This is a genomic window from Rhizobacter sp. P2_G4, from assembly GCF_056403575.1.
Genome location: NZ_JBFUFG010000018.1, coordinates 1 through 55,743, shown reverse-complemented (window position 1 = coordinate 55,743; position 55,743 = coordinate 1). Strand labels below are relative to the sequence as shown.

Below are 55,743 nucleotides of genomic sequence, written 5' to 3'. Positions count from 1 at the left end.
GGTGCCGGAGAAGTCGGTCTTGGTCGAGCCGTTGGCGTTGAAGCGCTCCTGGTTTTCGCGCACCAGCGACAGGTTGATCGACGTGCGCTTGCTCAGGAAGTAGGCGTAGCCCAGTGCGAAGCGAGTCGAATCCTGGTCGCCTGCCGCGTTGCCCTTGGCCGTGCGGTTGGTGTCGTCGATCTTGCGGTACGAGGTGCGGAACTCGCCCGAACCGATGGGCACGCGTGCGCCCACGGTGTAGACCACTTCACGGCCGGTGTTGGTGATGTTCAGGTCGGTCGAACGTGCGTACGTCGTCATGACACGGGCCACACCGAAGTCGTAGTAGGCGCCGAAGGTGACGGTCTTCAGTGCATCGCCGACGACGTTGGACACCGTGTCCTGTTCCTTCTGGTACGTGACCGCCATCGACAGCGGACCGCTGGCGTACATCAGGTGGCCGCCTTCGCCGCGCGTGCGGGTGCTTTCACCGGCCGCCATGATCAGGCCGGCATTGACGCCACCGAACGAGGGCGTGGTGTAGTAGACCGAGTTGTTCCACTGGTTGGCCGAGCGGGCGCCGCGCGTGCCCATGGAGGCGTAGCTGTCACCGAAGAAGGCTTCGTAGCGGCCGGCCACACCCAGGCCGTACTGCGGCGAGTGCACGCGGCCGATCTTCACTTCACCGAAGGCCTTGCTGTCCAGGCCCACCCACGACTTGTCTTTCCAGAACGCGGTGGTGTCGGTGATGGCGCCGGTGTCGGCGTTGAAGCGGTGCTCGATCATGAAGAAGGCGGTCAGGCCGCCACCCAGGTCTTCACGGCCTGAGAAGTTCAGGCGCGCATTCGAGCTCTCTGCGACCTGCCAGTTCTTGTCGGTGTTCTTGCTCAGGTCGATCGGTGCGTTCAGCACGCCCATGTCCAGGCGGCCCGAGATCACCATCTGGGCAGATGCTGCTGTGGACAGCACCGCCAGCGCCGCGGGCACCAGGGCCAATTTCAAATGCTTCATATAAGTCTCCAAGTTGTGTGTGCGCGGCGCGCCTGTCGCGCAGGCGGCAGGCCGCATCGGGGCGGCGCGATCAAGCGACCGACCCAGGGGTTGGCGAGAAGCGCGGCGGAGGGCGCTGAGGGGAAAAGGGACGGGGCGCTCGGCAGGTGCGCACCACCCATAAGTGATCTCTAGAGGTAGTCGTCTCGCTGGGGCGAGAACTGGTCGAGCAGCGTGCTGTTCGTTTCCAGTGCGACCACGCCATGCGTGTGGTGCTTGGGTGCGATGAACGCGTCGCCGGTGCGAAGCACCTTCTTGACGCCATTCACTTCGGCTTCGAACGAGCCGCTGATCACATAGGCGATCTGGTCGTGAAGGACATGCGAGTGCGGTGTGCCGATGGCGCCTTTGTCGAACTGGACCAGTACAGACATCAGCTCGGGCGTGTAGCCAACTATCTTGCGGCGGATGCCGTCTCCCAGCTCTGTCCAGGGCGTCGCTTCTTGGTCGAAATACGTGCTCATTTTTGCTCCTCCATCGCGGTGTTGTAGGGGATGACCCGAAGGCCTAAAGATCTTGTGAAACCGCGATTTGTGTGTACTATAGAGTCAACAATAAATTATTGAAACAGCGGTTCACTCAGAAAGAACTCAGATTCCGGGAAAGTCCTTACAAGGTCGTTACATCGACGCCACGGACTGGAACTGACGCAAGCTGAAGCCGCCGCAACCTGGAGCCACCTCATGGAAATTCGCCAGCCCGTTCACAGCGAGCACGCCAAGACTCTCGACACCACCGGCCTGCGCCAGCAGTTCCTGGTCGAGAACATCTTCGAGCCAGACCAGGTCACCCTGACCTACAGCCAGATCGACCGGATCATCGTGGGCGGCATCCAGCCGGTCACGAAGGCCGTGACCTTCTCGCCCGAGCTGGGCAAGCACACCGGCACCGACTTCTTCCTGCAGCGCCGCGAACTCGGCCTGATCAACATCGGCGGCGGCGCTCTGGTGGTGGTGGACGGCAAGACCTTCGAGGTCGCCCCGAAAGAGGCGCTCTATATCGGCCAGGGTGCCAAGGCGGTGGAATTCCGCAGCGTCGATTCGGCCAACCCCGCCAAGCTCTACTTCAATTGCGCGCCGGCTCACACCGCCTACCCGCACAAGAAGATCAACCTGTCGGAAGCCTCGCCCGAAACGCTGGGCGACGCCAAGACCAGCAACCGCCGCACCATCCACAAGTTCATCGTGCCCGACGTGCTGCCCACCTGCCAGCTGCTGATGGGCATGACGCAGCTCGAAGAAGGCAACCTGTGGAACACCATGCCGTGCCACCAGCACGACCGGCGCATGGAGGTGTACTTCTACTTCAACATGGACTCCAACGGCGTGGTCTTCCACATGATGGGCCAGCCGCAGGAGACGCGTCACATCGTCGTGCGCAACGAGCAGGCGGTGATCTCGCCGAGCTGGTCGATCCACTCCGGCGTGGGCACCCAGGCCTACACCTTCATCTGGGGCATGGTGGGTGAGAACCAGGTGTTCAAGGACATGGACCACGTGCCCATGACCGCCCTGCGCTGATCGCTGCCGCCACTCCTCGAACTTCCAAGACTGAATTCATGATCCTCGACAGCTTCAACCTCCAGAGCAAGGTCGCCATCGTCACCGGATGCGACACCGGCCTGGGCCAGGGCATGGCGCGCGCGCTTGCGCAAGCCGGTGCCGACATCGTCGGCGTCAATGTCACCGAGCCCAAGGAAACCATCGCGCAGGTCGAAGGCCTAGGCCGCCGCTTCCTCGACTTGCGGGCCAACCTCGGCGAGATCGGCTGCATTGACGGCCTGATCAAGCAGGCCGTCGGCGTGGCCGGGCATGTGGACATCCTGGTCAACAACGCCGGCATCATCCGCCGCGAAGACGCGCTCAAGTTCAGCGAGCGCGACTGGGACGACGTGATGAACATCAACGTCAAGACCGTCTTCTTCTTCTCGCAAGCCGTGGCGCGCCAGTTCATTGCCCAGGGCAACGGCGGCAAGATCATCAACGTGGCCTCGATGCTGTCCTTCCAGGGCGGCGTGCGCGTGCCCTCGTACACCGCCTCCAAGAGCGGCGTGATGGGCATCACCCGCCTGATGGCCAACGAATGGGCCACGCACCGCATCAACGTGAACGCGATCGCGCCGGGCTACATGGCCACCAACAACACCGCGGCCCTGCGTGCCGACGAAGGCCGCAGCTCCGCCATCCTCGATCGCATTCCGGCGGGCCGCTGGGGCACGCAGGACGACCTGGCCGGGCCGGTGGTGTTCCTCGCTTCGAAGGCGTCCGACTACGTCAACGGCTACACGGTGGCCGTGGACGGCGGCTGGCTCGCACGCTGAGCTGATCCATCACGGGTGAGGCGCCTTAGACGGGCGTCAATGGGGGCGCGGCAAGCACGCGTCTGGAGACAAGCTGGCCGCGCACTGCAGCGCCTGCCAGTCCACAAGGCACACGGGCCTGAGCCTGTGGCCGCAGGAGACCTTTCTATGTACGAGAACAAGCGAATCGGCTTTTTGTTCGTGCTGCCCTTCGTCCTGGGCGTGCTCGGCTTCAAGCTGTTTCCGTTCGTGATGAGCTTCGCGCTCAGCTTTTCCCAATACGACATCATCAGTCCGCCCCAGTTCGTGGGGATGGAGAACTACCAGGAGCTGGTCAAGGATCCGCTGTTCCACAAGTCCCTGGGTGTGACCCTGGCCTTCGTGGCGCTGACGGTGCCGATGCGCCTGGCCTTCGCGCTGTTCATCGCGCACGTGCTGAACTTCAAGCTGCGCGGCATCAACTTCTTCCGCTCGGCCTTCTACCTGCCGTCCATCCTGGGTGGCTCGATCGCGGTCAGCGTGCTGTGGCGCTTCATCTTCTCGCAGCACGGCCTGGTCAACATCGTGCTCGGCAAGTTCGGCATCGAGCCGGTGCTGTGGCTGGCCGACGAGAGCTGGTCGATGTGGACCATCGTGCTGCTCAACACCTGGCAGTTCGGCTCGGCGATGGTGATCTTCCTGGCCGCGCTGCAGAACGTGCCGCAGTCGCTGTACGAAGCAGCCGAGATCGACGGTGCCTCGAAGATGCAGCAGTTCTTCCGCATCACGGTGCCGCTGATCACGCCGGTGATCTTCTTCAACCTGATCATGCAGACGGTGCATGCCTTCCAGGAATTCAACGGTCCGTACATGGTGACCGAAGGAGGCCCGCTGCACGCCACCTACCTGCTGTCGCTCTACATCTACGACCAGAGCTTCAAGTTCTTCAACCTCGGCTACGGCAGTGCGTTGTCTTGGGTGATGTTCGCGCTGGTGGTGTCGCTCTCGGCCATTTCGTTCTGGAGCTCCAAGTACTGGGTCTTCTACTCGGGTGAGAAGGAGCAGAAGCGATGAGCGCAGTACTTTCACGCGAGACGGTCGCCAGCAACGACGAGGCGGCGCGCACACTGCGCCGCGAGCGCGCCAGCGCCGGCATGCGCTACGCCATCCTGATCGCGGTGGGCATCACCATGCTCTACCCGATGATCTGGCTGGTCGGTGCTTCGTTCAAGAGCAACTCCGAGATATTCAGCGAGGTGGGCTTCTGGCCTTCGCACTTCGACCTGACGGCTTACGCCAAGGGCTGGAAGACCAGCACCGAATACACCTTCGCAACGTACTTCCTGAACTCGTTCCTGATCATCATCCCGCGCATCATCGTGACGGTGATCTCGTGCGTGCTGGTGGCCTATGCCTTCGCGCGCTTCGAGTTCACCGGCAAGAAGCTGCTGTTCTCCATCATGGTCGGCACGATGATGCTGCCGCACATCATCCTGCGCATTCCGCAGTACCTGATGTTCAAGGAGTTCGGCTGGCTCGATACCTACGCGCCGCTGATCGTGCCCTCGGCCTTCGCAACCGACACCTTCTTCGTGTTCATGCTGGTGCAGTTCCTGCGCGGCATTCCACGCGACATGGAAGAGGCTGCGCAGATCGACGGCTGCAACGCGCTCCAGCTGCTGTGGCACATCATCGTGCCGCTGCTCAAGCCGGCCATCATCTCGGTCGTCGTCTTCCAGTTCATCTGGACCATGAATGACTTCATGGGTCCGCTGATCTATCTCTCCACCGTCGAGAAATACCCGGTGTCGCTGGCTCTGAAGATGAGCATCGGCGCGACCGAGGAAGTCGAGTGGGCCAGCGTCATCGCGATCTCGGTCGTCGCGCTGCTGCCCTCCATTGCCGTGTTCTTCGCGGCCCAACGTCACTTCATTGAAGGTGCTGCGTCCAGCGGCATCAAGGGTTGAATTGCCATGGCACAACTGAGCCTCAAGAAGATCGAAAAGGTCTACCCCAACGGATTCAAGGCGGTGCACGGCATCGACCTCCAGGTGCGCGACGGAGAGTTCATGGTCTTCGTCGGCCCCTCGGGCTGCGCCAAGAGCACGGTGCTGCGCATGATCGCCGGCCTCGAAGGCATCAGCGGTGGTGAGCTGCAGATCGGCAACACCGTGGTGAACAACCTCGCGCCCAAGCAGCGTGGCATTGCGATGGTGTTCCAGAACTACGCGCTGTACCCGCACATGAAGGTCTACGACAACCTGGCTTTCGGCCTGAAGCTGGCCGGCACCAAGAAGGCCGAGATCGACAGCCGCGTGCGCGAAGCCGCCAGGCTGCTCGAGATGGACCACCTGCTCGAGCGCTACCCGAAGCAGCTGTCGGGCGGTCAGGCGCAGCGCGTGGCCGTGGGCCGCGCGATCGTCAAGCGCCCGGAGGTGTTCCTGTTCGACGAGCCGCTGTCCAACCTGGACGCCAAGCTGCGCGCCTCGATGCGTGTGCGCCTGACCGAACTGCACCGCACGCTGCGCGAGCAGGGCAAGCCCTCCACCGTGGTCTACGTGACGCACGACCAAGTCGAGGCCATGACCATGGGTGAGCGCATCTGCGTGCTGAAAGACGGCACCATCCAGCAGGTCGACACGCCCACCGCGCTGTACGACCGGCCGGCCAATTCGTTCGTGGCCGGCTTCATCGGCTCGCCCGAAATGAACCTGCGCGACGGCATCGTCACCGAGGCGGGCGCCGGCGTCGCGCTCGCCATCGGCGGCACGCTGCTGCCGATACCCGAGGCCAAGGGCGCACGCCTGCGCCACATGATGGGCAAGCCGGTGAAGCTGGGCATCCGCCCCGAGCAGATCACCGCCGGCCAGGCCAAGGACGTGCAGGTCACGCTGGCGGAGGGCACGGTGCGCTTCGTCGAACACATGGGCAGCGAGGTGTTCGTGCACTTCGACCTGGGCGGCGTGCCTTTCACGTGCCGGGTTCCAGCCGACCAACTCTGTGGCATCGAGCTAAAGGGGCGCGGTGAACGCCACACCTTCGGATTCCAGATGGGCCTGTGCCACGCCTTCGATTCCGAGACCGGCGCCAACCTGCTGTTGTGACGCGCGGCTCGACCTCAAAACCAACATACCGATTTCGGAGACAACCAAGATGAACCGACGTACCAGCCTGCTCGCAGGCGCAGCACTGGCCGCCTCTCTGCTGGCCGCACCGATGGCCCGTGCAGAAGACGCCACCCTGCGCTTTTCATGGTGGGGCGCAGGCGCCCGCCACGAGGCCACGCTGAAAGCCATCGCCGCTTTCGAGGCCAAGAACCCCGGCATCAAGATCAAGGCCGAGTACATGGGCTTCCAGGGTTACCTGGAGCGCCTGTCGACCCAGATCGCCGGCGGCTCAGAGCCCGACCTGATGCAGATCAACTGGGCGTGGATCACCCAGTTCTCCAAGACGGGTGAGGGCTTCTACGACCTCAACAAGCAGAAGAGCCTGCTCACGCTGAACCAGTTCAGTGATGCCGACATCAAGACCGGCGTGATGAACGGCAAGCTCAACGCGCTGCCTGCGTCGTTCACCGCGCGGGTGATGCTGTGGAACAAGGCGGCCTGGGACCGCGTGGGCCTGCCCATGCCGACCACCTGGGAGCAGCTGCAGGCCTCGGGCCCGGTGTTCCAGCAGAAGGCCGGCGACAAGGCCTACGCGATCGACGGCGAGCTGTACGACATGCTGCTGCTGACGCAGGCTTACATCCAGCAGAAGTACGGCACGCCCTATGTGAGCCCGACCGCACCCAAGGTGGCGATGAGCGAAGCCGCAGTGCTCGAATGGGTGCAGCTGTACAAGAAGCTGGCCACCAACCACACCGCCGTGCCGCTGCCGCTGCGCGCCTCGCTCGGCGGTGCCGAGAAGCCCACCGAGCAGCAGCAGGACTGGGTGGTCGGCAACTGGGCCGGCAACTACACCTGGGACTCGACCATCGGCGTGCGCAACAGCACGCTCAACAAGGACCAGAAGCTGGACGTGGGCGAGTTCCTGATGCTGCCCAACGCCAAGAACTCCGGCATGTTCGGTCGCCCGACGCTGATGTTCGCGGTCAGCAAAAAAACCAAGCACCCCGAGGCCGCGGCCAAGTTCCTCAACTACATCCTGACCGATGTGGATGCGGGCGCGATTCTGGGTCTCACGCGTGGGGTGCCGTCGGCCGATGCGCAGTTCCGCGCGCTGATCCGCAGCGACACGCTGAAGGGCAACGACCTGAAGGCCTACCTGCAGATCAAGAAGCTCAAGGACGCCGGCCAGATCGACCTGCCGTCACCGCTGTTCGAGAACGCCCGCTTTCAGAAGTTCATGCGCGAAGTCTTCGAGACGGTGGCCTACAACAAGGTCAGCGAGCAAGAGGCTGCCAAGCGCCTGTTCAGCGAGGGCAACACCCTGCTCCAGCGCATCAAGTGATGCACATGATTTCCTAGGGCTGCAAGAGAGAGTCACATTGCGACGCAGACCTATTCGCCGGCTCGGGCAGCCGAGCCGGCATTTTTATTCGACGCTGTTTTCCACCACCGCACTGCCATGAAGTCCACCGTTCGACAGCTTGCCTTCCACACCACTGCAGACCGCGACACCGGTGCGCGCGTGACCCGGCTCACGCCCACCGACGTGACCTGCCACCGCAACTATTTCTATCAGAAGTGCTTCACCAATGACGGCCGCAAGCTGGTGTTCGGCGCCGAGTTCGGCCCCGGCACAAGCTGGAACTATCACCTGCTGGACCTCGACACCCAGAGCGCCACGCAGCTGACCGACCAGGCCGGGGAGAACACATTCGGCGGCTTTCTGAGCCCCGATGACAAGCACCTCTACTTCGTGCGCGCCGAGCGCAAGCTGATCCGCCTGAACGTCACCACGCTGGCCGAAGAAGTGGTCTACGTGGTGCCCGACGACTGGGTCGGCTACGGCACCTGGGTGGCCAACTCGGCCTGTACCAAGATGGTGGGCATCGAGATCCGCAAGACCGACTGGTTCCCGCTCTCGGACTGGCAGAAGTTCCGCGACATGTTCTTCGCCAAGCCGCGCTGCCGGATGATCCGCATCGACCTCGCCACCGGTGCGCGCGAAGTCATCCACGAAATCGACGGCTGGCTGGGCCACCCCCAGTACCGTCCCTTCGACGACAACACCGTGGCCTTCTGCCACGAAGGCCCGCACGACCTGATCGACGCGCGCATGTGGTTCTGCAACGAAGACGGAACGAACGTGCGCTGCGGCAAGGAGCACGCCGAAGGCGAGAGCTGCACGCACGAGTTCTGGGTGCCCGATGGCTCGGCCATGATCTACGTGTCGTACCTCAAGGGCCACAAGGAACGCTACATCTGGTCGCTCGACCCGGTGAACCTGAAGACCACGCAGATCACGGCCATGCCGCCGTGCTCGCACCTGATGAGCAACCACGACGGCACGCTGCTCGTGGGCGACGGCTGCGAGACGCCCGCCGATGTGGACGACACCGGCGGCTACCAGGTCAAGAACGACCCGTACCTGCACCTGTTCGATTTGAAGGCCGGCACCGAACGCAGCATCGCCAGGCACGACAGCTCATGGCGTGTCTACAAAGGCAACCGCCAGGTCACGCATCCGCATCCGTCATTCACGCCTGACCAGAAGCAGGTGCTCTACACCTCGGACCACGAGGGCGAGCCCGCGATGTATCTGGCTGATCTTTGAGATTCATCCGGCAGCGCGGCGCGATGAACGCCGCACTGCCGGACAGCCGCAGGCCTGACGCCTCGCGGTGGGGAAAACGCAGCGGCCCTTCGCCGTTATCGACTTTATCCACCTCACGAGGAGACAACATGACATCCAAGACCAAGGCGGGCGTCCGCCTGCATTCCATGTTCGCGGCCGTCGCCATGCTCGGCGGCGCTGTGTCACCGGCTTTCGCGGTCGACTGGCCGAGCGGCTTTTCGAAGTGCGCAGACGAGGGCGAAACCTGCAAGGCAGGAACGACCACGCGCCAGGTGTCGTTCGGCATCAAGGACAAATGGGTCATCAAGAATCTGTCGGGCAACCTCGCCTGCACGGTCGCGACCTTCGGGTCTGACCCGAACCCGGGTGTGACCAAGAAGTGCGCGGTGGGTCCATCTGCACCGGCACCAGCTCCCGCGCCTGCACCGGCTCCCGCCCCGGCCCCCAGTCCTGCACCAGCTCCGGCGCCTGCTCCCGCCCCGGCCCCAGCTCCCGCGCCGGCACCAGCCCCTAGCAGCCAGAGCGCCGGCTTCGCTGGCTCGGTCACCGGTGGCGGCAGCGTCACGGCCAAGACCGTCAGCACCGCGGCCGAGATGCAGGCCGCCATCGACGCCTACACAGGCACCGGCGGCCTGGTCCTTCGTTACAACGGCACCTTCAACTTCGCCTCCATCACCGATTCGTGCGCCCAGTGGCAAAAGCCCGCCGGCGCCGTCGTCGAGATCAAGAACAAGAGCAACGTCACGATCGAAGGGGTTGACGGCTCATCGGCCAACTTCGGGCTGGCCATCAAGGCCGATGCCAAGAACATCATCATCCGCAACATGACGATCGGCCTGCTGCCGGGCTCGATCGACGCCATCGGCATCGAGGGCCAGAGCGGCAAGTTCCCGGGCTACGTGTGGGTCGACCACAACACGCTGTTCAGCAGCACGAAAGAGTGCTCTGGCGCAGGCGACCTGGAGTTCGACGGCCTGATCGACAGCAAGGCCGGTGCTCACCACATCACCTACTCCTACAACCACATCCATGACCACCAGAAGGTCGGCCTGATCGGCTCCAGCGACAGCGACGCCAGCGATCGTTACATCACCTTCCACCACAACGTCTACCAGAACGTCAAATCGCGCCTGCCGCTGCAGCGCGGTGGCTACACCCACCTGTACAACAACCTGTACAGCGGTGTGCTCACCTCGGGCGCCAACATTCGCATGGGCGGCTACTCGCTGATCGAAGCCAACTACTTCGAGAACGCGCAGAACCCCGTCACCTCGCGCGACAGCGACGCCATCGGCTACTGGGAACTGCGCAACAACAACATCAAGGTTCCTGCCGACTTCAAGACCTACGGCATCACCTGGGTGGCCAGCGAGTCGTCGCCAACGCGTGACGCCACCGACTGGGTCAGCACCAGCACCTTCCCGGTGGGCATCCCCTACAGCTACACACCGCACACCCCGGCGTGCGTGAAGCAAGGTCTGGCGGCCGTGGCCGGTGCGGGCAAGGGCTTGGCCAAGCTGAGCTGCAACTGACGGCCTGGGCAGCCCTGGCGGTGTCACGCCGGGGCCCTTGTTCTTCATTGAGTCAGAGGTGCCCGCATCGGGTTCCTCTGAGCGCGGGCGGCATGCGATGCCGCCCGCCGATCACATCCATCAAAGATAGAAGGAAGAAGTGATGCAGACGAATCAAAAGACCTTGGTCGCCAGCGCCGTTGCGGCCTTGCTTTGCGGCGTCGCCGCCCCGGCATTCGCGGTCGACTGGCCGAGCGGTTACTCCAAGTGCGCCGACGAAGGCGGAACCTGCAAGGTCGGGACGAGCACACGCCAGGTGTCGTTCGGCATCAAGGACAAGTGGGTCATCAAGAGCCTGTCGGGCGACGTGGCCTGCACCGTCGCAACCTTCGGGTCTGACCCGAACCCCGGTGTGACCAAGAAGTGCGCCATTGGCCCTGCACCTGCACCAAGCCCAGCACCCGCACCAAGCCCTGCTCCTGCTCCCGCCCCGGCACCGGCACCGGCACCGGCACCGGCACCGGCACCGGCACCGGCACCGGCACCGGCGGCTGACGCCAGCACCGAAGTCGCCCCTGCCAACGGCTGGGCCAGCCAGGGCAGTGGCACAACCGGTGGCTCAGCTGCGGCGTCCAACTACGTCTACAAGGTGAGCTCGCCCACGCAGCTTAAGAACGCACTCAGCCAGGCCGGCACCAACGCCAAGATCATCAAGGTCTACGGCACCATCGACATGGCTTCGGCCGACAACGGCGGTGCCTTCACCAGCACGTCCGACCAAGCCGCGCGCAACCGCATCGAGCTGCCCAGCAACACCACGCTGATCGGCATGGGCTCCACGGCCACGATCGTCAACGCGGCCATCAAGATCAGCAGCGTCAGCAACGTGATCGTGCGCAACCTGACGATCGTGAACCCCTGCGACATCGCGCCTATCTGGGACCCGAACGACGGCTCCGCCGGCAACTGGAACTCCGAGTACGACGGCATCACCGTCGAGGGCTCGAAGAACGTGTGGATCGACCACAACAAGTTCACCGATGCCCCGAAGACCGACGACCTCTTCCCCGTCGAGAACGGCAAGCTCAAGCAGTGCCATGACGGCGCGCTCGACGTGAAGAACGGGTCCGACTACGTGAGCGTCAGCTACAACGTGTTCGACCAGCACGACAAGAACAACCTGATCGGATCGTCCGACAGCAAGACCACCGACGACGGCCACCTCACGGTCACCTTCCACCACAACTACTTCACCAACGTCACCGAGCGCGCCCCACGCGTTCGCTTCGGCCGGGTGCATGTGTTCAGCAACTACTACGAAGGCAGCAAGTCGCATGCGGTCTATGCGCACCAGTACAGCCTGGGCGTGGCCTACAAGGCACAGGTGAAGTCGGAGCAGAACGTGTTCGACATCGCTGGTGCCAGCAGCTGCCCCGACGTGGTGAAGAACCCCGGCTCGTCGAGCAAGACCGGCGCCATCAGCGACACCGGTTCGCTGCTCAACGGCAATCCACTGAACCTGGCGAGCGCGTGCAGCTTCGCCGCGGCGAACTGGACCGTGCCCTACAGCTACAGCCCGACCCCGGCTGCACAGGTCAAGGCGAACGTGGTGCCCGGCGCTGGCCCTGGTCACCTGACGGTGAACTGAGAAGGACCGCCCGCATCATGACGACTATCCAACGCGTTCACCTCCTGTCCAGCGCCGTGGCCGCCGTACTCGGCGGCATGGCCCTGCCGGCCTATGCTGTCGACTGGCCGAGTGGCTTCTCGAAGTGCGCCGACGAAGGCGGCACCTGCAAGGCCGGCACGGCCACGCGGCAGGTGTCGTTCGGGATCAGCAACCAATGGGTGATCAAAAACCTCTCGGGCGACATCGCCTGCACCACCGCCACCTTCGGCAGCGACCCGTACCCCGGCAAGACGAAGAAGTGCGCCGTGGGTCCCACGGTGTCAGCGCCTGCACCAGCCCCAGCCCCAGCCCCAGCCCCAGCGCCCGCGCCCGCGCCCGCGCCCGCGCCGGCACCAGCTCCAGCTCCAGCTCCAGCTCCAGCTCCAGCTCCAGCTCCAGCTCCAGCGCCCGCACCAGCTGGCCAGGCCTGCGCCTCGCCCAGCATGCCCCCCGGCGTGGTGGATGCGGCCACGTTGACGGCCGGTCTGCCGACCACGCAGATCAACGCGCTGGCGGGTGTGCGCACCTACAGCGCGGCGGTGGCGATCGACGGCAAGCACGACCCGTCGAACTACCGCGCGGCGCCGGCACTGCCCGCCTGGCAGTTCGCCAACGGCGACCCCACCGGCGGCGCGCTGGGCTTCGAGTGCGAGACCGCGCCCGCCAACGGCTGGCACGGCTTTGCACGCAATGGCTCCGCGCACAAGCCGGTGCTGGTGACCGGCGGTGTGAACGCGGCGAAGAGCCGCGTCTACACCGTGTTCAACAAGGAGCAGCTGCTGGCCGCCGTCAATGCGGCGCGCAACGAGCCGAAGATCATCCGCATCGTCGGCCACATCGACTTCCGCTGGGACAGCGGCAGCTTCCGCGAATACACCGGCTTCCTCGACCAGAAGCAGGGCGGCTCGCTGCAGATCCCGTCGAACACCACGCTGGTGGGCATCAACGTGAACGGCCAGCCAGCGCGGTTGACGGGCACGCAGGTGCTGGTCGGCGCAGAGCTGCCACTGGCCGCAGGCGGTGACCCGGAGGCTGACTTCAAGGCCTGGGTGGCGGCGGGCAAGGACCCCGAGGCCTACCCGACCTGGACACGCAACGTCATCATCCGCAACCTGCAGATCGACACGCCCTGGGACGTGAACCCCGAGGACTCAGGCAACGCCTACATGGATGGCGTCACCATCTCGCGCGCCCAGCAGGTGTGGATCGACCACGTGAGCGTGACCGACGGCGACACGCCCGACTCGCTGGCCAGCGACACCCGGCATGACGGCGGGCTCGACATCGTGCGCGGCTCCGACTACGTGACCGTGGCGAACAGCCGCTTCGCCAAGCACCACAAGCTCACGCTGGTGGGCAACGGCGACTCGGGCCGCGCGTGGAGCGATGCAGGGCGCCTGCATGTCACCTTCACCGGCAACTGGTGGGACAGCATCGGCTCGCGCCAGCCGCTGGCGCGCTTCGGGCAGGTGCATCTCTACAACAACCTCGTCACTGGCAGCACCTCGACCAACGACGCGGACGTGAAGTTCGGCTCCGCACTCAATGTGCGTTACCAGGCCGACGTGATCTCGGAGAGCAACTTCTACGACTTCGTCGGGCTCAAGCCCGCGGAGGTGTGCGGCAAGTTGGCCGACGGCAAGACGGCGACCAGCTTCCGCAGTTCGGGCCACCGCTTCATCAGTGACAAGGGCGACGACGGCAAGCCGATGACGGCGGTGATCAGCGTCGAGCTGCAAGGCTGCTCGAGCCTGCCGGTCAAGCAGCTGTGGACGCCACCGTACGGCTACTCGCTGCAGCCCGCCGACAACCTGCGCAGCGCGACCCGCACCACGGCCGGGCCCGGCAAGTTGTGAACCGAGGGGCCGCGAGGCCCCGCAAAGACCAACCCGTGAGGCCTGACGCCTCGCGGTGGACATCCAAGGCGCCGTGCCACCTCTGTGACACGAGCGCCTCCTCCACCCGATGAGGAGACAACCATGAACAGAACTTCCACGCTCACCCTCTTGATGGCCCTCGTGGCCGGTACCGTCGCCTGTGGCGGCGGCGATGACGAGGTGCCGGCCCCGGCACCCGCCACCGCACCTGTACCTCCTTCACCCCCGCCACCGCCGGCTCCAGCCCCCGCACCAGCCAGCACCGCGACCCGCCCGCAGCTCGACGACACGAAGGCGCTCGACTACACCGTGGACAAGTACCTGGCCCAGGCCGGCGTGCTGACAGGTGCGAATGGTGCCGGCCTCACCACCGACAACTGGACACCTCTGGCCATCGGCGACGTGGCCAGCCTCACCGCCACCTACACCGTCGCGGCCGATGGCAGCGGCACCCACACCACCGTGCAGGCCGCGATCGACGCAGTGCCCGCGCTGAGTGCCAGCACCACGCGCGTCTACATCAACGTGAAGCCCGGCACCTACCGCGAGCTGGTCTGCGCCAAGGACAAGGCCCCGATCACGCTGTACAGCAGCGCGGCCGATGCGAGCCAGGTGCTCATCGTCAACGGCAACTACAACGGCAAGGCCAAGACCGCCAACGTCGACTCGGCCAACCCTTGCAACCCCAGCCTGTCGAGTGCCACCTACGGCACCAGCGGCAGCGCCTCGGTGGCGGTCTACAGCGACAACTTCCACGCCAAGAACATCAGCTTCGCGAACGACGCGATGAAGGACGTCGTCAACGGCGTCGGCTACCCCACGGGCGCCACCGGCTCCGGTGGTGCACAGGCCGTGGCGCTGATGACCCAGGGTGACAAGCTGGTGTTCGAGAACGTGCGCGTTCTAGGCAACCAGGATTCGCTGTACGTGAAGTCGCCGAACGTCACCACCGTGTCGCGGGTGTACTTCAAGAACAGTCTCGTCCAGGGCGACACCGACTTCATCTTCGGCCGCGGCGTGCTCGTGCTCGACAGCTGCACGATCCGCTACCTCAGCAGCCGCTTGCCGGTAGGCGCGGCGACCACGATGCTGGCCCCCAGCACTTCGCCGAACAGCAACTACGGCATCCTGGTGATCAACAGCGCACTCACCGCCGACAGCGCCGCCACCGCCAACGTCACCTACCTCGGCCGCGCCTGGGACGAAGGCGTCACCAGCGGCAGCTACGTGGCCGGCACCTCGCCCAACGGGCAGGCCTTGATCCGCAACAGCACGCTCTCTGCGCACATCCGCAAGGTCGACCCGTGGGGAAGCTCGACCTCGGGCCGTGTCTACAACGACACCGGCAACCGCTTCAGCGAGCACCGCAATACCGAGGTGACACCATGAGCCGCGCACGCATCGCTCTGCTGGCCGCTTCGGTCGCACTGTTCGCCTGCGGCGGTGGCGGTGACGACGCTCCCGCGCCGACGCCGGCCGCCCCCACGCCGCCTGCGCCCGCACCGACGCCGGTGGCGCCCGGCTCGCTCGGAGCTACGGGGTGGGCCACGGTCAACCCCGACGGTTCCGCATTCGTGGTGACGGGTGGTGACACCGCTGACGCCGCGCATACCTACACCGTGACCAACCGCGCACAGCTGATTGCAGCGCTGTACGGCTCGGCCTCGGCTGACCCGAGCACGGCTGCGCCGGACAACACGCCGAAGCGCATCCTGATCCAGGGCACGGTGGACTTGAACGTGAGCGACGCCAACGTCGCGATGGCGCCCGAGGACTACATGAAGGCCTGCACCACGCCCTACACCACGGTCGCGGCGTTCTGGGTCGACTACAAGACCACGTACGAGCCGCAGGCCTGGCTGAAGCAATCGCTGGAGAGCGACAACAAACCGCCGGCGCTACCCACCAGCTTGAGCGGCGGCGGGTTGTCTCTCGAAGGCCAGCGTGCCTGCTTCTCGCAAACCCAGGGCAAGCGTGTGGTGCTGCGCGTGGGCTCCAACACCTCCATCCTCGGGCTGGGTGCCGACGCGAAGATCGTGCGCGGCAACCTGCGCGTGGGCGACATGGCGGTCGGCAGCACGAAAGACGCCAATGGCTACGCGGTGCTGAGCCGCAACATGCCGGCGCGCAACGTGGTGATCCGCAACATCGGGTTCGAGGATTCGTACGACTACTTCCCGGCCTGGGACCCGAAGGACTCGTTCAGCATCACCAGCAGCGAGTTCGGCACCGGCTTGTGCGCCAAGGTCTACAACGCCACCACCGATGCGGGCCCGCACCAGTGCCCGTCGCGCAAGGGCGGGCGCTGGAACTCGGAGTACGACCTGATCTCGGTGCTCAACGCCACGCAGGTCTGGATCGATCACAACAGCTTCAGTGACGGCGACCGGCCCGACAAGCTCGACCCACCGGTGCCCGAATGGGCCGCTCCTTTCAACGAGCGCGAGCAGAAGGTGCAGCACCATGACGGCGCGGTCGACGTGACGCTGCTGGGCACGCAGGTCACGCTGTCGTACAACCACTTCCGGAACCACGACAAGACCAACCTGCTGGGCGGCACCGACACGGCAGCGGCCTACAGCGACGGCACGCAGGTCGTGGCGCGCTCGGGGCCGGACAAGATGGCGGTCACCTTCCACCACAACCGTTTCGAGAACATCGTGCAGCGGCAGCCGCGCGTGCGCTTCGGCAAGGTCCACGTCTACAACAACCTGTACCAGGGCCAGCTGAAGCCGACGGACACCAGCGTGGCCGCACCCGACTATGCGTGGTCGGTGGCGTGGACGCTCGGCACCGCGTCCAAGCTCTACGTCGAAGCCAATGTGCTCGAAGTGGCGCCCGGCGCGGTGGGCGACACCCTGCCCACCGCGGCCAAGCTAACCTTTGGCGATAGCCTCTCGTCCAGCACCTCCAACCGCGACAAGTGCAGCGCCGTGGCGCCGGGTGCCGCATACGCGGCGGGCGACTGCGAGACTTACTTCTACGCCAGCGGCACGCTGCTCAACGGCGCGCTGGTGCCCGAAGGCAGCCTGCTGGCGGCAGCGCAAGCCAAGGCCAGCAGCAGCACGGTGGCGGTGAAGGCGCTGGATGCGAGCTACTGGGTGCCATCGGCCAGTTACGGCTACACCGCGCAGGCGGGGGACAACGTGAAGGCCGAGGTCGTCAGCCAGGCCGGGGCGGGGAAGCTGTGATGAACAAGGCCTGGATGGGGGCGCTCGCGCTGCTGCTGGCCGCCTGCTCTGCCACTCGACCGCCGGCCCCAGCAGTGTCAAGCGGCCGTGACATCAGCCGCGAGGTGCTGGCGGCGAACGATGGCTGGGCGGCGGCCGGCCCCGGCACGCGCGGCGGCGCCGACGCCGCGCCGGCTCAGGTGTTCGAGGTGCGCGACCGCAACGAGCTGGCCAAGGCTTTCGCGGCGGGCGACGTGCCCAAGGTCGTTCGCGTGCGTGGGCGCATCGACCTGAGCGTGGACGACGCGAACAAGCCGCTCGCCTTCAACGACTACCGCGATCCGGCCTTCGACTTCGAGGCCTACCTGAAGGCCTACGACCCCGCCATCTGGGGCAAGAAGCCGCTCACCGGGCCGCTGGAAGAAGCGCGACAGCGGTCGTCGAAGAAGCAGGCCGAACGGGTTGTGTTGCGTGTGCCGTCTAACACGACACTGGTGGGGCTGGGTGTCGACGCCCGCATCGAGAACGGCTCGCTGTTTCTCGACAAGGTCAGCAACATCATCATCCGCAACCTGCACTTCGCCGACGCCTACGACTTCTTCCCAGCGTGGGACCCGAAAGACAACGCCAACGGCGAGTGGAACTCGGAGTACGACAACGTCACGCTGCGTGGCGCGACGAACGTGTGGGTCGACCACTGCAGCTTCACCGATGGCAAGCGCCCCGACCACACCGCGCGCATTGCGCTCGGCCGGCCGATGCAGCACCACGATGGCTTTCTGGACATCACCCAGCAGAGCAACTTCGTGACGGTGTCGTTCAACCACTTCCAGAACCACGACAAGACCAACCTGGTCGGCTCCAGCGACAGCCAGAAGCTCGACGACGGCAAGCTCAAGGTCACCTTCCACCACAACTTTTGGGAAAACACCAAGGAGCGTGCGCCGCGGGTCCGCTATGGCGAGGTTCATGTCTACAACAACCTCTACGCGGGAGGCAACGGCGGGCCGCAGCAACCCTACGGCTATTCGATCGGCGTGGGGTTCAGCTCGCATGTGTTCAGCGAGCACAACGTGTGGGAAACGTCGGCCGATGTTCGCGGCGAGCAACTCGCCAAGTTGTGGAAGGGCACAGCATTCTTCGATCGCGGCAGCCTGCACAACGGCCGGCCGGTGGACTTGTTTGCTGCCCTGAAAGGCGCGAACCCGAGCGTCACCCTCAGCCCCGACGTGGGCTGGACACCGACCCTGCACGGCCCCGTGCAAGGTGCCGATCAAGTGGCGAGTGAAGTGCGCCGATCGGCTGGAGCCGGGCGTCTCTAGGACCTCAGCTGATCGATACGCGCTCCCTGCCGCCTCGACTTCGCCGGACGCACGCGTGGTGTCGCCGGCATGTCGCCCGACCGCGCGGTGTGTGGGCGCTGGCCGGCCCGGTGGCCGTGCAGGAGTTGGCGCTGGTGCTGACCGGCGCGGTGGTGATGCTGCTGGCCGCTCACCTCGGGCCGGCCTCCGTCGCTGCGATCGGAATGATCGACGCACTGGGCTACCTGCTCCATGCGTTGTTCGGCGGGCTGGCCGTGGGGGCCACGGTGACGGTGGCGCATTGCCTGGGGGCAGGGCGCGTCCACGATCTGCGCTCGGTGGCTGCGAGTGCCTTGCTGCTGGCGACGGCATTTGGCGTCGGGTTGGCGTTGCTTCTCTGGGTGACCCGTTCAGCGTGGATCGCGCTGTTCATGCCCGGCGCGGCGGCCGAGGTCACGGCCCAGGCCGACCTGTATTTCCGCTGGCTCATCGTGGCCGACCTGCCCACTGCATTGGTGGTGGTGGGCTGCGGTGTGTTGCGTGGCATGGCCCGCACCGATGCGGCAATGCGCGTGCAGGTCGCGATGAACGTTTTGCAGGTGCTGCTGGCGGCGCTGTTCATGCGCGGTGCGCAGGGCAGCGTGGGCGGCACCGGGGCAGCGCTGCTGTGCGCGCGCGGTGCCGGCGCTGGGCTGGCGCTGCTCGCCCTGTGGTCCACGCTGCGCGATCGGCCCGCCGGTGGGCGGCTCGTTCAGGGGCAGTTCATGCAAGCCATGCTCCGCGTGGGTTGGCCCACGGCGCTGGAGCAGTCCTTCTTTCACGTCGGCAAGCTGATCACGCAAACCATGGTGGTGAGCCTGGGCACGACGTCCATGGCGGCCAACTTCATCGCTTTCTCGGTGGGCGCGTTGCTCAACGTGCCGGGTTCGGCGCTCGGCGTGGCCGCCACCACGCTGGTAGGCATGCGCCTGGGGGGAGGTCATGCGCAGGCCGCGCGCCTCACGCTGCGGCGCCTGGTGCGCAGTGCCAGCGGGGCGCTCACGTTGCTGGGCTTGCTGATGCTGCCGTTGTCTTGGTGGCTGGCGGGTCTGTATGGCAACGACCCCGCTGTCACGAACCTTGCTGCCTGGCTGATTGCGCTGAACTGCCTCTGCATGCCGATGTGGGGCGGCTCCTTCGTGCTGCCGGCGGGCCTTCGCGGGGCGGGCGATACGCGCTACCCCTTGGCCGTGGCCACCGCCACGATGTGGGGCTGCCGGGTGGTGCTGGGCTACTTGCTCGGCATCGCGCTGGGCCTCGGGGTGGTTGGCGTGTGGCTGGGCATGTTCTGCGACTGGCTGGTCCGGGGCTGGCTGTTCCGGCGCCGGATGCGGACTTTGGTCTGGACACGGCACCGCTTATTGGGCTAAAAATAGTTTGTTGAGCTAAGTAAAGCTGACAGTAGGCTTATAAGAAACGTGCACAATTGCTTACTGAAACACCATACCGCTTTTATCAAAACGTCTCATGGATGATGATCTGAACGATGCCCGGCAGCCAGAATCGGTGGCTGCGGTCCTGAAGGTGTTTGCCATCTTGCAGTCGCTCGCCGACCGCAGCGAGACCGGCGTGTCCGAGCTCTCGATGCGCTTGGCCATGCCCAAGGCGACTGTCTACCGCTTTCTGCAAACCATGCGCAGCCTGGGCTATGTGCGCCAGGAAGCCGATAGCGAACGCTATGGGCTCACGATGAAGGTGTTCGAGCTCGGCACCAAGGCGCTGCAGTACCCGGACCTGATCGAACTCGCCAAGCCGCACATGCAGGAGTTGTCGGACAAGACCGGCGAAACCATCCACCTGGGCATGCTGATCGACAGCGAGATCATCTACGTGCACAAGGTCGACTCGCGCCACGTGCTGGGCATGTATTCCAAGGTCGGCCGCCGCGCGCCCATCCACTGCACCGCCATCGGCAAGGTGCTGCTGGCTTGGGAAAGCGACCAGTTCCGCGACTCCGTGCTGGCCGGTGCCACGTTTGAGAAGTTTCGCGAGAAGACCATCACCAACAAGGCCGACTTCATTGCCGAGCTGGAGCGCACCAAGGCCCAGGGCTTTGGCCAGGACCGCGAAGAATTCGACGACCACATCCGCTGTGTCGGCCTGCCGATCTTCGACCGCCACAACCAGGCGGTGGCGGGGCTCAGCATCTCGTTCCCGACCTTCCGCTACGACCCCTCGCGCGAACCCGAGATCGTGACGATGTTGCTCGACGCCACGCGCGCCATCTCGAAGCAGATGGGTTGCACGCAGTTCCCGATCGACGGCCCCGCGGTGGCGAACGCCCGCCGCTGAGCGCCGCGGCGTCGGTGAGCGGCCGCTCACCGACGGGCCGATCGCCTTTCCTTTGTCTTGCGCGGGTCATTGCGGTTGCGCCGGTTCGGGCGAGGTTGTACGATGACATACAACTAAGTGCGCCGTCCCGGCCGACCAAGGAGACCCGATGAATGTGAAGACCCTGGCAGCCGCTGCGCTGCTTGCCGCCTCGTCCCTCGCTGCCCACGGCCAGTCGGACAAACCCATTCACCTCATCGTGCCGTACCCGCCGGGCGGGTCGTCGGACATCATTGCCCGCGCCATCAGCCAGCCGCTGGGCGAGGCGTTCAAGCAGACGGTCATCGTCGAGAACAAGCCCGGCGCCAACGGCAACACCGGCACCGACTACGTGGCCAAGGCCGCACCCGACGGCCTCACCATCCTGCTGTGCGACGTGGGCGCGCTGGCCATCTCGCCGTCGGTCTACGCCAAGCTGCCCTTCAATCCGTCGAAGGACCTGAAGGGCGTGGGCATGCTGGCCTACTCGCCGCACCTGCTGGTGGTGCACCCCTCGGTGCCGGCCAACAACCTGAAGGAACTGGTCGCGCTGTCGCAGAAGAACGAACTCAACTTCGCCGTCACCGCGATGGGCAGTGCGCCGCACCTGGCCGGCGTGGCGGTCGAGAAGGCAACGAAAGCGAAGTGGCAGTACATCCCCTACAAGGGCGGCTCGCTGGCGGTGGCTGACACCGTGGCCGGGCAGACGCAGGTGGTGATGAACGGCATGCTGGCCACGCTGCCCTTCGTGCAGTCGGGCAAGCTGAAGGTGCTGGGCGTCTCGAAGAGCACCCGCGTGCCGCTGCTGCCTAATGTGCCGACGATCGCCGAGCAAGGCATCCCGGGCTTCGAGTCGGGTACCTGGCAGGGCGTGCTCGTGCCGGCCGCGACGCCGCCCGCGGTGATTGCCAAGCTGTCCCAGGAACTGACGCGCATCATCCACTCACCCGAGGTGCGGTCGCGCTTGTCGGCGCAAGGTGCCGAGGTGTCGACGCTGACGCCGGCCGAGTTCGGGCCCTTCTTCGAGCGCGAGCGCGCGAAGTGGGCCAAAGTGGTGGCCGACGGCAACATCAAGCTCGACTGAAGCCCACCTTTCCAAATCTGACGGAGGAGACTGCGATGAGAGAGAACCGCTTGCGCACGATGTGGAAGGCCGGTGAGGCCGCCCTCAATGGATGGCTTGCCATCCCCAACAGCTTTTCGGCCGAGACCATGGCCCACCAGGGCTGGGACACGCTGACCATCGACCTGCAACACGGCGTGGTCGATTACCAGGCCATGGTCACGATGCTGCAGGCCATCTCCACCACGCCCACGGTGCCGGTGGTGCGCGTGCCCTGGCTCGAGCCGGGCATCCTGATGAAGACGCTCGACGCGGGCGCCTACGGCGTCATCTGCCCGATGGTCAACACCCGTGAAGACGCGCAGAAGCTGGTGGCGTACACGCACTACGCGCCGATGGGCACGCGCAGCTTCGGCCCGGTGCGCGCGCTGCTCTACGGCGGCGCCGACTACCCGACGCATGCCAACGAGACCATCGTCACCTTCGCGATGATCGAGACGGCCAAGGCGCTCGACAACCTCGACGACATCCTCTCCGTCGAAGGGCTGGACGCGATCTACATCGGCCCGTCGGACCTGTCGCTCGCGCTCGGCTGCACGCCGACCTTCGACGACGTGGACCCGAAAGCCGCCGAGGCGATCGACCACATCCTCGAGCGCGCCAAGGCGCACGGCGTGGTGGCAGGCATCCACAACGGCACGCCCGAGGCGGCGCTGAAGCGCATCGCCAAGGGCTTCCAGTTCGTGACGGTCGGCTCCGACGCACGGCTGATGGCTGCCGGCGCGCAGCAGGTCGTCAGCAAGATGCGCACGGGCAGGGCGGCAGCGCCGTCGAACTCGGGCTCCTACTGATTCAAGGCAAGGAACGAACATGAAAATCGGATTCATCGGTCTGGGCATCATGGGCACGCCGATGTGCGGCCACCTGATCGCGGCAGGGCACGAACTCTTCATCCACACCCGCAAGCAAGCGCCGGCCGAGATCGCAGGCAAGGCCACGGCCTGCCCGAACGCTGCCGCGGTGGCGCAGGCCGCCGAGATCGTCTTCCTGATGCTGCCCGACACGCCCGACGTGGAGTCGGTGCTGTTCGCCAAGGGCGGCGTGGCCGAGGGTTTAGGCAAAGGCAAGACGGTCGTCGACATGAGCTCCATCTCGCCGATGGAGACCAAGGCTTTCGCCAAGAAGATCAACGACCTGGGTTGCGACTACCTCGACGCGCCGGTATCGGGTGGCGAGGTTGGCGCCAAAGCCGCGTCGCTCACCATCATGGTCGGCGGCCCCGAGGCCGTGTTCGAACGCGTGAAGCCGCTGTTCGAGAAGATGGGCAAGAACATCACGCTCGTCGGTGGCAACGGCGACGGCCAGACCTGCAAGGTGGCCAACCAGATCATCGTGGCGCTCAATATCGCAGCCGTCGGCGAAGCCTTGCTGTTCGCATCGAAGGCAGGCGCTGACCCGGCCAAGGTGCGCCAAGCCCTGATGGGCGGCTTTGCCGCGAGCCGCATTCTCGAAGTGCATGGCGAACGCATGATCAAGCGCACCTTTGCGCCGGGCTTCCGCATCGCCTTGCACCAGAAGGACCTGAACCTGGCGTTGCAAGGCGCGCGCACGCTGGGTGTGGCGCTTCCGCAGACCGCGAGCGCTGCGCAGCTGATGCAAACCTGCGCGGCAAACGGCGGTGGGCAGTTGGACCACTCGTCGCTGGTCAAGGCACTCGAACTGATGGCGCATCACACGGTGATGCCTGACGCCGCCAGCTGATTCAACCGCCGATCTTTTGCGGTTCAACGGCGAGTAAGCGACGAGCAGGCGGCGGTGCGTTGGCGCCGCCCTCTGCTTCGCCCCAGCGCTTTCGGCCCGCTGCACGGCTCGGCCACAATGGACGCATGAGCCTCGACCCCCACACCTTTCTTCGGTCATTGTTCGATGCGGCGATCGCCGCGGCCCAGCCTTCGGTGACGATGGCTGCGCACCTGCCCCCGCCGCCCAAAGGGCGCACGCTCGTGCTGGGTGCCGGCAAGGCAGGCGGTGCGATGGCGGCTGCCGTCGATGCGCTGTGGCCGCAAGCTGCGCCGCTGTCAGGGCTGGTGGTCACGCGCTACGGCCACGTGCCGCCAGCGTACCTGTCGAAACCTGGGCGCATCGAAGTCGTCGAAGCGTCGCACCCGGTGCCCGATGAAGCGGGCGCACAGGCGGCACACCGCATCGCCGCGCTGACCCATGGCCTGACGGCTGACGACCTGGTGCTGTGCCTGATCTCGGGCGGCGGCTCGGCGCTGCTCTCGATGCCGGCTGAGGGCATCACGCTCGAAGACAAGCAGCGCATCAACCGCGCGCTCCTGCACAGCGGCGCCACCATCACTGAGATGAACTGCGTGCGCAAGCACCTGTCGGCCATCAAGGGCGGCCGCCTGGCGGCGATGTGCGCACCGGCGCGCGTGGTCACGCTGCTCATCTCCGACGTTCCCGGTGACGACCCGAGCGTGATCGCGAGCGGCCCGACCGTGGCCGATGCGAGCACCTGTGCCGATGCATTGGCCATCCTCGACCGCTACGGCATTGAAGTTCCTGCAGCGGCCTTGCAAGGCTTGCGCAGCGGCGCCTTCGAAACGCCGAAGCCGGGTGACCCGCGCCTGGCCGGCCACACGCTGCACATGATCGCCACGCCGCAGGCCAGCCTCGAAGCGGCCGCAGCAGCGGCGCGCGCGGCCGGCGTGCCGGCCTATATCCTCAGCGATGAGATCGAAGGCGAGTCGCGCGAAGTCGGCAAGGTGCATGCGGCCATGGCGCGTGCGGTCGCGCGCCGCGGTGAGCCCTTCGCGAAACCCTGCGTCATCTTGAGCGGCGGCGAGACCACCGTCACGGTCAAGCGCAGCGCTGACCCAAAGGCGCCGAAGGGGCAGGGCGGGCGTGCCACCGAGTTCCTGCTCGGCTGCGCGATCGCGCTGCAGGCCGAGCCGAACGTGTGGGCGCTGGCGGGTGACACCGATGGCATCGACGGCGTCGAGACCAACGCCGGCGCCATCGTCACACCGACCACGCTGGCCCGCGCAGCCGCGCTCGGCGTGAAGGCCCAGGAGCGGCTCGACGCCAACGACGCGTGGCATTTCTTCGAGCCCCTCGGCGACTTGGTCATCACTGGGCCGACCTTCACCAACGTGAACGACTTTCGCGCGCTGCTGGTCTTGTGACCACGGAGCCGCGCGCTCGCGCATTCATCCGCCGGTGATTCCCTGCAACTCGCATGGGGTCTGAACGGCCGCTGAATTGCGAGCTTGATGTGCGCCGTGTGCGCCGTGTGCATGTTTCCGGCGCTTAACATCGCCGTCATCTAACCCTTTTCAACCGCGGTATTCTTGCTCCCGCCTACGATGGGCAGATCGCTCGAAAACTCAAACAATACATTCCCAAGGGAGGTTCACTCACATGATTCGAGTACCTCATGAAAACCAGAGACGTCGTTATCTTCAGTGGCAAGCGCTTCAAGGTGCCCCAAGGCATCCAGCGGATTGACCACCGCGCCACCCACGGCTGGCAACTGCGCTACGGCGGCACCAAGCTCTTTTCCGACGGAACACAGGACGGCAGCGGCGCAGCCGCCTCGCTGAAGCTGGCCACCGACGAACTGTTCAAGCGCATCGCCAAGCTGCCGGCACCTTCCAAACTGCAGCGCGCTCCCAACGAAAACAAGACGACCGACTTGCCCGTTGGCATCTCGGGTCCCATCGTTCGCCTGCGTCCGGGGGCCAAGGTGCGCGAGTGCAACCTGTCGGTGTCGCTGCCGCGTTTCGGCTCCATGCCGCGCCGCAGCACGATCTACATCGGCAACGAGAACACCTACACCGTGAAGCGCTACAAAGAGGCGCTGGCCCGCGCCATCAAGCTGCGCGAGGAAGCCGAAGAGGCCTACCAGCGCGATGCCACGCGCGCCAAGCGGGCCGGCGCGAAGCTGCTGCTGGAGAAGCAAACCCGCCGCTCGGCGTCGAGGTAAGGCCTGCTGCCATCGGGCTGCGCCGGCGCGCGGCCCGCTCGTCTTGCCATGGACCGTGCAAATGGCACGTAAAGCCAGGTAAAGACGATGTCACCGCGAGGGTGCCTCTTGGCACAACGGGTCGATCGCGCGCACTATTCTTCAACCGCCGGTTGCCCGGCGATTCAAGGGGTCTGATCATGCGATCCGTACTTTTCTCCACAGCGCTGGCCGCCTCTTTCCTGTTCGGCGCCGGCGTGGCACAGGCCGAAGTGGACAAACCGTCTGTCGAAGTCTCGTCGCCGAATGCTGCCCGCTTCGCCGATGCCGGCGAGTCGCCGCGCGAGATCGAGACGAACGTGAACGTGCTCACACATCACCTGCAGAATTTGGGCAAGCGCTGGCTGGCGCCCGGCCAGCACCTGAGCATCGAGATCGTCGAGCTCGACTTGGCCGGCCGTGTGTTTCCTTCGGCCCGCCACCAGCCGCTGCGCGTGCTCAACGGCGGCGCCGACTGGCCGCGCATCGAGATTCGCTACGTGCTGTCGTCACCGGCCGGTGAGATCGCCCACGGGCAAGACAGGCTCAGCGACGTGACCTACATGGTCAGCTCCTACGCTCCCACGACCGGGGAGCCGCTGGGCTACGAGCGCCGCATGCTGACGGAGTGGTTCCGCAACCGTTTCGGGGCAATGGCCGGCCGTTGAGCCGAGCGCGAACCAGACGCGCAGCGGTTGGCGAGGGTTGATCCCTCCGGCTAGCGCTCCGACATGACCACCACCACCTGCGCGTCTGCCTTGCTGGTGGACAGGTACACGTGGCCGATGCCGCTGTCGAAGTACGCCGACTCCTGGCGCGCGAGCTCGATCGCCTCGCCGGTCTCGAAGTGGATGCGCACGCGGCCCGACAGCACCATCACGAACTCCTGCCCCGGGTGGCGGATGTAGTCGGGAAACTGCGCCAGCTGCCGCGCGACGACGATGCCGTGCAAGGGCGTCATGCGTTTGCCCGGGAACTCGGTGGCGAGCATGCGGTAATCGTAGTTCTCCGCGTCGTAGCGGGGCGCCGCCGCCAACGTCGAGCGCACGACGACCGGGCGACGGCCAGCTACCGGTGCGGCGCCGGCGCGCGGGTCGAACAACGCTGCGATGTCGACATCGAGCGCGCGCGCCACCGCGGCGAACTTCTCGTAGCTCACCGAGATCTGCCCGAGCTCGATCTTCGACAAGGTGGACAGCGCCACGCCGGAGCGGTCGGACAGGTCTTTCAACGTCAGGCCATGTTCCTTGCGGATCACGCGCAGTCGGCCGCCGACGCGCTCGCGGTCGGGCAGGGCGGCCACGGTCGTGCGCTTGTGGGTGCGGGGGCGGGCACGGCTTGGGGGCGGCTGGGCAGGCATTTTTCTCCCGGGGGTTGTCGGCACGATTCTCGCATGTGAGAATTCTCGTATGCGAGAATTTGACATCGCCATCATCGGCGCCGGCATCGCGGGCGCCTCGCTCGCCTACAGGCTGGCAAGCGAGCGCAGCGTCTTGCTGCTGGAGCGCGAAAGCCAGCCGGGTTATCACACCACTGGCCGCTCGGCGGCCATGTTCATGGAAAGCTATGGCCCACCCGCCATTCGTGCGCTGACGCGGGCCAGCCGTGCGTTCTACGAACAACCGCCCAGCGGCTTTGGCGATCAGCCTCTGCTCTCGCCACGTGGCGTGCTGTACCTCGCCACGCACGGCCAGGAGGCGCTGTTGCAAGAAACACAGCGCACGCTCGCTGCCAGCGGATGCGAACTCGAAGAGGTCGATGCAGACGCTGCACTGGCGCGTGTGAGCTGCCTGCGGCCCGAGGTGGTGCGCGGCGCTTTGTTCGAGCACGGTGCGCAAGACATCGATGTGCATGCGCTGCACCAGGGCTTCCTGCGCGGCATGCGCGGCGGTGGTGGCGAGTTGCGCACCGGAGCGCATGTCGTAGCTGCGCAGCACGACGGAGCGCGATGGGTGCTGCAATTGGCCGATGGCGAAGCGGTCCGCGCGCACACCGTGGTCGATGCCGCGGGCGCCTGGGTCGACGAGGTGGCGGCGCTCTTTGGTGCCGCACCGATCGGCCTGGTGCCGCACCGGCGCAGCGCGTTCACCTTCAAGGCACCCGAGGGCATGAACGTATCGGGCTGGCCTGCCGTGGTGGGTGTCGACGAGAGCTACTACTTCAAGCCCGATGCTGGCCAGCTGCTCGGCTCGCCGGCGAATGCCGACCCGACCGTGCCGCACGATGTGGTGCCCGAAGAGTTGGACATCGCGCTCGGCATCCACCAGATCGAGACCGTCACCACACTCACCATCCGCCGTCCCGCGAGCACCTGGGCCGGCCTGCGCTCCTTCGTACGCGACGGCGAGATGGTGATCGGCTGGGACGAGCATTGCCCTGGCTTCTTCTGGCTGGCCGGACAAGGCGGCTACGGCATCCAGAGCGCGGCCGGTGCTTCCGAGCTGGCCGCGTCGCTGCTTTGCGGCAAGCCCCTGCCACCAGAGCTCGCACGGCACGGCATCGACCCTCGCGTGCTGGCCCCACAACGCTTGCGCTGACCCTCACTGAAAGGACCTCCCATGTCGAGAACCGCCACCCGCTTCGGCCTGCCGCTCGCGGCCGCCCTGGCCGCCACATTCGCCTGCGCCTCGGCCATGGCCGCCGGCTTTCCCGACAAGCCGATCACGCTCGTCGTGCCCTTCCCGCCGGGCGGCGCCACCGACGTGATCGCCCGTGTGGTCGGCAAGGGCATGGGGCAGCGGCTCGGGCAGACCGTGATCATCGACAACAAGGCCGGTGCCGGCACGGTGATCGGCGCGGGCGCGGTGGCGCAGGCGGCGCCCGACGGCTACACGCTGCTGATCAGTTCCAACACCACCTTCACCGTCAACCCAGCGCTGAAGCTCAAGCTGCCGTACGACGCCCAGAAGAGCTTCGAATCCATCGGGCTGATCGGCAACTCGCCGTTGGTGCTGCTCGCCACCCCATCGCTGCCGGCCAACACCGTGAAAGAGCTGGTCGCGTTGGCGAAGGCCAAGCCCGGCACGCTGGCCTACGGTTCTTTCGGCAACGGCACCAGCGCCCATCTGGCGGGCGAGATGTTCAAGCTGGTGACGGGCACCGACCTCCTGCACGTGCCGTACAAGGGCAGTGCCCCCGCGATGACCGACCTCATCGGGGGCCAGGTGCCGCTGACCTTCGACACCAGCGTTGCCGCATTGCCGATGTTGCGCGCCGGCAAGGTGAAGGCGATCGCCGTCACGTCGGCCAAACGCTCGCCGTCGATGCCCAAGGTGCCGACGGTGGCCGAGGCCGGCTATCCCGACTACGAGATGGTGCCTTGGATCACTATCGTCGCGCCCCGTGGCCTGCAGCCGGCGGTGCAGCAAGCGCTCGGCAAGGCGTTCGCCGACACGCTGACCGACGCCGCCGTGCGCGCCGACCTCGAGAAGGCCGGCGTCGACGTGTCGTACGAGCCGGGTTCGTTCTACGATGCCCGCGTGGCGAAGGAGTTGCCGCTGTTGCGGGCCTACGTGCACAAGGCCAAGATTCCCCTGGAGTGACCCAACACCATGGCGCATGACGACACCTTGCCGCAGCATTCAGCGGTCGAACTGCGGCGGCTGATCGGCAGCCGGCAACTCTCGCCGGTCGAGCTGATGGACGCCTGCATCGCACGCATCGAGGCGATCAACCCCGCCATCAACGCGATCGCCGCCACCGATTTCGAGCGTGCTCGCGACAGCGCCCGCAAGGCCGAGGCCGACGTGATGCGCGGCGCAGCGCTCGGCCTCTTGCACGGCCTGCCGCTCGGCGTGAAAGACCTGCAAGACACCGCGGGCCTGCTCACCACCTACGGCAACGCCGGCCTGCGCGGCAACGTGCCGGCGCATGACAACGCGCTCGTTGCGCGGCTGCGCGCAGCCGGTGCGATCGTCACCGCCAAGACCAACGTGCCCGACATGGGCGCCGGTGCCAACACGCGCAACCCGGTGTGGGGCGCGACCGGCAACCCGTTCAACCCGTCGCTGAACGCGGGCGGCTCATCGGGCGGTTCGGCCGCCGCGTTGGCGGTCGACATGCTGCCGATCGCAACCGGCTCGGACACCGGCGGTTCGCTGCGCATCCCGGCTGCGCTGTGCGGCGTCGTTGGCATGCGGCCATCGCCCGGTCTCGTGGCCAACGACGCACGGCCGCTCGGCTGGTCGGTCATCTCTGTGCTTGGGCCGATGGGCCGCACGGTGGCCGACACCGCGCTGCAGCTTTCGGCCAGCGTCGGCTTCAACGCACTCGACCCGCTGTCGTATGACCAGCAGGGCGCGTCGTTCTGGCCGCTCGCCCCGACCGATTTGTCGACGCTGCGCGTCGGCACGACCGAAGACTTCGGCCTGTGCATCGTCGACCCCGAGATCCGGCGCGTGTTCCGCGAACGCGTCGAGGCGATCCGCCCGTGGGTCGCGAGCTGCGAACCGATCGACCTTCAGCTGGGCGACGCCGACCGCGCATTCGACACGCTGCGCGCCGAGAGCTTCGTCGCCGCATTCGCCGACACCTACCGCACGGCGCCCGAGACGCTCGGGCCCAATGTGCGCGCCAATGTGGAGATGGCAGCGGCCATCACGCTGGCCGACCGTGCGTGGGCGCACCTCGAGCAGACGCGCATCGCACGCCGCTTCGCGCGGGCCTTCGAGCGCTTCGACGTGATCATCGCGCCGACCACGCCCGTGACGCCGTTCCCCTGGACCGAGCTGTACGCCGGGCGCATCGACGGGCAGGCCATGCGCAACTATTACCACTGGCTCGGCCTGACCTACGTGGTGACGCTTGCGACCAACCCGGCCCTGTCGCTGCCGTGTGGGCGCGACGAACACGGCATACCCTTCGGCCTGCAGATGGTGGGCCGCTTGCGCGGCGACGCCGCGTTGCTATCGGCCGCGCAGGCGCTGGAGCATGCCCTCGAGGCAGCGCCCGCGCTGCGCCGGCCTCGGCCCGATCTTGAGCCGCTGCGCGAGCCGCGGCCCGAACTGAGAAGCATCGTGACGCATCCGCCCATCGCATCGGGCTGTGCTGTGAGTGGTGGTTTGACGGCGGTCTGATCAACGCCGCGCGATTGACGCGGCTTTCGGCGCGGCTTTCAACAGGGCAGCATCAACGGTCAGTTGGACGAAGACGACGCCCCGGAAGCTGGCAAGCCGAGCCGGCGTGCCGTTCTCTCGATGGCTGCACCCGCCACTGAGGCTCCGCGCTCGGCGGCGCTGGCAGCAGTCTTGAGGCCACCCTTGGCCGCATTGACGCCGCGTTCCACACCACTCGCTGCGGCATGTGCTCCGCGCTCCACACCGCTGGCCGCGGCATGCGCACCGCGCTTGGTCGCGCCTTCGACCTTGGTGGCCACCGTCGACGCCCCGCTCGCAGCCGATTCGGCGACGGTGGACTCGGCCGCCGTGGCCATGCCAGTGGTGGCTCCCAGCGCCATACCCACGACGATGGCAATCCTCGGAAGAAACTTGGGCATCTAGAACTCCAACGTGTACTGCGGCGGACGATGATAGCCGGGCCTCTTGCTGGCGAAACGCCGCATCACCCGGCGTGAACATGCATGCTTTATTCTCGAGCGGTACCGAGCTCCATCTCGGGTCGGGCCAGTGGCCAACAGCACCATGAATCTTCCTCACCCGTCGACGCTCACGCTGCTTGTCTTGTTTCCGCTGATCGCGTGGCGTGTCTATGCCCGCTTTCGCCGCATGGTTGGGCGACAGCGTTTGTCGAAGGTGCGGCCGTGGATCACGCTGGCCATCTTTCCGACCTTGCTCGTCTTGCTTGCCTTTGCCGCGCTGGCGCACCCCGAGCGGCTGCTGTTGCTGGTGGGTGGCATCGGGCTTGGCGCCGCGCTGGGTGTCTTCGGCCTGAGCAAGACGCGCTTCGAGCCGACACCACAAGGCCTGTTCTACACGCCGAACGCCCACCTCGGCATCGCGCTGTCGTTGCTGTTCGTCGGGCGCATCGCCTACCGCTTGGTCGAGATCTATTTCATCGACCCGACGCTGCCGCAGGGGCCGGCGGACTTTGCCCGCAGCCCGCTCACGCTGGCCGTGTTCGGGTTGCTTGCGGGCTACTACATCAGCTATGCGATTGGTCTGGTGCGCTGGCGCTTGAAGGTGATGGAGGCCAAGCGGCGGCGAGAGGCCGCCGCTCAAGCCGATGTCTCGGGCGATGTCTGAGGCTGTGGAGATCGACACGCCGCGCCTGCGCTTGCGGCCGTGGCGGGCGTCCGACCTCGATCCGTTTGCGGCGATGAACGCCGACCCCGCGGTGATGGAGTTCTTCCCGTCGCTGCAGAGCCGCGAGGCCAGCGCGGCGAGCATCGCGGCGTGGCAGGCGCAGTGGGCCGAGGCCGGTTTCAGCAACTGGGCCGTCGAGCTGCGCAGCAGCGGTGAATTCATCGGCTTCGTGGGGCTCTCGGTGCCACGCCGACAGTTGCCGTTCTCGCCATGTGTCGAGATCGGCTGGCGCCTCGCGCGGCCGCATTGGGGGCGGGGCTTCGCGACCGAAGCGGCGCGCGAGGCGCTGCGTTTCGGCTTCGAGCGCTTGGCTCTGTCGGAGATCGTGTCGTTCACAGCGCTGGCCAACCTGCGGTCGCGTGCCGTCATGGAACGCATCGGCCTGCGCAATGCTTACCAGGACTTCGAGCACCCCGGCGTGCCCGAGGGGCATGCCCTGCGTCTTCACTGCCTGTATCGATTGACGCAGGCACGGTGGCGCGAGAATGCCGCCTGACCGCCGCAGCGGTCTCGCAACTCCAGGAGACCCACCATGTTGACTCTGTATTTCACGCCCGCCACCTGCGCGCTGGCTTCGCACATTGCGCTCGAGCAAGCCGGCGCCGACTACCAGGCGGTGTGCATCGATTTCTCGCGCAACGAACAGCAGTCGCCCGACTACTTGCGCGTCAACCCGAAGGGCCGCGTGCCGGCACTGGTGACGAGCCACGGCACGCTGACCGAGACGCCCGCGATCCTGGGGTTCATCTGCCAGACCCACCCGCAGGCCGGCTTGGCTCCGCTCGACGACGCGTTCGAGATGGCGCGCATGAACTCCTTCAACAGCTACCTGTGTTCGACGGTTCACATCGCGCACGCACACAAGCGGCGCGGCTACCGCTGGGCCGATGATCCGGTGGCCATCGCAGCCATGCAGAAGAAGGTGCCCGAGAACATGAGCGCGTGCTTCGAGCTCATCGAGACCGAGTTCTTCAAGGGCCCGTGGGTGCTGGGCGAGCAGTACACCGTGAGCGACATGTACCTGTTCACAATCGCCCAGTGGCTGGAGGGTGATGGTGTCGATGTCGAGCAGTTCCCGCAGGTGGCCGAGCATCGGCGTCGCATGGCTGCGGACCCGGTCGTCGGCAAGGTGCTGGCGGCACAGCAGCTTGCGACGCGAACATGAACACGCGCTTGTCGCCGCGCCCTTCGCTCTTCGGAGGCGCGGCCTTCGAGTTGACCGAACTCGATGCCGGCCAGCTTCAGGCGTTTCTCGACGCCAACCCGGAGTACTTCATGGCCGTGGGCGATCTGCCGCCGAGCCGCGACGAAGCGCAGAAGGCATTTCGCGATCTGCCGCCGCCGCACCTGAAGTTCAACGGGCGTTGGCTGATCGGGTTCACGGACGACGCGGGGCGCCTGATCGGCATGGCCTCGGTGCTGTCGGATTTTCTGGTGCCGCACGTGTGGCACGTGGGCTTGTTCATCGTCGCGACCGCGTTGCATGGCAGCGGCACGGCTGCGGGCCTGTACCAGTCGCTCGAAGATTGGATGAAGGCCCATGGCGCCGCTTGGGTGCGGCTCGGCGTGGTGCTGGGCAACGAGAAGGGCGAGCGCTTCTGGCAGAAGGTCGGCTACACCGAGGTGCGAAAGCGCTTCAACGTGCCGGCCGGTGAGCGCATGAACACGGTACTCGTGCTGGTCAAGCCTCTGGCCGGGGGCGAGATCGGCGACTACCTGCAACTCGTGGAACGCGACCGGCCCGAATCCACGTCGCCTTGAGGTGAACCGGCTCCCGTTTTTTCTTCAGGAGGCTCCATGACACGATCACGTTTCACTTTCGCCGGCCCGCTCTCAAGCGCACCGATGCTGATCGCCGCCCTGCTGGCTGGCTGTGCATCTGCACCGTCAACAGCACCGACGCCACCCGCACCACCTGAGGTGCCGGCAGCGCTTCGCCCGGCGGCTGGCGAGACGCTGTTCCTGGAAGCGCTGGCGACCGGCGTTCAGATCTACGAGTGCACGACCAAGCCCGACGACGCCGCCACCTACGTGTGGATATTCAGGTCGCCCGAGGCCAGCCTGGCCGATGCGGCCGGCAAGCGGCTCGGCAAGCACTATGCGGGGCCGACCTGGGAGTCGCTCGACGGCAGCACCGTCGTCGGCGAGGTCAAGGCGCGCGACCCCGGGCCGGACCCGCAAGCCATTCCGTGGTTGCTGCTGACGGCCAAGTCGACCACCCGCACGGGCCTGTTCGCCCAAACCAAGACCATCCAACGTGTGCAGACGGCGGGCGGCGCGGCGCCTTCCCAGCCGTGCAGCGTGGCCAACGCAACACAGCTGGCGCGGGTGCCCTACACGGCGAGGTACTACTTCTATCGCTAAGCCAGCGTCTGCTTGAAGAAGGCGACGGTGCGCTGCCAGGCCTGCTTGGCGGCGGCTTCGTCGTAGCGGGGCGTGGTGTCGTTGTTGAAGCCGTGCTGCACGCCTGGGTAGACGAAGGCTTCGTACTTCACGCCGGCGGCCTTCAATGCGCCTTCGTAGGCGGGCCAGCCGGCGTTGATGCGCTCGTCGGCACCGGCGTATTGCAGCAACAGCGACGCCTCGATGCGTGCCGCATCGGCCGCGGGAGGTTGCGGGCCGTAGAAGGGCACGCCCGCCGCGAGATCGGGCAGCCGCGTGGCGAGATAGTTCACCACGCCGCCGCCGTAGCAGAAACCCACGGTGCCGACCTTGCCGTTGCCGGCAGGCAAGGCCTTCAGGTAGCCGTAGGCGGCGACGAAGTCTTCACGCGTCTTCGCCTGGTCGAGCTTGGGAAAGAGTTCGCGCGCCTTGTCTTCGTCGCCCGGGTAGCCGCCCAGCGGTGCAAGCGCATCGGGTGCGAAGGCGATGAAGCTGTCGAGCGCCAAGCGGCGTGCGATGTCTTCGATGTGCGGGTTGAGGCCGCGGTTCTCGTGGACCACGAGCACCGTGGGCAGCTTCCCTGATGCTTGTGCCGGCTGTGCGAGGTAGCCGCGCACGGTGCCGTAGCCTTGCGGCGAGGGGATCTCGACGCGGCTTGTTTTCAGGCGAGCATCTTGGGGCGCGACCTGCTGGGCCTGCGCGAAGTCCGGGCTGAGCGCGGCCAGCCAGCCCGCAGCGCTGACGCCGGCGGCTGCGTACCTGGCGGCCCCATCGAGAAAGCCGCGGCGGCTGAGCCCGCCATGGACGTACTGGTCGAACAGCTTCAGCACTTCGGGTGGAAAGTCTTTGGCGGTCAGTCGGCTCATGAGGTCGTTCCTGCGGTGGTGACGAGCGATGAAGAGATGCGCAATGTAGCGAAGGACGCAAGCGCAGCCCAAGAAAGAAAGGCGAATATGCATCCACCGGCCGGCTTGCGCATATGCATGCGCGAAAACATGTGTTGGTGCATGGGAACTCCGAACCTATCGTCAGCACCCGCTTTGCACCACCTCGCCCTGCATGTCTGTCAATCAGCTTCTGACCTTTCCCGAGTCCGCGTCGATGGCCTTGTCGATCCGCGCGAAGGCCTTGCTGTTCCACGACCCGAAATCAGTGGCCCTGCTGGAGCAGGTGGAGCGCATCGCGCTGAGCGACGCCACCGCCCTGGTCATCGGCGAGACCGGTACCGGCAAGGAACTGATCGCTCGCCACATTCACAAGCGCAGCGGGCGCACCGGCCCCTTCGTGGCGGTGAACTGCGGCGCCTTCAGCGAGACGCTGGTCGACGCCGAGCTGTTTGGCCACGAGGCCGGTGCCTTCACGGGCGCTGCGCAGGCGCGCGCCGGCTGGTTCGAGTCGGCCAACGGCGGCACCTTGTTTCTCGACGAGATAGGCGACCTGCCGATGCCATTGCAGGTGAAGCTGCTGCGCGCGCTGCAGGAGCGGCAGGTGGTGCGGCTGGGCTCGCGCCGGGCAATACCGATCGACGTGCGGCTCGTGGCCGCGACCAACATCGAGTTGCATCAAGCCGTGGTGGCGCAGCACTTTCGCGCCGACCTGTACTACCGGCTCAGCGTGGCTTCCATCAGCCTGCCGCCGCTTCGCGACCGGCCGGGCGACATCCTGCCGCTGGCCTGCCATTTCATCAAGGTGTATGCCGCCAAACTGAAGATGATCGAGCCGCAGCTCTCGGATGAAGCGCGAGACGCGCTGCTGGCCTGCGCGTGGCCGGGCAACATCCGCGAACTGGAAAACGTCATTCACTATGCACTGATCGTGTGCCGTGACGGCGTGCTGCGTGCCACCGACTTCCGCTTCTCGCCGCTGGCCAACCTGAGTGCGGCGCGCAGTGCGGAGTCACCGGTGCGCGAAGAGCCGCCCGTCCCTGTGGCACCTGTAGACCTGCTCGCTGGGTTGGAGCACGCGCTCGATAACGCAATGAGCGGGGGGCACACGGATCTCTTCCATGCTGTCGAAGCCTTGCTGGTGCGGCGCGCCTTCTCGCGATGCCGTGACAACCAGGTTCAGACCGCGCGGCTGCTGGGCGTCACACGCAACGCGTTGCGCACGCTGCTCAAGCGCCACGGCATGCTGGGCGATGCGGGCGGTGATACGGGCAACGATGCGGTTGCGGAGATCGAAGCCGAGCCAGCCGAGTCGCTGGCCGGCTAGAGCGTGCTCAGCTGAGCGAGAGACGCAGGCGCTTCAGCGCGCTCAGCACACCGTGTGAAGGAGCGGCCGTCTCGGCGACTGCCGTTGTACCGACTGCAGGCGTTGCAGCACGCTCGCCGTGCTGCAACAGCCAGGCCGAGCTGTAAGTCAGCACCCACGAGGTGATCACGAACAAGGCCATGCCGCCCACCGCAAACAACATCAGCAAGGCGCCGTGCACCCAGTCGTCGCTCAGCGCTGCGAACGACACACTCGAGATCACCGCCGCACCAATGGCGCGCAATCGGCCCTTGGTGCTCAGCATGCCGCCGAGCGCGAGTGCGTAACAGGCGACGAACAGCCACGCCAACACCATCTGCGCGAAGCTGAGGTTCTTGAGGGTGACCAGGATGCCGTCCATGCCAACAGCATAGACAAACGGAATCGCGCGTGGGTGTAAGACAACGCCGCGATGTGCACTGTTCCACCGACTTGAGGGGAGTGAACGGCCGACGGTTGTAACGGCTGCGTCGTGCGCGCAACACCGCTGTGCGAAACCTCTCGTTCGCAGCGATACCGGCCTTTTCCGCGTACCGCATCGTGTCTAACGAGCGACGAGTTGACAGCGCTCGCGCGTTCGGCCACTGTGATCTCAGGCGAAGGCCAGGAGGGACAGACTGGCCGGCCGAACAGATCCGTGCGCCGAGCTCGACCGGCACGCCGCGAGCCCAGGCCACCGAAGCAGACAAGGAGACGAGACATGCGTGCTGCCCCCCGGGTACTGATCATTGATGACAACGCGATGAACCAGGAGCTCAGCTCTGTCCTTTTGCGGCGAGACGGCATCGAGGTGGCCAACGCGCTCGACGCCGAGTCGGCGCTGACGCAGGTGGCGAGCTTTCAGCCCGACCTGGTGCTGATGGACATCCAGCTGCCCAACACCGATGGTCTGGAACTCACCCGCCAGCTGCGCGCCGACCCGGCGCAGCGTGATCTCGTGATCGTTGCGTTCACCGCCTATGCGATGAAGGGCGACGAAGCACGCATGCTCGCCGGCGGCTGCGATGGCTACCTCTCCAAGCCCGTGGACGTGCCGCGCTTCGCGGCCCAGGTGAGAGGCTTTCTCAAGGCCTGAGATCCGCCGCCGGAGGGCTGGCCTCGGCTCTTTGATCAATCGCCAGGCCGATTGCCATGTCGCGCGGCTTGTGCGGTTGCATGCCGGCAAGTGTGAACGGAGCCGCCAGATCAGGCCAGATGCGCAACCCATCACGCTCGCGCCTGTTTTCATCGCGGTGCGGCGCCATGGAATGCCCAAAAGCTCAAGCTGCGTGCCGCGCACCCGATATCTGCCTGTACCACTCGTCCTCGCAGCCATGCGCCCACCCGCCCTCCGGTCTTCCAACACGCGCCTTTACGTCACTGCCTGTGGCGTGGCGGGCGCGCTGTTGCTGGGAATGGCGGGCGCCACTTGGCTGATGCTGGAGCGGGCTTATGCCAGCAGCGTCCAGCTTGCCTACAGCGAGGCCGATGCGGCGTCGCAGCGGCTGAGCGACCGCGTTCAGCGGCTGCTTGACCAGCTGAACCAGACCGCGTCGCTGGTCAAGCACATGCAGCAGCAGAACGGCAGCGTGGACCTGGTGGCGCTGGAAAAGAGCGGCTTGTTTGTCCCGGCCGGTCGGGTGTCGGTGGCCGTGGCCGATCACACGGGCCAGGTGCTCGCCAGTACTGTCGCGCCGGGTGCCGTGCCGGAGAAGGCCGCAAACGTGGCCGATCGCCAGAACTTCCAGGCGTCTTGGACGCGGGCCGGCCTCGTGACCACCCAGCCCATCCATGCCGAACATCTGAAGCACTGGCTCGTTCCCGCCAGCAAGCAGATTCAGCGCGCAGACGGATCGTTCGGGGGCGCGGTGCTGCTGGCCTTCGACGCGGCGCTGATGACCGAAGGCTTCACCGTCAACGAACTCGAAGGCAACATCGCCAGCGTGGTGGGGGCCGACGGGTTGTCCCGCTCGCGCCTGTCCGGCCAAGGCCAGACCTCCGGGGAGCCGATCGATGGCGAACGCCTGGTGCGCGACACCAAGCGCGTCGATCGCAGCAAGCTTCCCTTCCTGAGCGGCGACGGCGTGGCACGCTTCACCTCGGTGTCGGCGATCCCCGGCCATGACCTGTACGCGATGGTCGAAGTGCCTGCGTCCACCCCGATGGCAGGCTACGAGGCCTTGCGACGGAACTCCCTCATTGCACTTGGGGCTGCCAGTCTTCTGGTGACGGTGATCACGCTGGTGCTGACCGGCCAATCGCGCCGACTGCGCAGCACCGTGATCCAGAAGGAGCAGGCCGAGCTGCGCGTGTTCCACGAGAAAGAGCTGCTCGAAGTCACGCTGTGCTCCATCGTCGACGGCGTGGCCGCGACGAACCACCAGGGGCGCGTCACCTATCTCAACCCTGCGGCCGAAGAGATGACCGGCTGGCCCGTGGCAGAAGCCATCGGCAAGCCGATCGCCGAAGTGGCCTGTCTCGTCAACGGGCACACCCGGGAACGGCTGAACTACGGCCTGGCCGAACTGGCGCGACCCGGCTCACCGGCTCGCTCGGCGCGCGATTCGGTGCTGGTGCACCGCAGCGGCGTGCACCGCTCGATCGAGGATTCGGCCGCGCCCATCCTCAACCGCAACGGCGTGGCCGTGGGCGCCGTGTTGGTGTTCCATGACGTGAGCCCTGCCAAGAAGCTTGCCGCGGAGATGTCGTACCAGGCCAGCCACGACCTGCTCACCGGCCTGATGAACCGCGCCGCCTTCGAGATGCGGCTGGACACAGCGCTCGCCACTGCCGACCCGAAATCACGGGGCGTGGTGATGTTCCTCGACCTGGATCAATTCAAGGTCGTCAACGACACCTGCGGCCATGCGGCCGGCGACCAGCTTCTCAAGCAGGTGACGGACCTGCTCTCGCAAGAGATCCGCAAGCAGGACACGCTGGCCCGCCTGGGCGGCGACGAGTTCGCGGTGCTGCTCGAATCGTGCCCGCTGGAGCCGGCGTTGCGTGTGGCCGAGACCATGCGCCGGCGCGTGAGCGAAATGCTTTTCCTGTGGGAAGGCCGGTCCTTCCAGCTCACCGTGAGCATCGGCCTCGTGCCGTTCACGGCGCACCAGTACACCCGCTCCGACGTGCTGCGCGTGGCCGATTCGTCGTGCTACGTCGCCAAGGAAGCTGGCCGCAACCGCGTGCACGTGTACGACGATGCAGACACCGCCGTGGCCACCCGCAAAGACGAACTCGACTGGTTCTCGCGCTTGCAGAAGGCGCTCATCGAAGACCGCTTCGTGCTCTACGCGCAGCGCATCGCGTCGATCCAGGAAAACGGCGGCGGCTACGAAAGCGTCGAGGTGCTGATCCGCCTGCTCGACGACGAAGGCAAGATCGTGTCGCCGATGGCCTTCATCCCCGCGGCCGAGCGCTACGGGCTGATGCCGTCGATCGACCGATGGGTTATCTCGAAGGCGCTGGCGATGCACGCCGCCTTTGCGAAGAACTACAAGCTGCCGGCGCGCTTCAGCATCAACCTGTCGGGCGCATCGATGGCCGATGCCTCGCTGGTCGACTTCGTGCGGCAGGCGCTCAGGACGCACCGCGTACGGCCCGAGCTGGTGTGCTTCGAAATCACCGAGACGGCGGCCGTCGGCAACTTCGACGTCGCGGTGCAGCTGATGCACGGCCTGCGCGAGCTGGGTTGCCGTTTTGCGCTCGACGACTTTGGTGCCGGCATGTCTTCGTTCACCTACCTCAAGCGCCTGCCGGTCGACTACGTGAAGATCGATGGCGCGTTCGTGAAAGACATGTCAAAAGACGCAGTCGACTTCGCGATGGTCGAGGCCATCCACAACATCGCCCACCGCATGGGGCTACGTACCGTGGCCGAGTTCGTGCAGAACGACGTCACCATCGAGATGCTGCGCGGCCTGGGCGTCGACTATGTGCAGGGCTACGGCGTCGAGAAGCCGCGCCCGCTGGACGACGCCACGCGCGGTATGCCGGCCGCCGAAGCGGCCCCAGCGCTGCTCATCGCCGCCTGAGCGACGGACCCGTAGGCGCATTCCCACAGCGAAATACGGCGGGCCGCACTGGTCGCAGCGGCACTGCCGCTTCTAAGCTCTTTCACGGTTTTTACCTTGAACGAGGCTTTCCATGGCTACTGCTTCACGTGCCCTGTGGAAGGGGGCGATCAGCTTCGGGCTGGTCCACATTCCCGTTAGCCTGCACCCCGCCACCACCGAGAGCGGTGTCGACTTCGACTGGCTCGACAAGCGCAGCATGGACCCGGTGGGCTACAAGCGCGTCAACAAGCGCACGGGCAAGGAGATCGACAAGGACAACATCGTCAAGGGCGTGGAGTACGACAGCGGCAAGTACGTGGTGCTGAGCCCTGAAGAGATCGAAGCGGTGTACCCCAAGTCCACGCAGTCGATCGAGATCGAGGCCTTTGTCTCGGCCACCGAGATTCCCTTCGTCTACCTGGATCGGCCGTATTACCTGGCCCCCATCGGCCGCGGCGAGAAGGTCTACGCGTTGCTGCGCGAGGCTTTGCTCAAGAAGCAGCGCATTGGCCTGGCGCGTGTCGTCATCCAGACCAAGGAGCACCTGGCCGCGCTGGTGCCGGCGGGCCCGGCGCTGGTGCTCAACCTGCTGCGCTGGGGCGCCGACATCCGCACCTGGGAAGACCTGAAGCTGCCGAAGGAAGGCGTGAAGGGCGCAGGCTTGTCCGAGCGTGAGCTCGACATGGCCGGCCAGCTGATCGACGAATTGACGACCGATTGGCACCCTGAAGAGTTCACCGACAAGTTCAAGGCGCAGGTGATGGCACTGGTCGAGAAGAAGGCGGAAGCCGGCGACACCGAGACGGTGCTGGAGCCCGAGGAAGAGGCGCCACCGAAGACGGCCGACGTGATCGACCTGGCCGAGCTGCTGCAGCGCAGCCTGCGCGGCAAGGGCAAGTCAGCCCCCGCCAAGAAAAAGCGCGCAGCTTGAGGCATTGCCATGGGCACCAGCAGCCTCGCCGCATACAACCGCAAACGCGATTTCAAGCAGTCGCCCGAGCCGGCTGGGCAGGTCGCGAAGTCGGGTGAAGAGCTCAGCTTCGTCGTGCAGAAGCATGCGGCGCGGCGGCTGCACTACGACTTTCGCCTGGAGCTCGATGGCACGCTGAAGAGCTGGGCGGTGCCCAAGGGGCCGAGCCTCGACCCTCACGACAAGCGCATGGCGGTCGAGGTCGAAGACCACCCCTTGTCGTACGGTGGCTTCGAAGGCGTGATCCCCGAAGGCCACTACGGCGCGGGCTCGGTGATCGTGTGGGACCGCGGCACCTGGGCGCCCATCGGAGATGCCCACAAGGGCTACCGCGAGGGCAAGCTGAAGTTCGAGCTGCACGGCGAGAAGCTGCATGGCGGCTTCACGCTGGTACGCATGAAGAGGCGCGACGACGAGCGGCAGACGCCGTGGCTGCTGATCAAGGAGCACGACGACGAGGCCAGGCCGTCCACCGAGTTCGACGTGGTGGAAGCCTTGCCCGACAGCGTGCTCAACAACAAGCCACCGGCCAAGGCTCCCACCAAGAAGGCGGCAGGCAAGAAACAGGCGGGAAAAACACAAGCCCAAGCCACCTTGCCGCTCACGCTGGCGCCACAGCTCGCCACGCTGGTGAACGAGGTACCGCCCGGCGGCGACTGGCTGTACGAGATCAAGTTCGATGGCTATCGACTGCTGACCCGCATTGACGGCGACGACGTGCGCTGCTTCACCCGCAACGGCCACGACTGGTCGCACCGCTTGCCGTCGTTGGTGAAGGCCATCAAGGCGCTGAAGATGGGTTGGGGCTGGCTTGATGGCGAGATCGTCGTCGCGGGTGCGAACGGCACACCCGATTTCCAGGCGCTGCAGAACGCCTTCGACGCGCAGAAGACCCAGAGCATCCAGTACTTCGTGTTCGACTTGCCGTTCCACGGCGGACAGGACTTGCGCGAGGTGCCATTGCGGGAACGCCGCGAGCGGCTGTCGGGCCTGATCGGCCACACGGCCGGCAGCGCGGTGCAGTTCAGCGCCGCGTTTGAAGACGATCCCGAAACGCTGCTCGCGTCGGCGCAAGACGCGGGGCTGGAGGGCCTCATCGGCAAGCGCGGCGAGTCGCGTTATCACGCGCAGCGGTCGATGGACTGGATCAAGCTGAAGGTCAAGGCGCGCCAGGAGTTCGTGATCGGCGGCTTCACCGACCCGAAGGGTTCGCGCACTGGCATCGGCTCGCTGCTGCTTGGCATTCACGACGAGCAGGGCGCGCTGCGTTATGCCGGCAACGTGGGCAGCGGTTTCGACGAGAAGACGCTCACCAAGCTGCGCGCGCAGCTCGACGAGATCGAGGTCAGCGCCAGTGCGTTTGCCGACGCGCCCGCGCGGGTGGGCACGGTCAAGCTGGTCAAGCCGCATTGGGTCAAGCCGAAGCTGATCGCCGAGGTCTCCTTCGCGCAGTGGACGCGTGGCGGCCATGTGCGCCAGGCGGTGTTTCATGGCCTGCGCAGCGACAAGTCGCCGCAGCACATCACCAAGGAAGTGGCGAAGAAAGTGGACAGCACCTCCAGCGGGAAAGCGGTCGGGAAATCGACGGAAAAGTCGGCTGGTAAATCGGCCGCCAGGTCACCCACGAAACTGCCAGACAAGTTCCGCGTGACGCACGCCGAGCGCCTGGTTGATGCCCAGAGCGGCGTGACCAAGGGGCAGCTGGTCGAGTTCTATGCCTCGGTCGCCGATCTGATGCTGCCGCACCTGAAGGAGCGCCCGGTGTCGCTGCTGCGCGCACCCGACGGCGTGGGCGGCGAGCAGTTCTTCCAGAAGCACGCCGAGGGCAGGGCGCTTGCGAACGTCGAGATCCTCGACCGAGGCTTGTACCCGTCGCACGCCTCCCTGCTGGCCATCTCGAATGCGCTCGGCTTGCTGTCGTCCGCACAGATGAACGTGATCGAGTTGCACACCTGGAATGCGACCACGCGCGCCATGGACCGACCCGACCGCATGGTGTTCGACCTGGACCCGGGCGAAGGCGTCGCCTGGCCGCAGGTGCGCGAGGCCACGCAGCTGCTGAAGGGCTTCCTCGACGAACTGGGCCTGAAGAGCTTTCTGAAGACCAGCGGCGGCAAAGGCTTGCACGTGGTGGCGCCGCTCACGCCCAAGTTCGACTGGGACACGGTGAAGGACTTCTCGCGCGCCATCGTCGCGCACATGGCCGAGGTGATCCCGCAGCGCTTCGTCGCCAAGAGCGGGCCGAAGAACCGTGTCGGCCGCATCTTCATCGACTACCTGCGCAACGGCTTGGGCGCCACCACGGTGTGCGCTTGGTCAGCGCGCGCCCGTGCCGGCATGGGGGTGTCGGTGCCGCTGGACTGGGATGAGCTGGCCGATCTGAAAAGCGCCGCGCAATGGACGGTGCTCGACATGGGTGAACGGCTGGACATCGGCAACAAGCCATGGGATGGCTACACCGCCGCGCGGCAGAGTCTCGTCAAGCCGATGAAGGTGCTCGGCTTCGATCCCAAAGGTGAAAGATGAGCCCGCGGGTTTCGAGCGACGCCCGCCGCTCCTCGGCCGGCACGCGCCCCCTTCTGGGGTCTAGCGGCGCACCCACAGAGCGAGGGGTGAGCATCAAAGGCTTGCGGTACGTGAGCGATGCGATGCCGGGCATCCGCCGGCTGCGCCATGGCAATGGCTTTCGCTACCGCCAACCCGACGGCCGCGCGCTGCGCGACGCGCATGAGCTGCAGCGCATCCGCCGCCTCGCCATTCCGCCGGCCTACGAAGAGGTGTGGATCTGCCCGCTGCCTGAGGGGCATCTGCAGGCCACCGGCCGCGACGCGCGAGGCCGCAAGCAGTACCGCTATCACCCAGGCTGGCGCGAGGCGCGCGATGCCGACAAGTTCGTGCGCATGGCGGAGTTCGGTGCGGCGTTGCCGCGCATCCGCGCCCGGGTCAAGCGCGATCTCGAGGCGCCTGTCGGCAGCCGCGCGTCAGTGCTCGCCGCGCTGGTGCGCTTGCTGGACACGACCCTCGTCCGCGTCGGCAACGACGAATACGCTCGCACCAATGGCTCCTACGGCCTTACCACCTTGCGCAACCGCCATGCGGCGGTGAAGGGCAGCGTGCTGCGCCTGCGCTTTCGCGGCAAGAGTGGCGTCTGGCATGAGGTGGCGCTCGACGATCCGCGTGTGGCGCGCATCGTGCGGGCCTGCCAAGCCATGCCGGGGCAGGAGCTGTTCCAGTACGAAGACGAATCCGGTCAGTTGCACTGCGTGGATTCGGGCGACGTGAACGACTACCTGAGAGAGATCCTGGAGACACCAAAACGCACCCGGGCTTCCAAGGCAAAGAGCAGCGCTGATTTCACCGCCAAGGACTTTCGCACCTGGCACGCCAGCGTGCATGCCCTGCAGCTGCTGTGCACGTTGCCCAAGTCAGGCCCTGTGAGCCGGCGTGCGGCCAATGAGGTGCTGCGAGAAGTGGCACGCCGACTGGGCAACACGCTGGCGGTGTGCCGCAAGTCGTATGTGCACCCCGGCTTGATGACGGCGGCAGCCGAAAGGGGACTGACCCATTTGGCGTCTGCCGAGGCTCGGCGTTGCCGGGGGCTTACCGCGGCCGAGTGCCGGCTGCGGGCATTCCTTGCAGAACTTGCCGTTCCGCAACTCAAACGGGCTGCGTAGCCCTTGGGTAGAAAGGTCGGCGAGGACGGTTCAGGTGGGGCTTGCCTACCTGGTGCTCGCCGACCGGGGCACGCTGATGCGCGCCCAGGAAGTTCAGGCGGCGACTGTCGACGTGGGCTTGGAGCCCCCCGCCGCTTCGGCTTCCTTGCACGACGGGGCACACACATGCTGGGCCTTGCCCAGCAAGCGCCGGGTCTTCAAGGTGTTGCGAGGGCGGTGCTTGCCGCACAGGAAACAGGACATGGTGCCAGCCTGGAAATCACCAGCGCTTGCGAAAGGCGAGCCGCCTTCCTTGACCTTGTAGCGCAGGCCATCGGCCTGGATCTTGGTTTTGATAATGTCTTTTGCCAAGGTTTCTTCCCCAAAAACGGTAGAACCCAAGCCGCAGCAGGGGTTCAAGGTGCTGCAAAACAGAGATAGTGACACGAACCTGGCCCGGAGTGTTGCAAACCGTGCATTGACCAAGCTCGCATGAACGGTATGCAAGCGGCGTTCCGTGACAGCCGATTGCTCATAAATGGGGCACTTACCTCGTGTTTCAACGACATTTGGGGCTGCCGGTTCGCCTGGGGTGAGGCTTTGGTCGCATTCTGGTCAGGGAAGCTGGCCGCGGTCTGCTCCAGGTTGGCGGCTTCTCTCTAGTGCGCCGTGTCGATTCCGACCGGCTTCGTTCGTCGTGTCAGCAGACAGCCATGGCCTTTCCCATGACCGTTCTACTACCAAGCCAGGAGATTCCGATGCGCTTCATGATCATTCGCAAGGCAGATGCCGAAACCGAGGCTGAGGCCGGCACCGTGCCGCCCGAGGAGCTGATTGCCGCCATGGGCCGCTACAACGAAGAGCTGGTCAAGGCTGGCGCCATGCTCGACGGCGCGGGCCTGCACCCGAGCGTCCACGGTGCGCGGGTCAGCTTTCGCAACGGCAAGCCGACGGTGATCGACGGCCCCTTCGCCGAGGCCAAGGAGCTGATTGCCGGGTTCACGATGATCCAGGTGAAGTCGCTGGAAGAAGCCATCGAATGGGCCCGGCGCTGGCCTGTGCTCGACGGGGGCGGCAACGTCCAGCTCGAGCTGCGCCAGGTCTATGAGCTCGAGGAGTTCGGCGACGGCGAGGCCATGAAACGCATGCGCGAAGAGGTCTTCGACAAGCTGCCGCCCAAGGGCTAAGCGTTGTCCTAGGTGCACCCCGCCGGCGCTGGGGCGATGTGAGCGGGCCTAGACTCTTTCGCACTGCAGAAAGTAAAAGAAAGAGCACGCCATGTCCGCCAGCCCCATTGTCCAGATCGGCCCACTCGGGTTCCTGTGGGAAACCATCGACCCGTTTCTCTTCTGCGTCTACCACGACGACGCCTATCCCAAGGCCAATGCCGCCTTCGGCCCTGCGGCCTCACTGGCCGGGCGCGACCTGGGGCAGGACTTCGCCGGCAAGGACGGCTGGCGCATGTACCACGGCCTCACCGTACCGGGCTTCCCGGCCCATCCGCACCGCGGCTTCGAGACCGTCACCATCGTCCGCAAGGGCTTGATCGACCATTCCGACTCGCTCGGCGCCACCGCGCGCTTCGGTGGGGGCGACGTGCAATGGCTCACTGCGGGCCGCGGCATCGTCCACTCCGAGATGTTCCCGCTGCTCGACACGGAGCGGCCCAACCCGCTGGAGCTGTTCCAGATCTGGCTCAACCTGCCGGCGCGCAACAAGATGGCGGCGCCGCACTTCACGATGTTCTGGTCGGAAGACATCCCGCACCGGATGATCGAAGACGCCGAAGGCCGTCGCACCGAGGTCGTCTGCATTGCCGGCCGGCTGGGTGAGGTGAGCCCGGAAGCACCATTGCCACCACCGCCCGATTCCTGGGCTTCGCAGTCCGATGCCGATCTTGCGATCTGGACCCTGAAGATGGCGCCCGGCGCCCGCTGGACCTTGCCCGCCGCAAGCGGCCGCGGCACGCGCCGCAAGCTCTACTTCTTCAAGGGCGCGAGCGTCAGCGTCGGTGGTGAACGCATCGTGCAGCACTCGGCCATCGAGCTGCGTGCCGACCAGGCGGTCGAACTCGTCAATGGCGACGACACGGCCGAGTTCCTGATGCTGCAGGCGCGGCCGCTGGGCGAGCCGGTGTCGCAATACGGCCCGTTCGTGATGAACACGCGCGAAGAGATCGAGCAGGCCTTCGCCGACTACCGCCGCACCCAGTTCGGCGGCTGGCCCTGGCCCGACACCGCACCGGTTCACGGCCCTGCGCATCAGCGCTTTGCGGTGCACGCCGACGGCCGGCGCGAGACGCTGCCCGCCCAGATTGACTGAGGTGGGTCGCGGGCGCATGCTGAAGCGAGGAGGCACCCATGAAAAAACGCATCGGATGGTGGTGGTTGTCGTGCCTGGTCTTCGTCGTCGCTCAGACCCAAGCGGCTGACAAGAAGGCAGCGAAGAAGCGCCCCGCGCCCACCGTGATCGAGAGCTGCGTCAGCAAGGACAAGATCAGCTACCGCAACGGCGACAGCGGCACGTTGCTCGACGAGCTCGACCGTTTCCAGGTCGCCGCCGAGATCATGCGGCGTTACCCGATGATCGAGCGTGACGGGCTCTACCCCACGGCCATCGCGCTGTGGCGCCGTTCGGGCGGCGACTGGGTGTTCGCCCTGCTGATGAACCAGCCCGACCCCACCACGCCGCCTTGCTTCACCGCCAACGTGGCGATCACCGAAGTCGAACTCGCACCGGCGCTGTTGAAGAAGTATTTCGGCCTACCCGCCTAGGCGCTTGCACCCCTGTAAGGCAGAGCCCTCTTGGCAACGGCGTGCGTCTGGCCGGAATATTGCAATCGCAGCCTGCGATCTGCCGCCGGCCAGTCAAGTCCGAGCCACGGCTTCCCACTCTTCTTCAAGGACCTTTCATGCACACGAATGCCTTCCGGATTCTTTGCCTCGCTGTCGGCGCCTGGTCGACCGTCGGCGCACTGGCGCAGACCCCGTCGACCCTCGACAAGGTCAAGGCCAGCGGCGTCATCACAGTGGCCTACCGCGAGTCGTCGATCCCGTTCTCCTACCTCGACGACAAGGGCCAGCCCACCGGCTTCGGCTGGGAGATCTGCGGAAAGATCATCGACGACGTGAAGAAGGCCACCGGCCGTGCCGACCTGAAGGTCGAGACCCAGGCCGTGACCTCGGCCAACCGCATCCCCTTGCTGCAGAACGGTACCATCGACATCGAATGCGGCTCCACCACCAACAACTCCGACCGCCAGAAGCAGGTCGCCTTCGCGATCAACTATTTCTACACCGGCACCCGCTTCCTGGTGAAGGCCGACTCACCCATCAAGTCGCTGGACGACCTGAGGGGCAAGACCGTGGTCTCGACCACGGGCACCACCAACTACAAGGTCATCCGCAACCTCAGCGAAGAGAAGAAGCTCGACATCAACCTGCTCGGCGCCAAGGACCACGCCGAGTCGGCGCTGATGGTGCAGAGCGGCCGTGCGGTCGCCTTCGGCATGGACGACATCCTGCTGTACGGGCTGAAGGCCAGCGCATTGAATCCGGCCGAGCTCGCCATCGTCGGCGCGCCGATCCAGGTCGAACCCTACGCCATCATGTTGCGCCGTGACGACCCGGCGTTCAAGAAGCTGGTCGACGGCACGTTGACCAGCCTGATGAAGAGCGGTGAGTTCACCACGCTCTACAAGAAGTGGTTCCAGTCGCCCATCCCGCCCAAGGGCATCAACCTCAATGCGCCGATGAGTCAGGAGCTGCAGGACAACCTGAAGAACCTGTCCGACAAGCCGGCGATGTGAGCGGGAGCCTTAGCTTCAGCCGCACGCCGCTTCGATGCGCCTGCACAAGGCCAGCAGGCGCCGCCGCGCGATGACCAGGCCGATCAGGCTGCCGCCGCGGATACCGAGTACCACGGCCAGCAGCCCCTGCGCTACCCACGCACCGATGGCGGTGGCTGATTCGGGGCCTGCTGGCCGCAGCGGGAAGGCGATCGCGAGCGCGAGCAGCACCACGGCCGACGAGATGCCCAGCACATAGACGTTGGTCGAGAGCAGGCGGTTGATGCGGCGCTCGTCTTCGCTGACCGACGTGCCGCGCAATTGCGGGATGCGCAGCGCGATGCGTATGCGCGGCAGCTCGAAGCGCTTGGCCAGCGCGCCATGAAACGCCTGCAGCTCGGCGAGCGTCTCCAGCGTCACCGTGCGGATGGGAATGATGCGAGGTGGAGTCGGTCGGCTCAAGGCGGGCGCCTGCTCAGCTTGCGCGCAGGGCGGCGTTGGTCTTGGGGAGCGTCGCGGACATCGATGAAGCGGGCGTGCAGGCGGCGGGTGAGAAGCGACGAATTATGCCGGCCGGTACGAGACCGTCGTTTGCACCTGGAGCCCGCCTGTCGCAGGCGAGACTTGCCATGAGGCTCGGCTGAACTATAAAAACGACTTGCGCTGCCCGGCGTTGTCCAAGCAAGCAGCGTTCATAAACTCGATTCCGCCAAAGAACAGCAGCTCGCACCTCATGCAAGCTTGCAGCGGCCCCTGTCGCATCACACCCCTGGAGACGACCATGAATTTCACGATGTCTGAACGGCAAACGCACTGGCGCGATCGCGTTGTCGCGTTCATGAACCAGCACGTCTACCCCGCCGTGCCGACCTACCAGGCGCAGATGAAAGGCTTTGGCGAGAACCGCTGGCAGGTGGTGCCGGTGGTCGAAGAGCTGAAGGCCATCGCCAAGAAAGAGGGCCTGTGGAATCTCTTCCTGCCGGTCGACTCGCTGCCTGAAGACAGCCCGTACCGCGGTGCCGGCCTCACCAATCTCGAATACGCATCGTGCGCCGAAGAGATGGGCAAGGTGGGCTTCGCCTCCGAGGTCTTCAACTGCTCGGCGCCCGACACCGGCAACATGGAAGTGCTGGCCCGCTACGCCAACGATGCGCAGAAGAAGCAATGGATGGAGCCGCTGCTCGACGGCAAGATCCGCTCGGCCTTTCTCATGACCGAGCCGGCCGTTGCATCATCGGACGCGACCAACATCGCCATGGAGATCAAGCGCGACGGCGACCATTACGTGCTCAACGGCCGCAAGTGGTGGTCGTCCGGTGTGGGCGACCCGCGCTGCAAGATCGCCATCGTGATGGGGAAGTCCAACCCCGAGGCGCCATCGCATTCACAGCAGTCGCAGATCCTCGTGCCGCTCGACACGCCGGGGATCGAAGTGATCCGCATGCTGCCGGTGTTCGGCTTCGACGACGCACCGCACGGCCACGCCGAGGTGGTGTTCAAGGACGTGCGCGTTCCCGCAGACCACCTGCTGCTCGGCGAAGGCCGCGGCTTCGAGATCGCACAAGGCCGTCTCGGCCCGGGCCGCATCCACCACTGCATGCGCACGATCGGCAGCGCCGAGGTCGCACTCGAGAAGATGGTCAAGCGCCTGCAGTCGCGCGTCGCTTTCGGCAAACGCATCATCGACCACTCGCTGTGGGAAGAGCGCATCGCCACCGCCCGCATCGACATCGAGATGACGCGCCTGATGTGCCTGAAGGCCGCCGACATGATGGACAAGGCCGGCAACAAGGTGGCCCGCCTAGAGATCGCGATGATCAAGGTGGCCGCGCCGCGCATGGCGCTGAAGATCATCGACGATGCGATCCAGGCACACGGCGCCGGTGGCGTGTCCGAAGACTTCGGCCTGGCCAAGCAGTACGCGAGCATGCGCACGATGCGCTTGGCCGACGGGCCGGATGAAGTGCACAACCGGGCGATTGCGCGGTGGGAGATGGGGAAATACCGCGCCCCCGGCAAGGCGTGAGTCGGTTCTGAGCGGGCGGTTCAGTCCGCAGCCATCGCCTTCCCCACTTCATTGCGCCCTTGCTCGCTGCCCGACTGCGGCACGACCTCATCATCGCGATCGGAGATGGCCTCGAACTGCGCAGCCACCTGGTCATCCGCATCGGCGCCCATGCCGATGTGTGTGCCCATCGTCATCGTGACGTAGCTGCGGGCGAAAGTGCCAGCACCAGCGTTGAGGATCACGCGCGACGGCGCGTCTTCGGACACCAGGTACAGCAAGCCCGGCGTGACAGCCGCGGGTGCGAGTTTGTCCAGCACCACTTGGGGCATCAAGCCTTCGGTCATCGCCGTGGCGGCGGTCGGCGCAAGGCAGTTGACCTTGATGTTGTCCTTCGCACCTTCGATCGACAGCGTCTGCATCAGCCCGACGAGCGCCATCTTGGCGGCGCCGTAGTTAGCCTGGCCGAAGTTGCCGAACAGGCCGGACGATGAGGTGGTGTTGACGATGCGGCCGTATTTCTGTGCGCGCATGATGTCCCACACTGCCTTGCAGCAGTTCACCGCGCCCATCAGGTGCACGTCGACAACCAGCTTGAAGTCGTCGAGGTCCATCTTCGAGAAGCTCTTGTCGCGCAGGATGCCGGCGTTGTTGACGAGGATGTCGACGCGGCCCCAGGTGTCCATCGCGAGCTTGACCGTGGCCTGCACGGCCTCGAAGTCGGTCACCGAGCCGATGCTGGCCAAGGCTTCGCCGCCGGCGGCCTTGATCTCCTGGGCCACGGTTTCGGCGCCGGGCCCGAGGTCGTTCACGATCACCTTCGCGCCGCGTTGAGCGAGCGCGAGTGCGTGCTCGCGACCGAGCCCGCCCCCTGCGCCTGTCACGATGGCGACACGTCCGTCAAAGCTGATGCTCATGGTTCTCTTTCAATTGATCTGGTATGTTCATCGAGGCAAAAAACTGCCCCTTCTTCAAGGGGCAAATCCAGTCCCGATTTAACCAGCAAGGAAGAGCCATGTCGCTGTTCGATCTCACGGGCAAGGTCGCCATCATCACGGGCTCGTCGCGCGGCATCGGCAAGGCGATTGCCGAGCGCATGGCCGAGCATGGCGCCAAGGTGGTGATCTCTTCGCGCAAGCCAGAGCCTTGCGAAGAAGTGGCTGCCAGCATCAACAACGCGCGTGGTGCGGGCACGGCCATTTCGGTCCCGGCAAACATCTCGTCGAAGACCGACTTGAAGAACCTGGTCGACGAGACCTGCCAGCAGCTGGGCAAGGTCGACATCGTGGTCTGCAACGCGGCGTCGAACCCGTACTACGGGCCGATGGCCGGCATCGAAGACGACCAGTTCCGCAAGATCCTCGAGAACAACGTGATCGCCAACCACTGGCTGATCAACTTTGCGGTGCCGCAGATGATCGAGCGCAAGGACGGCGCCATCGTCATCGTCTCGAGCATCGGCGGCTTGCGCGGCTCGCCGGTGATCGGTGCCTACAACGTCTCCAAGGCGGCCGACTTTCAGCTGGCGCGCAACCTCGCGGTCGAATACGGCCCGCACAACGTGCGTGTGAACTGCATCGCGCCAGGCCTCATCCGCACCGACTTCGCGAAAGCCTTGTGGGAGAACCCCGACACGCTGAAGCGCGCCACCTCAGGTGCGCCGCTGCGCCGCATCGGCGAGCCCGACGAGATCGCTGGCGCGGCGGTGTTCCTCGCCTCAGCGGCCGGCTCGTTCATGACGGGGCAGGCGCTCGTCGTCGATGGTGGCGCCACCATCTGAGCCGTTAGGGCTGCAGCGAGAGTCTCAGCTCCAACGCGCGTTGGCAAGAAAAGCGTCGAGCGCGGTGTTGACCTTCTGCGGCTCGTCCAGGTGCGGCCAATGGCTGGTGCCGGTGATGAGCTGCCGAGGGATCTGCGGAGCCTGGCGGTACAGCGCGCTCGGGCCATCGCCATGCGGCGTGTCGATGATCATCTTTGGCCCGGTGTAGGCGGCCAACGCGGGCAGCGGGTCGTTGGCGAACATCGCGCCGACCAGGGCCTTGGTGGCCTCGCGCGGCAGCTTGCGCATGGTGTCGTCCAGGCGGCGCTTGACCGGCGAGCGTGCGCCCTTGGTCATCGACTCCCAGTACGGCTGCATCGTGCTGTCGTAGTCGTTCTCGAGTGAGGCCATGACCTTGTTGGCCAGCTCGGGCGGCGCCTTGCCCGGCGTGGCGACGAGCACCAGGCCCGCCACGCGTTCGGGGTTCTTGCCGGCGTAATCGGCAGCGACCATGCCTCCCAGGCTGTGGCCGACCAGCACGAAGCGGTCGAGCTGCAGGCTGTCTGCCACGGCCGCCACGTCTTCGGCCAGGGCGGTCACTGCGTAGTCGTTGTCAGAGGGCGCATCGGAGAGGCCGTGGCCCCGCATGTCCAACGCGACGGCGCGGCGGCCATGGCGCAGGTGCATCAGCGCAGCATCCCAATGCGTCGTGCTGCCGGCATACGAATGCACGAAGAGCACCGGCAAGGCGTCACCGCTGCCGCCGTCGTCGACCGCGAGCTGGCCGGCCGGGCCGGCGACCATGCTGCGGTGCCGCTTCTGGGTGAGGATGTAGTAGGCACAGCCCGCCGCAGCGACGGCCAGAAGCCCGGCGACGGCTGCCCATGCGGGCCATGAATGTTCTTGCCGGGGGAGGGTGTGGGCGGTGGTGGTGCTCATGGGCGCGGCTCCTTCGCTGCAGGTCGTGATGTGCGGTGGTAGTGGGAAATCATCATGGCCGTCCAGTGGCCGTCGCGCAGCGCGTGCGAGGTCAGCACGCGGTGGTCGTCGTCTAGCCATTCGATGACATCGCGGTAGTGGCACAGCGTGTTGGTGTTGGCCAGGGACGGGCCTTCGGTGTTGAGCGTGAGCACCCGGCCGGCGGCGTCGAGCGTGCCGTCGTACGTCCAGAGCCAGGTCATCATCGAGCCGACCCAGGTGCCGACAAAGCGCTTCTTCGGCGGGTCGAAGCCCAGCGTCATCACCGTGCTGGCTTCGCCGCCGCCCGGCAGCCCACCATGGCCGCCGGCCACCACCCACAGATCACCCAGCGAGCGCACGCTCTCCACGCCGGACACCTTCTCCGGCGCGTTCACGTTGCCCATCAGGGCCGTGGATTCGTAGCGCCACTCTCCACGCAGCCTGCGCAACCACTGGTGCTCTGCCAGCGCTTGTTCCTGCATCCCGTCTCCGATCGAAAGGGGTCGTGCGGTGGGGCTGTGCCGGCACCGTCAATGCAAGGAAGTTACGCGTTGTGCCCGGCGTTTTCTGTAGGACAAGGGCGAATTCGGCCGCGGGCATCCGGCGGTTGTAGCGCCCTCCGCGGTCTGCGTTCAGCGCCCGGTGAAGCGCGCGGCCCGCTTCTCGGCCCAGGCGGCGGCGCCTTCTTTCAGGTCTGCCGATTGCGCCGCCGAGGCAATGTCTCGCTGCAAGTCAGCGGTGTCGAGCACACCGCGTGCGATGCGGGTCAGGTGCTTCTTCATGCCGAGCAACGCCAGCGGCGCCATGCCGGCCAGCGTCTGCGTGAGTTGGTCCGCGGTGTCGGCCAGTTTGTCGGCATCGACCAGGTGGGTGAGAAAGCCGCAGGCGAACATCTCGTCGGCACCGATCTTCTCGGCGGTGAGAAAGAGCTTCTTCGCCGTGTTGACGCCGAGGCGGCTCACGTACCGCTCAAGGCCGCGCTGGTAGAAGTGCAGGCCGAGTCGCGCCGCGGGCATGAACATGTCGACCGATGGCGAGCCGATGCGGAAGTCGCAGGCCAGCGCCAGGTCGGTCGCGCCGCCGTACACGCCGCCCTGGATGACCGCGATGGTGACTGGCCGGGCATCTTCGAAGGCATTCACCATCTGCTCGAACGTGAGCTCGCGTGGGCCGCCGATCTGGCCGATGTCGTAGCCGCTGCAGAAGTACTTGCCTTCGGCTTGCAGGCGGAGGACGAGGACTTGCTCGTTCTGGTTGATGGTGTTGATGTGGTCGGCCAGGGTGGCCAGGTCATCGGGGTCAAGGCGGTTGGCTTGGGCGGGGCGGCGGAGGGTGATGGTGGCGACGTGGGAGTCGATCTTCAGGTCGGGGTGCATGAGGGGGACTTTAGTTTGTGATTTGTTTGTGCCGCTGTCGCGTTGTGGCTTCTTCTGCCTGCCGGCGGGTGCGCCGGGTTTTCGTCCCGGCGGCCGACCTCCTTTCTTGTATCGACAAGAAAGGAGGCAAAGAAGCGACCCCTGCCGACTCGGCCCTCGCGGAGCGAGGGCTGCCTTGCGCTGCTCGGTCTTTGCGGCCGCGCCAAACTCACTTCGTTCGCTGCGCTTACTGCGTTCAAACAAACGGCGCGAAGTCAGTTGTGGATGCGCGCTTGCGCGCGCGCCGCAAAGCCCTGTGCTGCTCAGCTC

53 protein-coding genes (1 of these 53 only partly in view) are annotated in these 55,743 nt (G+C 65.9%); 41 read left to right on the top strand and 12 right to left on the bottom strand.

Translation table 11 applies throughout. The features are described 5' to 3' along the window. On the bottom strand, positions 1-990 hold the 5' portion of the coding sequence (locus tag AC1DYS_RS31210; protein ID WP_477905833.1) for a porin. It extends 33 nt beyond the left edge of the window; only the first 990 of its 1,023 coding nucleotides appear in the window; the start codon lies at positions 988-990; its stop codon lies beyond the left edge, outside the window. Between the two features lie 170 nt (positions 991-1,160). Continuing rightward, complete coding sequence (locus AC1DYS_RS31205) at positions 1,161-1,493, bottom strand: cupin domain-containing protein (RefSeq protein ID WP_477905831.1); 333 nt, start codon at positions 1,491-1,493, stop codon at positions 1,161-1,163. A gap of 219 nt (positions 1,494-1,712) precedes the next feature. On the opposite strand from AC1DYS_RS31205, the gene kduI reads away from it, so the two are divergent. The 21 genes from kduI to AC1DYS_RS31100 all read left to right on the top strand — a co-directional run bounded on the left by kduI (position 1,713) and on the right by AC1DYS_RS31100 (position 26,666). Next, positions 1,713-2,549 (top strand): 5-dehydro-4-deoxy-D-glucuronate isomerase, encoded by an 837-nt coding sequence (kduI, locus tag AC1DYS_RS31200; RefSeq protein ID WP_477905830.1) that lies wholly within the window; start codon positions 1,713-1,715, stop codon positions 2,547-2,549. Between the two features lie 38 nt (positions 2,550-2,587). Further along, positions 2,588-3,349: a 2-dehydro-3-deoxy-D-gluconate 5-dehydrogenase KduD gene (kduD, locus tag AC1DYS_RS31195; protein ID WP_477905828.1), complete on the top strand. Its 762-nt coding sequence runs from the start codon at positions 2,588-2,590 to the stop codon at positions 3,347-3,349. A gap of 147 nt (positions 3,350-3,496) precedes the next feature. Then, on the top strand, positions 3,497-4,381 hold the full coding sequence (locus AC1DYS_RS31190) for a carbohydrate ABC transporter permease (RefSeq protein ID WP_477905827.1): 885 nt from the start codon (positions 3,497-3,499) through the stop codon (positions 4,379-4,381). After that, a complete protein-coding gene (locus tag AC1DYS_RS31185; RefSeq protein ID WP_477905825.1) occupies positions 4,378-5,274 on the top strand; it encodes a carbohydrate ABC transporter permease in 897 nt (298 codons plus the stop codon). The genes AC1DYS_RS31190 and AC1DYS_RS31185 overlap by 4 nt, the downstream gene beginning before the upstream one ends. Before the next feature lie 6 nt (positions 5,275-5,280). Beyond that, positions 5,281-6,411, top strand: coding sequence for an ABC transporter ATP-binding protein (locus tag AC1DYS_RS31180; RefSeq protein ID WP_477905823.1), 1,131 nt, complete (start codon positions 5,281-5,283; stop codon positions 6,409-6,411). A gap of 49 nt (positions 6,412-6,460) precedes the next feature. Further along, positions 6,461-7,759 carry an ABC transporter substrate-binding protein gene (locus AC1DYS_RS31175; RefSeq protein ID WP_477905822.1) on the top strand — a complete coding sequence of 433 codons (1,299 nt, stop codon included), beginning with the start codon at positions 6,461-6,463 and terminating at the stop codon, positions 7,757-7,759. A gap of 117 nt (positions 7,760-7,876) precedes the next feature. Next, complete coding sequence (locus AC1DYS_RS31170; protein ID WP_477905820.1) at positions 7,877-9,028, top strand: oligogalacturonate lyase family protein; 1,152 nt, start codon at positions 7,877-7,879, stop codon at positions 9,026-9,028. 128 nt (positions 9,029-9,156) lie between these two features. Beyond that, positions 9,157-10,581, top strand: coding sequence for a pectate lyase family protein (locus tag AC1DYS_RS31165; RefSeq protein ID WP_477905818.1), 1,425 nt, complete (start codon positions 9,157-9,159; stop codon positions 10,579-10,581). 142 nt (positions 10,582-10,723) lie between these two features. Then, positions 10,724-12,208, top strand: coding sequence for a pectate lyase family protein (locus AC1DYS_RS31160; protein ID WP_477905816.1), 1,485 nt, complete (start codon positions 10,724-10,726; stop codon positions 12,206-12,208). Between the two features lie 17 nt (positions 12,209-12,225). Then, complete coding sequence (locus AC1DYS_RS31155) at positions 12,226-14,085, top strand: pectate lyase family protein (RefSeq protein WP_477905815.1); 1,860 nt, start codon at positions 12,226-12,228, stop codon at positions 14,083-14,085. A 123-nt stretch (positions 14,086-14,208) separates the two neighbouring features. Then, the gene (locus AC1DYS_RS31150; protein WP_477905814.1) at positions 14,209-15,495 is read left to right on the top strand and encodes a pectinesterase family protein; all 1,287 of its coding nucleotides are present in this window, start codon (positions 14,209-14,211) and stop codon (positions 15,493-15,495) included. After that, complete coding sequence (locus AC1DYS_RS31145; protein WP_477905812.1) at positions 15,492-17,297, top strand: pectate lyase family protein; 1,806 nt, start codon at positions 15,492-15,494, stop codon at positions 17,295-17,297. The genes AC1DYS_RS31150 and AC1DYS_RS31145 overlap by 4 nt, the downstream gene beginning before the upstream one ends. Then, complete coding sequence (locus AC1DYS_RS31140; RefSeq protein WP_477905810.1) at positions 17,297-18,598, top strand: pectate lyase family protein; 1,302 nt, start codon at positions 17,297-17,299, stop codon at positions 18,596-18,598. Before AC1DYS_RS31145 ends, AC1DYS_RS31140 begins: the two co-directional genes overlap by 1 nt. Positions 18,599-18,687: 89 nt before the next feature. Further along, positions 18,688-19,986: an MATE family efflux transporter gene (locus AC1DYS_RS31135; protein ID WP_477905807.1), complete on the top strand. Its 1,299-nt coding sequence runs from the start codon at positions 18,688-18,690 to the stop codon at positions 19,984-19,986. Between the two features lie 97 nt (positions 19,987-20,083). Continuing rightward, on the top strand, positions 20,084-20,908 hold the full coding sequence (gene kdgR / locus AC1DYS_RS31130; protein WP_052197769.1) for a DNA-binding transcriptional regulator KdgR: 825 nt from the start codon (positions 20,084-20,086) through the stop codon (positions 20,906-20,908). A 148-nt stretch (positions 20,909-21,056) separates the two neighbouring features. Then, positions 21,057-22,010 (top strand): Bug family tripartite tricarboxylate transporter substrate binding protein, encoded by a 954-nt coding sequence (locus AC1DYS_RS31125; RefSeq protein WP_477905805.1) that lies wholly within the window; start codon positions 21,057-21,059, stop codon positions 22,008-22,010. 35 nt (positions 22,011-22,045) lie between these two features. After that, on the top strand, positions 22,046-22,840 hold the full coding sequence (locus AC1DYS_RS31120; protein WP_477905802.1) for an HpcH/HpaI aldolase family protein: 795 nt from the start codon (positions 22,046-22,048) through the stop codon (positions 22,838-22,840). A 19-nt stretch (positions 22,841-22,859) separates the two neighbouring features. After that, positions 22,860-23,750 (top strand): 2-hydroxy-3-oxopropionate reductase, encoded by an 891-nt coding sequence (gene glxR, locus AC1DYS_RS31115; protein WP_477905800.1) that lies wholly within the window; start codon positions 22,860-22,862, stop codon positions 23,748-23,750. A 125-nt stretch (positions 23,751-23,875) separates the two neighbouring features. Then, positions 23,876-25,180, top strand: coding sequence for a glycerate kinase type-2 family protein (locus AC1DYS_RS31110; protein ID WP_477905798.1), 1,305 nt, complete (start codon positions 23,876-23,878; stop codon positions 25,178-25,180). Between the two features lie 251 nt (positions 25,181-25,431). After that, on the top strand, positions 25,432-25,980 hold the full coding sequence (locus AC1DYS_RS31105) for a hypothetical protein (protein WP_047492527.1): 549 nt from the start codon (positions 25,432-25,434) through the stop codon (positions 25,978-25,980). A gap of 179 nt (positions 25,981-26,159) precedes the next feature. Beyond that, positions 26,160-26,666, top strand: coding sequence for a DUF3016 domain-containing protein (locus AC1DYS_RS31100; protein WP_477905796.1), 507 nt, complete (start codon positions 26,160-26,162; stop codon positions 26,664-26,666). Positions 26,667-26,716: 50 nt separating this feature from the next. On the opposite strand, the gene AC1DYS_RS31095 is transcribed toward AC1DYS_RS31100, so the two are convergent. Continuing rightward, a complete protein-coding gene (locus AC1DYS_RS31095) occupies positions 26,717-27,301 on the bottom strand; it encodes a helix-turn-helix domain-containing protein (RefSeq protein ID WP_477905794.1) in 585 nt (194 codons plus the stop codon). Positions 27,302-27,407: 106 nt separating this feature from the next. Between AC1DYS_RS31095 and AC1DYS_RS31090 the strand changes: the two genes are divergently transcribed. The 3 genes from AC1DYS_RS31090 to AC1DYS_RS31080 are packed head-to-tail and all read left to right on the top strand — an operon-like array spanning position 27,408 to position 31,073. Beyond that, a complete protein-coding gene (locus AC1DYS_RS31090) occupies positions 27,408-28,535 on the top strand; it encodes an NAD(P)/FAD-dependent oxidoreductase (protein ID WP_477905792.1) in 1,128 nt (375 codons plus the stop codon). A 21-nt stretch (positions 28,536-28,556) separates the two neighbouring features. Next, positions 28,557-29,540, top strand: coding sequence for a tripartite tricarboxylate transporter substrate binding protein (locus AC1DYS_RS31085; RefSeq protein WP_477905790.1), 984 nt, complete (start codon positions 28,557-28,559; stop codon positions 29,538-29,540). A gap of 9 nt (positions 29,541-29,549) precedes the next feature. Further along, entirely contained in the window at positions 29,550-31,073 is a 1,524-nt protein-coding gene (locus AC1DYS_RS31080) for an amidase (protein WP_477905788.1), read from the top strand. Positions 31,074-31,132: 59 nt separating this feature from the next. Here the strand turns inward: AC1DYS_RS31080 and AC1DYS_RS31075 are convergent, their stop codons facing one another. Then, on the bottom strand, positions 31,133-31,492 hold the full coding sequence (locus tag AC1DYS_RS31075; protein ID WP_477905785.1) for a hypothetical protein: 360 nt from the start codon (positions 31,490-31,492) through the stop codon (positions 31,133-31,135). Positions 31,493-31,637: 145 nt separating this feature from the next. Here AC1DYS_RS31075 and AC1DYS_RS31070 point away from each other — a divergent pair, with 145 nt between their 5' ends. The 5 genes from AC1DYS_RS31070 to AC1DYS_RS31050 are packed head-to-tail and all read left to right on the top strand — an operon-like array spanning position 31,638 to position 34,622. Further along, positions 31,638-32,198 carry a CcdC protein domain-containing protein gene (locus AC1DYS_RS31070; protein ID WP_477905782.1) on the top strand — a complete coding sequence of 187 codons (561 nt, stop codon included), beginning with the start codon at positions 31,638-31,640 and terminating at the stop codon, positions 32,196-32,198. Next, positions 32,191-32,754, top strand: coding sequence for a GNAT family N-acetyltransferase (locus AC1DYS_RS31065; RefSeq protein ID WP_477905780.1), 564 nt, complete (start codon positions 32,191-32,193; stop codon positions 32,752-32,754). The genes AC1DYS_RS31070 and AC1DYS_RS31065 overlap by 8 nt, the downstream gene beginning before the upstream one ends. A 36-nt stretch (positions 32,755-32,790) precedes the next feature. Further along, positions 32,791-33,423, top strand: coding sequence for a glutathione S-transferase family protein (locus tag AC1DYS_RS31060; protein WP_477905778.1), 633 nt, complete (start codon positions 32,791-32,793; stop codon positions 33,421-33,423). After that, the gene (locus AC1DYS_RS31055) at positions 33,420-34,019 is read left to right on the top strand and encodes a GNAT family N-acetyltransferase (protein WP_477905776.1); all 600 of its coding nucleotides are present in this window, start codon (positions 33,420-33,422) and stop codon (positions 34,017-34,019) included. The genes AC1DYS_RS31060 and AC1DYS_RS31055 overlap by 4 nt, the downstream gene beginning before the upstream one ends. Before the next feature lie 36 nt (positions 34,020-34,055). Next, complete coding sequence (locus tag AC1DYS_RS31050) at positions 34,056-34,622, top strand: DUF3455 domain-containing protein (RefSeq protein ID WP_477905774.1); 567 nt, start codon at positions 34,056-34,058, stop codon at positions 34,620-34,622. Here the strand turns inward: AC1DYS_RS31050 and AC1DYS_RS31045 are convergent. Continuing rightward, positions 34,619-35,506, bottom strand: a complete 888-nt coding sequence (locus AC1DYS_RS31045) for a dienelactone hydrolase family protein (RefSeq protein WP_477905772.1) — start codon at positions 35,504-35,506, stop codon at positions 34,619-34,621. The genes AC1DYS_RS31050 and AC1DYS_RS31045 overlap by 4 nt on opposite strands. 193 nt (positions 35,507-35,699) lie before the next feature. Here AC1DYS_RS31045 and AC1DYS_RS31040 point away from each other — a divergent pair, with 193 nt between their 5' ends. Beyond that, a complete protein-coding gene (locus tag AC1DYS_RS31040; protein ID WP_477905770.1) occupies positions 35,700-36,851 on the top strand; it encodes a sigma-54 interaction domain-containing protein in 1,152 nt (383 codons plus the stop codon). A 7-nt stretch (positions 36,852-36,858) separates the two neighbouring features. On the opposite strand, the gene AC1DYS_RS31035 is transcribed toward AC1DYS_RS31040, so the two are convergent. Next, positions 36,859-37,251 (bottom strand): hypothetical protein, encoded by a 393-nt coding sequence (locus tag AC1DYS_RS31035; protein WP_477905768.1) that lies wholly within the window; start codon positions 37,249-37,251, stop codon positions 36,859-36,861. A gap of 339 nt (positions 37,252-37,590) precedes the next feature. On the opposite strand from AC1DYS_RS31035, the gene AC1DYS_RS31030 reads away from it, so the two are divergent. From AC1DYS_RS31030 to AC1DYS_RS31010, 5 genes are all read left to right on the top strand, one after another. Next, positions 37,591-37,965: a response regulator gene (locus tag AC1DYS_RS31030; RefSeq protein ID WP_477905766.1), complete on the top strand. Its 375-nt coding sequence runs from the start codon at positions 37,591-37,593 to the stop codon at positions 37,963-37,965. Between the two features lie 238 nt (positions 37,966-38,203). Beyond that, positions 38,204-40,903 (top strand): EAL domain-containing protein, encoded by a 2,700-nt coding sequence (locus AC1DYS_RS31025; RefSeq protein ID WP_477905764.1) that lies wholly within the window; start codon positions 38,204-38,206, stop codon positions 40,901-40,903. Positions 40,904-41,015: 112 nt separating this feature from the next. Further along, positions 41,016-41,855, top strand: a complete 840-nt coding sequence (ku, locus tag AC1DYS_RS31020; protein ID WP_477905762.1) for a non-homologous end joining protein Ku — start codon at positions 41,016-41,018, stop codon at positions 41,853-41,855. A 9-nt stretch (positions 41,856-41,864) separates the two neighbouring features. Beyond that, the gene (gene ligD / locus AC1DYS_RS31015; protein WP_477905760.1) at positions 41,865-44,420 is read left to right on the top strand and encodes a DNA ligase D; all 2,556 of its coding nucleotides are present in this window, start codon (positions 41,865-41,867) and stop codon (positions 44,418-44,420) included. Beyond that, the gene (locus AC1DYS_RS31010; protein WP_477905758.1) at positions 44,417-45,568 is read left to right on the top strand and encodes a DNA topoisomerase IB; all 1,152 of its coding nucleotides are present in this window, start codon (positions 44,417-44,419) and stop codon (positions 45,566-45,568) included. Before ligD ends, AC1DYS_RS31010 begins: the two co-directional genes overlap by 4 nt. A gap of 93 nt (positions 45,569-45,661) precedes the next feature. Here the strand turns inward: AC1DYS_RS31010 and AC1DYS_RS31005 are convergent, their stop codons facing one another. Beyond that, positions 45,662-45,919, bottom strand: coding sequence for a hypothetical protein (locus AC1DYS_RS31005; RefSeq protein ID WP_047492594.1), 258 nt, complete (start codon positions 45,917-45,919; stop codon positions 45,662-45,664). A gap of 386 nt (positions 45,920-46,305) precedes the next feature. Here AC1DYS_RS31005 and AC1DYS_RS31000 point away from each other — a divergent pair, with 386 nt between their 5' ends. The 4 genes from AC1DYS_RS31000 to AC1DYS_RS30985 all read left to right on the top strand — a co-directional run bounded on the left by AC1DYS_RS31000 (position 46,306) and on the right by AC1DYS_RS30985 (position 49,355). Next, positions 46,306-46,734 (top strand): YciI family protein, encoded by a 429-nt coding sequence (locus tag AC1DYS_RS31000; RefSeq protein ID WP_477905756.1) that lies wholly within the window; start codon positions 46,306-46,308, stop codon positions 46,732-46,734. Positions 46,735-46,825: 91 nt separating this feature from the next. Then, a complete protein-coding gene (locus AC1DYS_RS30995; protein WP_477905754.1) occupies positions 46,826-47,869 on the top strand; it encodes a pirin family protein in 1,044 nt (347 codons plus the stop codon). 38 nt (positions 47,870-47,907) lie between these two features. Next, positions 47,908-48,321, top strand: coding sequence for a hypothetical protein (locus tag AC1DYS_RS30990; RefSeq protein WP_477905752.1), 414 nt, complete (start codon positions 47,908-47,910; stop codon positions 48,319-48,321). A gap of 137 nt (positions 48,322-48,458) precedes the next feature. Beyond that, complete coding sequence (locus AC1DYS_RS30985) at positions 48,459-49,355, top strand: amino acid ABC transporter substrate-binding protein (RefSeq protein WP_477905750.1); 897 nt, start codon at positions 48,459-48,461, stop codon at positions 49,353-49,355. A 15-nt stretch (positions 49,356-49,370) separates the two neighbouring features. Here the strand turns inward: AC1DYS_RS30985 and AC1DYS_RS30980 are convergent, their stop codons facing one another. Continuing rightward, positions 49,371-49,796 (bottom strand): hypothetical protein, encoded by a 426-nt coding sequence (locus AC1DYS_RS30980; protein WP_477905748.1) that lies wholly within the window; start codon positions 49,794-49,796, stop codon positions 49,371-49,373. A 319-nt stretch (positions 49,797-50,115) separates the two neighbouring features. Here AC1DYS_RS30980 and AC1DYS_RS30975 point away from each other — a divergent pair, with 319 nt between their 5' ends. Continuing rightward, the gene (locus tag AC1DYS_RS30975) at positions 50,116-51,360 is read left to right on the top strand and encodes an acyl-CoA dehydrogenase family protein (protein WP_477905746.1); all 1,245 of its coding nucleotides are present in this window, start codon (positions 50,116-50,118) and stop codon (positions 51,358-51,360) included. 20 nt (positions 51,361-51,380) lie between these two features. Here the strand turns inward: AC1DYS_RS30975 and AC1DYS_RS30970 are convergent, their stop codons facing one another. Beyond that, complete coding sequence (locus AC1DYS_RS30970) at positions 51,381-52,256, bottom strand: SDR family NAD(P)-dependent oxidoreductase (protein WP_477905744.1); 876 nt, start codon at positions 52,254-52,256, stop codon at positions 51,381-51,383. A gap of 98 nt (positions 52,257-52,354) precedes the next feature. Between AC1DYS_RS30970 and AC1DYS_RS30965 the strand changes: the two genes are divergently transcribed. Beyond that, a complete protein-coding gene (locus AC1DYS_RS30965; protein WP_477905742.1) occupies positions 52,355-53,119 on the top strand; it encodes an SDR family oxidoreductase in 765 nt (254 codons plus the stop codon). A gap of 24 nt (positions 53,120-53,143) precedes the next feature. On the opposite strand, the gene AC1DYS_RS30960 is transcribed toward AC1DYS_RS30965, so the two are convergent. The 3 genes from AC1DYS_RS30960 to AC1DYS_RS30950 all read right to left on the bottom strand — a co-directional run bounded on the left by AC1DYS_RS30960 (position 53,144) and on the right by AC1DYS_RS30950 (position 55,434). Continuing rightward, positions 53,144-54,037 (bottom strand): alpha/beta fold hydrolase, encoded by an 894-nt coding sequence (locus tag AC1DYS_RS30960; protein WP_477905740.1) that lies wholly within the window; start codon positions 54,035-54,037, stop codon positions 53,144-53,146. Continuing rightward, positions 54,034-54,540, bottom strand: coding sequence for a DUF1579 domain-containing protein (locus tag AC1DYS_RS30955; RefSeq protein ID WP_477905738.1), 507 nt, complete (start codon positions 54,538-54,540; stop codon positions 54,034-54,036). The genes AC1DYS_RS30960 and AC1DYS_RS30955 overlap by 4 nt, the downstream gene beginning before the upstream one ends. Before the next feature lie 150 nt (positions 54,541-54,690). Further along, positions 54,691-55,434 carry an enoyl-CoA hydratase/isomerase family protein gene (locus tag AC1DYS_RS30950; RefSeq protein WP_477905736.1) on the bottom strand — a complete coding sequence of 248 codons (744 nt, stop codon included), beginning with the start codon at positions 55,432-55,434 and terminating at the stop codon, positions 54,691-54,693. Between the last annotated feature and the right edge of the window lie 309 nt (positions 55,435-55,743).

What these genes read in the sequence shown, in the direction of transcription:
- AC1DYS_RS31205 (WP_477905831.1), bottom strand. Translation starts at nt 1,493, where the DNA reads ATGAGCACGTATTTCGACCAAGAAGCGACGCCCTGGACAGAGCTGGGA.
- kduI (WP_477905830.1), top strand. Translation starts at nt 1,713, where the DNA reads ATGGAAATTCGCCAGCCCGTTCACAGCGAGCACGCCAAGACTCTCGAC.
- kduD (WP_477905828.1), top strand. Translation starts at nt 2,588, where the DNA reads ATGATCCTCGACAGCTTCAACCTCCAGAGCAAGGTCGCCATCGTCACC.
- AC1DYS_RS31190 (WP_477905827.1), top strand. Translation starts at nt 3,497, where the DNA reads ATGTACGAGAACAAGCGAATCGGCTTTTTGTTCGTGCTGCCCTTCGTC.
- AC1DYS_RS31185 (WP_477905825.1), top strand. Translation starts at nt 4,378, where the DNA reads ATGAGCGCAGTACTTTCACGCGAGACGGTCGCCAGCAACGACGAGGCG.
- AC1DYS_RS31180 (WP_477905823.1), top strand. Translation starts at nt 5,281, where the DNA reads ATGGCACAACTGAGCCTCAAGAAGATCGAAAAGGTCTACCCCAACGGA.
- AC1DYS_RS31175 (WP_477905822.1), top strand. Translation starts at nt 6,461, where the DNA reads ATGAACCGACGTACCAGCCTGCTCGCAGGCGCAGCACTGGCCGCCTCT.
- AC1DYS_RS31170 (WP_477905820.1), top strand. Translation starts at nt 7,877, where the DNA reads ATGAAGTCCACCGTTCGACAGCTTGCCTTCCACACCACTGCAGACCGC.
- AC1DYS_RS31165 (WP_477905818.1), top strand. Translation starts at nt 9,157, where the DNA reads ATGACATCCAAGACCAAGGCGGGCGTCCGCCTGCATTCCATGTTCGCG.
- AC1DYS_RS31160 (WP_477905816.1), top strand. Translation starts at nt 10,724, where the DNA reads ATGCAGACGAATCAAAAGACCTTGGTCGCCAGCGCCGTTGCGGCCTTG.
- AC1DYS_RS31155 (WP_477905815.1), top strand. Translation starts at nt 12,226, where the DNA reads ATGACGACTATCCAACGCGTTCACCTCCTGTCCAGCGCCGTGGCCGCC.
- AC1DYS_RS31150 (WP_477905814.1), top strand. Translation starts at nt 14,209, where the DNA reads ATGAACAGAACTTCCACGCTCACCCTCTTGATGGCCCTCGTGGCCGGT.
- AC1DYS_RS31145 (WP_477905812.1), top strand. Translation starts at nt 15,492, where the DNA reads ATGAGCCGCGCACGCATCGCTCTGCTGGCCGCTTCGGTCGCACTGTTC.
- AC1DYS_RS31140 (WP_477905810.1), top strand. Translation starts at nt 17,297, where the DNA reads ATGAACAAGGCCTGGATGGGGGCGCTCGCGCTGCTGCTGGCCGCCTGC.
- kdgR (WP_052197769.1), top strand. Translation starts at nt 20,084, where the DNA reads ATGGATGATGATCTGAACGATGCCCGGCAGCCAGAATCGGTGGCTGCG.
- AC1DYS_RS31125 (WP_477905805.1), top strand. Translation starts at nt 21,057, where the DNA reads ATGAATGTGAAGACCCTGGCAGCCGCTGCGCTGCTTGCCGCCTCGTCC.
- AC1DYS_RS31120 (WP_477905802.1), top strand. Translation starts at nt 22,046, where the DNA reads ATGAGAGAGAACCGCTTGCGCACGATGTGGAAGGCCGGTGAGGCCGCC.
- glxR (WP_477905800.1), top strand. Translation starts at nt 22,860, where the DNA reads ATGAAAATCGGATTCATCGGTCTGGGCATCATGGGCACGCCGATGTGC.
- AC1DYS_RS31110 (WP_477905798.1), top strand. Translation starts at nt 23,876, where the DNA reads ATGAGCCTCGACCCCCACACCTTTCTTCGGTCATTGTTCGATGCGGCG.
- AC1DYS_RS31105 (WP_047492527.1), top strand. Translation starts at nt 25,432, where the DNA reads ATGAAAACCAGAGACGTCGTTATCTTCAGTGGCAAGCGCTTCAAGGTG.
- AC1DYS_RS31100 (WP_477905796.1), top strand. Translation starts at nt 26,160, where the DNA reads ATGCGATCCGTACTTTTCTCCACAGCGCTGGCCGCCTCTTTCCTGTTC.
- AC1DYS_RS31090 (WP_477905792.1), top strand. Translation starts at nt 27,408, where the DNA reads ATGCGAGAATTTGACATCGCCATCATCGGCGCCGGCATCGCGGGCGCC.
- AC1DYS_RS31085 (WP_477905790.1), top strand. Translation starts at nt 28,557, where the DNA reads ATGTCGAGAACCGCCACCCGCTTCGGCCTGCCGCTCGCGGCCGCCCTG.
- AC1DYS_RS31080 (WP_477905788.1), top strand. Translation starts at nt 29,550, where the DNA reads ATGGCGCATGACGACACCTTGCCGCAGCATTCAGCGGTCGAACTGCGG.
- AC1DYS_RS31075 (WP_477905785.1), bottom strand. Translation starts at nt 31,492, where the DNA reads ATGCCCAAGTTTCTTCCGAGGATTGCCATCGTCGTGGGTATGGCGCTG.
- AC1DYS_RS31070 (WP_477905782.1), top strand. Translation starts at nt 31,638, where the DNA reads ATGAATCTTCCTCACCCGTCGACGCTCACGCTGCTTGTCTTGTTTCCG.
- AC1DYS_RS31065 (WP_477905780.1), top strand. Translation starts at nt 32,191, where the DNA reads ATGTCTGAGGCTGTGGAGATCGACACGCCGCGCCTGCGCTTGCGGCCG.
- AC1DYS_RS31060 (WP_477905778.1), top strand. Translation starts at nt 32,791, where the DNA reads ATGTTGACTCTGTATTTCACGCCCGCCACCTGCGCGCTGGCTTCGCAC.
- AC1DYS_RS31055 (WP_477905776.1), top strand. Translation starts at nt 33,420, where the DNA reads ATGAACACGCGCTTGTCGCCGCGCCCTTCGCTCTTCGGAGGCGCGGCC.
- AC1DYS_RS31050 (WP_477905774.1), top strand. Translation starts at nt 34,056, where the DNA reads ATGACACGATCACGTTTCACTTTCGCCGGCCCGCTCTCAAGCGCACCG.
- AC1DYS_RS31045 (WP_477905772.1), bottom strand. Translation starts at nt 35,506, where the DNA reads ATGAGCCGACTGACCGCCAAAGACTTTCCACCCGAAGTGCTGAAGCTG.
- AC1DYS_RS31040 (WP_477905770.1), top strand. Translation starts at nt 35,700, where the DNA reads ATGTCTGTCAATCAGCTTCTGACCTTTCCCGAGTCCGCGTCGATGGCC.
- AC1DYS_RS31035 (WP_477905768.1), bottom strand. Translation starts at nt 37,251, where the DNA reads ATGGACGGCATCCTGGTCACCCTCAAGAACCTCAGCTTCGCGCAGATG.
- AC1DYS_RS31030 (WP_477905766.1), top strand. Translation starts at nt 37,591, where the DNA reads ATGCGTGCTGCCCCCCGGGTACTGATCATTGATGACAACGCGATGAAC.
- AC1DYS_RS31025 (WP_477905764.1), top strand. Translation starts at nt 38,204, where the DNA reads ATGCGCCCACCCGCCCTCCGGTCTTCCAACACGCGCCTTTACGTCACT.
- ku (WP_477905762.1), top strand. Translation starts at nt 41,016, where the DNA reads ATGGCTACTGCTTCACGTGCCCTGTGGAAGGGGGCGATCAGCTTCGGG.
- ligD (WP_477905760.1), top strand. Translation starts at nt 41,865, where the DNA reads ATGGGCACCAGCAGCCTCGCCGCATACAACCGCAAACGCGATTTCAAG.
- AC1DYS_RS31010 (WP_477905758.1), top strand. Translation starts at nt 44,417, where the DNA reads ATGAGCCCGCGGGTTTCGAGCGACGCCCGCCGCTCCTCGGCCGGCACG.
- AC1DYS_RS31000 (WP_477905756.1), top strand. Translation starts at nt 46,306, where the DNA reads ATGCGCTTCATGATCATTCGCAAGGCAGATGCCGAAACCGAGGCTGAG.
- AC1DYS_RS30995 (WP_477905754.1), top strand. Translation starts at nt 46,826, where the DNA reads ATGTCCGCCAGCCCCATTGTCCAGATCGGCCCACTCGGGTTCCTGTGG.
- AC1DYS_RS30990 (WP_477905752.1), top strand. Translation starts at nt 47,908, where the DNA reads ATGAAAAAACGCATCGGATGGTGGTGGTTGTCGTGCCTGGTCTTCGTC.
- AC1DYS_RS30985 (WP_477905750.1), top strand. Translation starts at nt 48,459, where the DNA reads ATGCACACGAATGCCTTCCGGATTCTTTGCCTCGCTGTCGGCGCCTGG.
- AC1DYS_RS30975 (WP_477905746.1), top strand. Translation starts at nt 50,116, where the DNA reads ATGAATTTCACGATGTCTGAACGGCAAACGCACTGGCGCGATCGCGTT.
- AC1DYS_RS30970 (WP_477905744.1), bottom strand. Translation starts at nt 52,256, where the DNA reads ATGAGCATCAGCTTTGACGGACGTGTCGCCATCGTGACAGGCGCAGGG.
- AC1DYS_RS30965 (WP_477905742.1), top strand. Translation starts at nt 52,355, where the DNA reads ATGTCGCTGTTCGATCTCACGGGCAAGGTCGCCATCATCACGGGCTCG.
- AC1DYS_RS30960 (WP_477905740.1), bottom strand. Translation starts at nt 54,037, where the DNA reads ATGAGCACCACCACCGCCCACACCCTCCCCCGGCAAGAACATTCATGG.
- AC1DYS_RS30955 (WP_477905738.1), bottom strand. Translation starts at nt 54,540, where the DNA reads ATGCAGGAACAAGCGCTGGCAGAGCACCAGTGGTTGCGCAGGCTGCGT.
- AC1DYS_RS30950 (WP_477905736.1), bottom strand. Translation starts at nt 55,434, where the DNA reads ATGCACCCCGACCTGAAGATCGACTCCCACGTCGCCACCATCACCCTC.